This is a genomic window from Hyphomonas johnsonii MHS-2 (assembly GCF_000685275.1).
Lineage (GTDB): Bacteria > Pseudomonadota > Alphaproteobacteria > Caulobacterales > Hyphomonadaceae > Hyphomonas > Hyphomonas johnsonii.
The window spans coordinates 280,175-335,829 of sequence record NZ_ARYK01000003.1; the positions used below are offsets into that span (position 1 = coordinate 280,175).

The window sequence follows — 55,655 nt, forward strand, 5'->3', positions numbered from 1 at the left end:
AGTTCACGCGCCTCGTGGTCATCCAGCGCGGCTTCGTGTCCGACACCGATGTCGAACGGTTCATCCGGGCCGGCTGGGACCGGCCGGCCGTGCTCGGCGTCATCCTTGGCGTCTCGCTGAAAGTGATTTCGAACTACACCAACCACGTCGCCGAAACGCCCCTCAACAAGGCGTACAAGCCGTTCGCATGGACGCCGCGCGCCCGGCGGTCCGGCGATTGCCAGGCCTGAAGCCGTGATCCGTTCACGCCCTTCCTGCCACATGGTCACGAAATCGTGGGCCCCGATCACGGGCGTTTGCTTTGTCCGCGATGGCCGGTCCGTGGGACAAGGGGCGCATACCAGAAAGGGAAGCACGCATGTTTGACAAGGTTAAGGCCAACGGGCCGCACGGCTTCTCCCTGATCATGTCGGCCGTCCTTCCCGACACCACCCATTCCCCCCTTGTGGAACCTCAGCCCCACCCCGTCTGAGATTTCGCATTGCCGCCGGGGCTCAAGTCTGAGGTCTCCCCTTCCACCTCAGCCCCGTCCCAGCCCCGGCGGCCACTTCTCATCCCACATGAACGAGACCGATCATGAAACTCCGCCCACTTCTCCTTGCTGCCGCCCTGGCCACGGTTCCGGCCGTGGCCTATCCGCCGGCCGCCGCCGCCGAGCCGCCCATCTATACCGGCAGGTTCTCCAGCACGGCGCTCCAGGGCCATGACCCGGTCGCCTATTTCACTGACGGCGCCCCGCTCAAGGGCTCTGACGCGTTCACAACCGAGTACAAGGGCGCAACCTTCAGGTTTGCCAGCGCCGCAAACCGCGACGCCTTCATCGCCGACCCGGAAATGTACGCGCCGCAATATGGCGGCTACTGCGCCTGGGCCATGGCCGACGGCAAGTACGCCAAGGGTGATGCGCGCTACTGGAAGATCGTCGATGGCAAGCTTTACCTGAACTATAACCGGTCGATCCAGGACAAGTGGAATGCGGACATTCCCGGCTTTGTTGCCAGGGCGGATGCGGCCTGGTCCGCGCTGGCTGAATAAGGCAGTTCCGCCACACATCTGAACGATAAATGAACAAGACCCGCCGTTCGAACGAAAGGTGGTATTTGGAATAAATTTTGCAAAATCAAGCATCTAAAAGCATTGCGTTGCGCGCCGGCAACACATTTGCTCCGTCGACAAACATTACAACCAATTCACTCAACTTGGCCGAAATCGTCACTAGATTCCCGGTTCCCGGAGACGGGATAACAAAAGGACTTCCTCCCATGAAACTTGCACTCACCACGGCTATCAGCCTCGTTGCTTTCGCGGCTGCGCCTGCCTTCGCGCAGGACACCGGATTCTACGGCACGATCGGCTATGGCAACTATAGCGCGGACGACGCCGACCTCGGCGCTGTCCAATTGCGTGGAGGCTACAACTTCAACCAGTTCCTTGGTGCCGAACTCGAAGCGGCCATCGGCGTTGCCGATGAGTCCACCACGATTGCCGGTATCAACACGAAGGTTGAGCTGGACAGCTCCTACGGCGTGTACGCCGTCGGCCGGATCCCGTTTTCCGAAAAGGCTGACGTGTTCGGTCGCGTCGGCTATGTCAGCACCGAGATCTCGGCCAAGGCGGCTGGTGTCAACGTGTCGGCAGACGACGACGCAGCAGCCATCGGTATTGGCGGTGATTACTACTTCACCCCCAAACAGGGTATCCGCCTGGGCTACACCTATCTCGACTATGACGACTCGGTCGATGTGATCGACGTTGCCTACGTCCTGAAGTTCTAGGCCTGCCCGGTCAGCCCCGTCGGACGGCCAGTTCCTGATCTGATCCGTCCAGGGGACAGCCCCCGTGCCCAGCAGGGTGCGGGGGTTTGTGTTTTTGGGGTAATGTGTTGATTCAACATAAAAAAACGGGCGAGTCATGCTCGCCCGTTTCTCGAATTATCGTCCGCAGACTTACTTCTTTTTGGCGGCCGGCTTCTTTGCAGCTGGCTTCTTGGCGGCTGGTTTCGCAGCAGCTTTTTTCACGGCTGGCTTTGCAGCGGCTTTGGCAGCAGGTTTTTTGACAACCGGCTTCTTGGCAGCGGGCTTTTTCGCAGCGGTTTTCGTTGCAGTCTTGGTTGCCGGTTTGGCAGCTGGTTTCTTAGCTGCCGGTTTTGCGGCTGGTTTCTTAGCTGCCGGTTTTTTGGCAGCAGGTTTCTTCGCAATTGCCATTTCCGATCTCCTGTCAGTGGCGATTGAATAATATTGTGATTCGCGGGAAATCAACTCTTGATTTTCACCTGACAGGCGAGCGATGGCGGGTAGTCAGTATACGGTTAATCGTCCCGAAGAGCCCAAGTCTTCAATATATGATGGGCAATTGCGACCGGAGGCGGGCAAAAAATTTCCGGATGCGTGCCAGAAAGAATTTCGCGTGCTTCGGCGCGGGTGATCCATCTTGCTTCATCGAGCTCCTTGTCATCGAGCGAAATGTCCTCGTTTTGCGCTTCGAGAATCAGTCCCACCATGAGCGAGGAAGGGAACGGCCAGGGCTGGCAGGCGACATATTCGGCGCTCGCCGGATCGCATTTTATGCCTGCCTCCTCGAACAGTTCGCGCGCGGCGGCCTGCTCGATCGATTCACCCGGTTCGCAGAACCCCGCGAGGCACGACATGAAGCCGGCCGGCCACATCGCCTGGCGCCCGACCAGGCACTTGCCGTCCTTCACCGCCAGCATGATCGCCACCGGGTCCGTGCGGGGAAAGTGCTCGGCGCCGCATTGCGTGCACTGGCTCTTCCATCCGGCATCGACCACGCCCACCCTGCCGCCGCATTTGGCGCAGTAGCCGTGGCTGGCATGCCACAGGAACAGGCTGCGCGCGGTGGCGACCAGGTTGGCTTCCATCTCGCCGAGGGCGGCCACGCTCGACCGGAATTCGCCGAACTCGCCAACGCCCGCGATCAGCGACCCGTCGAGGTCGAACTTTTCCGGCAGGTTCAGCGCGAAGACCGGCGCGCCGGTCTTGTCCTCACCCAGGAAGATGCGCGGCGATCCGGGGGATACTTTCAAGGCTTCCGGGCCCATCCAGACCAGCCCGCGACCCTTCTCCACCAGCGGCTCGCCCGCACGCATGAAGAAGATCAGCACTGTGTCGTCCTGCACGGCCTGTTCCAGCCAGGCTTCGTCCGTGCGCCGGTGGGCGGCGCGGTCTAGGGGTTTGGCCGCAAGCGGCATGTCGTTCGAGTTGGTCATGAGCATCGTTACCTGGTTTCGCAGGGATCCTGCCTCGCATGGTGGGCGGGCGTTTGCAATTATCGCGGCGAGGGGGATGCGAGAAGTGCGGCGAGTTCACGCTGCGTCACTTCCAGGACGCTGCCGTGGCGCGTTCCGGCCGGGAACGAAACCAGGTCCGTGATGTCTTCCCATGTCTCCAGGTCGGCTGATCGCATCGCCCGCATCCGGTGCTCCATGTAGGCATCGAAATAGACATGGACCTGTCCGCCTATCTTCACCGCGGTCGGCCCCTCCACCCAGACCCCGTCCGGAGAAATCGGCGCCGAGGCCGGCCCGTATGGGCCCTGCGCGTGGGCGGCGAACGCCATGCGGATATTCTTCTCCGGCTCCGGCCGCTTGGTCTCGTCCTTGATGAACATCACATACCGGCCATCATCCTCCAGCAGGGAGGCGTCGATCGAGACAAAGCCGCCATCATAAAAGAGGGCGGTGTCGGAATAGGTCTGGAAGTCCTTCGTCGTCACCGCATAGATCCTGTGGTTGAGTGCCTTGCCGACCGTCGAGCGGATGTCGCCCCGGTCGGCGGTGTCCGGGAACGTGTCCGGAATGGCCGATGCCCAGAAGATCACGTACTCGCCCGCCGCATGATCGTAGAATATCTCCGGCGCCCAGCTGTTCATCACATCCGGTACGTGCGCCATGACCGGCAGCATGGCCTGGCCGGTCCACGTCACGAGGTCGGACGAATGCGCGATGCCGATATTGTTTTCCCACCAGCCGGTCGTCCACACCATGTGAAACAGCCCGTCCGGCCCCCTGATGATGCACGGGTCACGCATCAGCTTCCCGCCCAGTTCAGGCGCCATGAACGCGGCGTCATCGCGCAGTGCGGTCCAGGTCAGCCCGTCCCGGCTCCAGGCTAGGTGCAGGCCTGTTTCGCCGTCGCCGCGGAAGGATGAAAAGACATAGGCCGACTCGTCCGCGCCCGGTCGGCTGGCGCAGGCTGCAAGCAGGATCAGGGCGGTGAGTGCGGCGGTGATGCGGGAAACAGGCATGAAGTCTCCTTGCGAGGCGCCGATACAGGCGCAAATTGGCGGGTCCGGGTCCCCTGACAACTAGGCATAGCCAATCCACGCGCGCCCGTGTATGTGCGCCGCAACAAATCCAGCCTCCCGAAAGCCCGCTTTATGTCCCAATCCATCGAGAAAATGCGCAATATCGCGATCATCGCTCACGTCGACCACGGCAAGACAACGTTGGTCGACGAGCTACTGAAACAGTCTGGTACGTATCGCGAGAACGAGAAAACCGTCGAACGCGCGATGGATTCCAACGATATCGAACGCGAGCGCGGCATCACCATCCTCGCCAAGACGACGTCGGTCGAATGGAACGGCTACCGCATCAATATCGTCGACACGCCCGGCCACGCCGACTTCGGTGGCGAGGTCGAACGCATCCTGCAAATGGTTGATGGCGCCATCGTGCTCGTCGACGCCTCCGAAGGCCCGATGCCGCAGACCAAGTTCGTGGTCTCCAAGGCGCTCAAGGTCGGCCTGCGCCCGATCGTGGCCGTCAACAAGATCGACAAGCCCGAGCGTCGCCCCGACGAAGTCATCAATGAAGTCTTCGACCTCTTCGCCAATCTTGATGCCTCCGACGAGCAGCTCGACTTCCCGATCCTCTACGGCTCGGCCAAGCAGGGCTGGATGAACACCGAATACGAAAACCCGACCACCGACATGAACGCCCTGTTCCAGATGGTTGTCGACCATGTCCCGACCCCGAAGGTCGAAGAAGGCCCGTTCCGCCTCCTCGCCACCACGATCAGCGCAGACCCCTTCCTCGGGCGCATCCTGACCGGGCGCATCACGTCCGGCACGGTCAAGCCGAACCAGACGGTCAAGGTTCTCGCCCGCGACGGTTCGCTGGTCGAGCAGGGCCGCATCTCCAAGGTGCTCGCGTTTCGCGGCCTTGAGCGCGTGCCCGTCGACGAAGGCGTGGCAGGCGACATCGTCTCGCTCGCCGGCATGACCAAGGCGAACGTCGCCGACACGTTCTGCGACCCGTCCGTGACCACCCCGATCGAAGCCCAGGCGATTGACCCGCCAACCATCTCGATGACGTTCCGCGTCAACGACTCGCCGCTCGCCGGCACCGAGGGCACCAAGGTCACTTCACGCATCATCTGGGCCCGCCTGCTGAAGGAAGCCGAAGGCAACGTCGCCCTCAAGGTCGACCGCGCCACGGATGCCGAAGCCTTCACCGTGTCAGGCCGCGGCGAACTCCAGCTCGCCGTCCTCATCGAGACCATGCGCCGCGAAGGCTTCGAGCTCGGCGTCTCGCGTCCGCAGGTCGTCATGCAGGAAGGCCCCAACGGCGAAAAGCTCGAGCCGATCGAGGAAGTCACCATCGACGTCGACGACGAGCATTCCGGCATCGTCGTGCAGAAACTGTCCGAGCGCAAAGCCGACATGCTCGACATGCGTCCCTCGGGCGTCGGTCGCACGCGGATGGTGTTCCACGCGCCGACCCGTGGTCTCATCGGCTATCAGGGCGAGCTTCTCTCCGACACGCGCGGCACGGCCATCATGAACCGCGTGTTCCATGAATATGCGCCCCACAAGGGCCGCATCCAGGGCCGTCACACGGGCGTGCTGATCGCCATGGAGCAGGGCGAGGCTGTCGCCTTCGCGCTGTGGAACCTGGAAGACCGTGGCCCGATGGTCATCCATCCCGGCGACAAGGTCTATGCCGGCATGATCATCGGCGAGCACAATCGCGACAATGATCTCGAAGTGAACGTCCTCAAGGGCAAGAAGCTGACCAACATGCGCGCCTCGGGCACGGACGAGGCTGTCCGCCTCACGCCGCCGCTCCAGATGACGCTGGAAAAGTCGCTGGCCTATATCGCCGACGACGAACTGGTCGAGGTCACCCCGACCAATATCCGCATGCGCAAGATCTATCTCGACCCGCACGAGCGCAAGCGTCGCGCCAAGTCCAACGCAGACCACTAGGGCCGCGACGGCCCGTCCAGTCCTGCGAATGCCATCAAGGCCTCCCGGAATTCCGGGAGGCCTTTGCACATGGGGGCAGGGGCGCCGGGTGCCGTCGCCGGCGCTTCCTTGTGCCCGCGCATCCTGCCGGGAACCGCGCTGGCAAAGCGGCGTTGAGACACCAGTACAGACAATGACTGGAACCCCGACATGTCCTCTTTCGCGCTCTATCTCATCGGCTTCCTGGTCCTGATCGCAGGGCTCGCCTATGGCGCCTTCATGCTGGGCCTGTCGCTGGTCTGGATCGGCACCTGTGCCATCATTCTCATCGGCCTCGCCATCATCACCGGGGTCGGCAAGACGAGGCAAAAAGATGAAACCTCCCCCAGTGAATAAGCCGCGCACCGCCAAGCGCAGGCCTTTCGGTTTCGACATCCTGGCGCGCAAGGGCTCGCAGCGGCTCGCCGCCCGCCTTGACCAGCGGTTCGGCACGCTGGCCGACGAGGTCATGCGTGACGTCATGCTGGCTGTCGTCGCAACGCTGACGGATCGCCGGGCCCGGCGAAGCCTCGCCCCAGACCGCCGCCGACCCCGCTGAGGGGAACGCCCTTTATGGGCGTGCCGGTGTCGGGTAGGCTTTTGTCCTGCCCGAGGAGCACGGCCATGTCAGCGACATCCATCACCGAACATCCCATCCATCTTGGTCTCGGCGCGACAGCCGAAACCGAACCTGCGTTCACGGGAATGGAATGGTACGCCGCCTACAGTGCCCGCCATGCAGGCGATGGCGCCGAGGGGCGCCTCGTCACCATGTACACGTTCACTGAAGACTGGACCGTCTGGGAGATGCATCCGTCCGGCGCCGAAGTGGTGCTGTGCACGGCTGGCGAGATCACCCTGCTGCAGGAACACCCTGATGGCAGCGAGGCCGAGGTCACGCTCCGCAGCGGGGAGTATGCCATCAACGCGCCCGGCGTCTGGCACACCGCAAATGTGCCCGGTGAAGCAACAGCCGTCTTCATCACGGCCGGTCTCGGCACCGAGCACCGCCCGCGCTAGCTGTCAGTCGGTGGGCTCAGGCCGCCGCCAGCGTCGTTGTGCGGGCCAGCAGGCGCGTCCAGGCCGCGTCGGCCTCCGACGACCAGTCTGCGCCCATCGCGGCCTGTACGGTGTCCCTGATCGCCACGAAGAAGGCATCGAACAGGTTTTCCGGAACGCCGTAGCTTTCATGGTTCACCCGTTCAGCACTCAGCAGCACGGCGGCCATGTTGCCGCCCTCGGCGGCATCGATCAGGCATTCGAATCCCTGTTGCAGCATTGAGCCGCGCACGCCGCCATCCGTGTCCATCAGGAAGAGCTGTTCAAACTCGGGATGGGCCTTGAATAGCCGGGCATAGACCGCCGCCGCCGGATCACCCTCGCGCGTGGCGAGGGCGTCCAGGCTGTTCAGGATGATCTCGGCGTCAGTCATGATCCCTACTCCTCGCTGTCGCCGTCAGCCTCGTCCTGCTTGGCCGGGTCATATTTGGCGAACCAGCCCATGATGTTGTCCGTCTTGGCAATCAGGCGGCTCGGGCGCGAGGCGATATCGTGGGGCGAACCCGGCACGCGGACATACACCGTGTCGACACCACGCATCTTCAGCGCCGTGTAGAACTGCTCGGCCTCCCAGGCCGGTGTGCGCCAGTCTTCCTCGCCCACCATGATCATCGTCGGCGTCACCACCTTGTCGACATAGCGGATCGGCGAGAACTTCAGGAAGGCTTCCGGGTCCGACCAGGGCTCGGCGCGTATCCAGTGGCGCCGCACCACCTGCGCGATGTCGCCCGCCAGCGCCATCGTCATCCAGTTGATCACAGGCTTCACCGAGGCGGCTGCCACGAATCGGTCCGTCTTGGTCACGATCCAGGCCGTCAGGATTCCGCCGCCCGACCCGCCGGTCACGAACAGGCGCTCCGGATCGACATATTTGCGCGCCACCATCTCGTCGACGACGCTCATCAGGTCGTCATAGTCATTGCCCGGATAGGCCTTGTCGATCAGCAGAGCGAAGTCCTCGCCATAGCCGGTCGAGCCACGCGGGTTGGCCCAGACCGTGACATAGCCTTCCGCGGCATAGCGCTGGATCTCGCTGCCCCAGAACGGGCCGTACATGGCGTAGGGGCCGCCATGGATTTCCAGGATCAGCGGGAAGCTGCCATCCGGCTTGAAGTCTGGCGGGAAGGCGACCCAGGCCTCGATCTCGCGGCCATCGGCGCTGGACGCCACCTTGACCTCCTCGACCTTCGCAATGTCGAGATAGGGCAGGACGTCCGCATTGAGTGCGGTCAGCACTTTCGCATTCTTACCGTCCAGGCCGACCACGCCGACTTCCGACGGGCGGTCGCTGAAACCGGCCGTGTAGGAGACGACGGGCTTGCGGCCGCCGCTGACCGAGAAGCTGCCACTGGCATACGGCCGGCCGATCGAGCTGCCGCCAATGCCGGTCACCACTTCGGACACCTTGCCCTTGAGGTCCACGTTGAACAGCGTCAGCACGCCGTGGTCTTCCGACAGGACCAGCAGGCTCTTGCCGTCCGGGGCCCACACGGTTTCGCCCACGTCACCCGGGAAGTCCGCCGCCAGCGGGCGCTGGTTCCCGCCATCTGCGTCCATCAGGTAGAGGTCTGCCTGCTGGTAGGACAATGTCTTGTCGTCAAACCCGCGATAGGCAATCGTCTTGCCGTCCGGCGACACAACCGGCGACGTGTCAGGCCCGTCCCGCGTCGTCAGCGGCGTCACTGACAGGTCGGACAGGTCAATCGCATAGATTTCGCTCTCGATCGGGTCCAGGTCGCGGTCTTCCGCAGTGTTCCCGGTCACCAGCAGTGTGTCATTGTCCAGCCATTCAGGGCCCGACATCCCGGCGTCGCCGAATGTCACCTGGCGCGGCGTGCCGCCATCCACCGGCAGCACGAACACCTGGTCGGCCCCGTCCTTGAGATAGCCGGCGCCATCGAATCGGAAAGTCAGGTCGTCGATCACCTTGACGCCATCGTTCCACTTGGCGCCTTCCGGCGGCGTGGGCGCCTTGGCAAAGCTTGGCGTCTCGCCCTTCACGAACATGCTGAACGCAATCTGCTTGCCGTCCGGCGACCAGACCGTTTCGGACGGGCCTTCCAGGAACTGGGCGAGCGGGAAGCTGCGGCCCGAATCGAGATAGAGCAGGCGCACTTCAGGTTTGCCGTCGGTCGCAGTCGAATAGACGAGGCGCGTGCCGTCGGGCGACCAGCGCGGCGAGGATCCTTCGGCGAGCGGCCGGTTGGACCCGTCCGCCAGCCCGAGGATCCAGATTTCGCCCTTGTCCTTGTCGGTCATGCGATCCATCGCGTGGCGCACATAGGCGACGGACTTGCCATCGGGCGCGACCTGCGGGTCGCTCGCATACTCGATGTCGAACACGCGGTCTGCGGTGAATCGCGTCGAGGGGGCTTCGTCCTCTTTTGCCGAGGCCGCGCCCGCCGCCAGCATGACAGTGACGCCTGCCAGTAGAATGTGCCGGAATTTCATCGCTTTCCCCTTGTGATCGGTTGCATGGGCAAGGCGTAACAGCGCCAAACGGACCCGACAATAGGGCGGTTGGCCCCACAGCGACTCACTCCCCCACTTGCGATTCGCGCCGGTCCCACGCATATAGCCCGGAGGAGGCAGGTGGCGGACGGGCCATTCGCCAATCGGGTCAGGTCGGGAACGAAGCAGCCCCAACGATTTCAGCCCGGGTCGTTCGCCTGTCTCCGCCTTTTCAGTGCATTTCCGGTTTCGAATTTTATTGCGCACCGTTCGTGCGTCATTCGGTCTTTGTCCGTGCATTACGAACCTGTCATATCCCCCATCTGGACAGGCGATCCGGTGCGGCGTTAACCTCCCGGTAACCGGAATTCCACGCCCTTTTTGACAGTTTTAAGTAATGCCCCGTTGACCGCCCGTTAACCTTCCGACACTATATGTAGTGTCAGGAAAGAAGTTGGGGGCCATATCTGGCTACCGGGGGCTTCACTTCCTATATTTATCAATGAATCTGGAGGGCTGCACATGTCTGCATCCGAGGCCAAGTCTGTGACCAAATCTACACCGCGCAAAGGCAAACCCAAGGCCGGAGCGGAGGCGCAGCTGCGCGTGGTCGAGGGCGCCCTGGTGAAGACTGATCCTTCCCGCGACGCGCTGCTGACAGAGTTCGGCAAGACGACCCTGCGCGACCGCTACCTGCTGCCCGGCGAATCCTACCAGGACATGTTCGCCCGCGTCTCGCTGGCCTTCGCTGACGACGCCGAACACGCCCAGCGCCTTTACGACTACATGTCCAAACTCTGGTTCATGCCGTCGACACCGGTCCTCTCGAATGGCGGCGCCTCGCGCGGCCTGCCGATTTCCTGCTTCCTCAACCAGGTCGGCGACTCGCTTGACGATATTGTCGAGACCTGGACCGAGAATGTCTGGCTCGCCTCGAATGGCGGCGGCATCGGCACCTATTGGGGCAATGTCCGCTCGATCGGCGAGAAGGTCGGCCAGAACGGGCAGACCTCCGGCATCATCCCGTTCATCCGCGTCATGGATTCGCTCACCCTCGCGATCAGCCAGGGCTCGCTGCGCCGCGGTTCGGCTGCCTGCTATCTCGACTGCCACCACCCGGAAATCGAGGAATTCCTCGAAATCCGCAAGGCGTCCGGCGACTTCAACCGCAAGAGCCTCAACCTGCACCACGGCATCAACATCACGGACGCCTTCATGGAAGCCGTTCGCGCCGACGAGGATTTCGGCCTGATCAGCCCGAAATCCGGCGAAGTCGTCCGCACCATCAATGCCCGCAAGCTGTGGCAGAAGATTCTCGAACTGCGCATGCAGACCGGCGAGCCCTATCTCCTGTTCACCGATACCGTGAACAACGCCATGCCGGCCCACCAGCGCAAGCTCGGCCTCAAGGTCACCCAGTCGAACCTCTGCTCGGAAATCACCCTGCCGACCGGTATCGACCATCGCGGCGAAGACCGGACCGCCGTCTGCTGCCTCTCCTCGGTCAATGCCGAGAAGTTCATGGAATGGTCGAAGGACGAACACTTCCTGGAAGACATCTTCCGCTTCCTCGACAATGTCCTCGAAGACTTCATCGAACGCGCACCGCCTGAAATGGCCCGCGCCGTCTATTCCGCCAAGCGTGAGCGCTCGGTCGGCCTCGGCCTGATGGGGTTCCACTCCTTCCTCCAGTCGATGAACGTGTCGATGGAAGGCGCCATGGCCAAGGTCTGGAACGAGAAGATGTTCAAGCACATCCGCCAGGGCGCCGATGCGGCCTCGGTCAAGCTCGCCAAGGAGCGTGGCCCCTGCGAGGATGCCCGCGATGTCGGCATGATGGCCCGCTTCAGCCACAAGATGGCCGTTGCACCGACCGCCTCGATCTCGATCATCTGCGGCGGCACGTCGGCCGGCATCGAGCCGATCCCGGCCAACGTCTACACGCACAAGACCCTGTCCGGTTCGTTCACGGTGAAGAACCAGCAGCTTGAAGCCCTGCTCGAGCAGAAGGGCCTCAACAGCGACGACATCTGGACCTCGATCCTCGAGCATGAAGGCTCGGTCCAGCATCTCGAGTGCCTCGACGAGCACGAGAAGGACGTCTTCAAGACGGCGTTCGAGCTCGACCAGCGCTGGATCATCGAGCTTGCCGCCGACCGCACGCCCTATATCTGCCAGTCGCAGTCGCTGAACCTGTTCCTCAAGGGCGATGTCTCGAAATGGGACCTGCACATGCTGCACTGGACGGCCTGGGAACGTGGCCTGAAGTCGCTCTACTACTGCCGCTCCAAGTCGGTGCAGCGGGCCGCCTTTGCCGGATCCGAGCGGGTCGACGGGCCACAGATGGATACGCCCAACACCGATTATGACGAGTGTCTTGCCTGCCAGTAGGCTGGCCTGCGGCACCTGCAATCTCCAAGGCGGCCGGACCCACAAGGGGCCGGCCGTTTCTCGTTTAGGTGGAATGCGGCCGGTGCCTGAATGGGTGGCAACCTGCGCCCTGATTGCCACATTCCTAACAATTTTCTGAACCGATTAACGGCGAATTTGCGTGTATTTGCACGGTTCTTGCGAGGAAATTCCCAAATGACGAAAGGGATTGGAACTGAATCCGCACCTAAACCGTTGATCAACCAGAATTAATCTTTTTCGGATGAAAGGCATTTGGGGAGTTCAGGTCCTTTATGCTACATTAATAGCCATAAGGTGTAATCTATAGCACACGAGATACGTGCGAGGATGAGCCATGAAGGGTGTTCGGCAAATGGTTTTCGCAATAGCCTCTACTGTACTGACACTGGCCTGCCAGGGCTGCGTTTCGACGTCGCCCCACGAATATGTCCGCTCCGAACCTGCCGTCCCGCCGACTCTCGGCATGACGATGGCACTTACCGGCTTTGCCACGACCGGCCCGCGCCAGGCAGACCCCGCTGCCGCCTCGGTGCATGTCGTCGACGGCGCTCCGGCCCGCTTCAGCGGCACCGTGGTGGCGCCATTGCCCGTCACCGCCATCGATTTCGCCAGTTCCACGCTGCCTGATTACGGCATCACCCCGCGCTTCGTCCCGACCGACCTTCCGGAACTCAGCTGGTCGGGAAGTGGCCCGCTGGTCGCCGTCGTGGCGGAACGCAGCAAGGCACGCCTTTCCGGGCCGAGCCAGATTGAAAAGAACATTGCTGCCGAGATCGCATTCTCGGCCCCGAAAGAACTGACCGGCCTCAGCTTTGATGTCGGCGTGGCCCCGCGCATTGTCGTGCGCGAAGAGGGCGAACTGAAATCCAAGCGCGTCGGTGGTGAAGTCCGGATCGGTCAGGACTTCAACCTCATCGGCCGGGACGGCCAGCCGCAGGGCTGGTACATCTTTGCCGGCGCGGATGGCGAAGCGCTGATCTGGGATGCCGGCAACACCAGTTTCGCGCCCAATCTCAACGACATGGCCCTGACCGACCAGATCACGGTCGGCGACATGCAGGCCGGCATTTCCGTCCAGCGGGGAGGGGGCGAACTGTCGCTCAGCTACATCCGCCGGGAAGTGAAATACGAGGATCGCAACGGCAGTCTCAGCGACACTGAAGATTTCGCAGGTGTAAGTTTCACCATGCGCCGATAGGTGCTACGCGTCCGGCCATGAAGATGGCTAACACTCGTATCGGGGCTGCGCTGGTTGCAGCCCTTTTTCTTGCGCCCCTTGCCCATGGCCAGGTCAAGAAACCCGCCGTGGTGTCGCTCACTGTCGAAAACGACAAGTTCGGCGGCGGCACCGATCGCAACTATTCCAACGGATTGCGCATCGAGCGCGTGTCCGGCGCCGACGAGGTCTTCCCGGCGCTCGAATGGGTGGCAAACCGCATTCCCTTCCTCGACCTGAAGCGCCAGGAGCTGCGCCAGGGCTTTGCCCTGTCGCACGTCATCTTCACGCCCGAGGACAAGACCCTCCTGGTGCCCGATCCTACCGATCGCCCTTATGCCGGCTGGCTGTTTGCCTCCGGCACGATTGTCGGTGCCAGCGCCAACACGCAGGACACGCTGCAGGTCAATCTCGGCATTGTCGGCCCCTCTGCGGGCGGTGAGTTTGTCCAGAACAATTTCCACCGCACCATCGGCGTTGCCGAGGCGCAGGGCTGGCCCAACCAGCTGCGCGACGAGGCCGGCATCGAAATCGTCGCACAGCGCCTGTACCGGTTCCCGGGGCCGGACCTGCCGCTCGGCGTGGAAACCGATCTCGGCTTCGATGTCGGCGGTGCACTCGGCAATGTGCGAACCTATGCGGCGTCCGGCCTGACGGCCCGCATCGGCTGGGACCTCGATTCCAGTTTCGGCCCGCCGCGCATCCGTCCGGCACTCTCCGGGGCAGGCGAGTTCATCCCCGGCACCGACGAAAACCCGTTGGGGGGCTATTTCTTCGTCGGGGCCAGCGGCCGGGCAATCGCCCGGGACATGTTCCTCGATGGCAACCTGTTTCGGGATGGTCCGCGCGTCGAAGACCGCAAGACCTATGTCGGCGACCTGCAGGCCGGCCTCGCGATCCATTACCGCACCGTCCAACTCGCCTTCACCTATGTGAACCGCACCGAGGAATTCGACGCCCAGGTCACGCCCCAGCGCTTCGGCGCCTTCTCGATCTCCGTCGCCCGCTAGAGCGTCGCCATATCGATCACGAACCGGTATTTCACGTCGCCTTTGACCACGCGGTCATAGGCGGCGTTGATGTCTTTCATGGCGATCACTTCGACGTCCGACGTCACGCCATGTTCGGCGCAAAAATCCAGCATTTCCTGGGTCTCCTCGATGCCGCCAATGCCTGACCCCGCCAGGCGTCGTCGTCCTGCCAGCAACAGGCCGCCATGCATCGGCTCCAGCGGCTCGATGGCGCCGACCAGAACCATCGTGGCATTGCGGGCCATCAGCATCAGGTAGGGGTTCAGGTCGTGCTTGACCGGCACGGTGTTCAGCAGGAAATCAAAGCTGCCCCGGTGGGCCTTCATCGCGTCGCGGTCGCTCGAGATCAGCACGTCATGCGCGCCGAGCCGCTTGGCGTCTGCGCCCTTTTCCGGCGAGGTCGTGATCATCACCACGTCACAGCCCAGCGCCACAGCGAACTTCACGCCCATATGGCCAAGGCCGCCCAGCCCGATCACGCCGACCTTGTCGCCCTTCTTCACGTTCCAGTGCTTCAGCGGCGACCAGCTGGTGATCCCCGCGCACAGCAGCGGTGCCACCTCGGCCGGGTTCAGCTTGTCTGACACTTTCAGCACGAATTCGTCGCGCACCACGATCTGCTTGGAATAGCCGCCAAAGGTCGGCCCGCCGATCACCGGCTCGGTCCCGCCATAGGTGCCGACCGATCCCTTTTCGCAATATTGCTCGTCGCCATCCGCGCAGGCCGGGCAGGCAAGGCAGGCATCCACCAGGCAGCCCACGCCCACCGTGTCACCCACCTTGTGCCTGGTCACGTCCGCGCCGACCGCACTGACGCGCCCGACAATTTCATGCCCCGGCACGATCGGATACTTCGTCCGCCCCCACTCGTTGCGCGCCGTATGGATGTCGCTGTGGCAAACCCCGCACCAGGTAATGTCGATCAGCACGTCATTGGGCTGGATGTCGCGCCGCGTAATCTCGAACGGCTCGACCGGTGATTCAGGGCTCTGCGCAGCATAGGCGGCAACTTGCATCGTCTTCTCCCTTTCACGATTTCATCCATCGTGGCAGCCGGGCACGCGTAAGTCGAGACAGCTACCCTGCCTTCCGGAAGGTCAGGCTGATCCGGCGCGCGCCGATCATTCCATGCGTGCCCGTCTTCACCGGCAGCACGCCGTGATAGGCCAGCCGGGCGCTGCGCCCGAACACCAGCGCGTCGCCATGCTCCAGCAGGATCGCCTGCTTCGGCCCGGCCCGGGTCGTGTCACCGATGACAAACCGGCCGGGCAGGCCAAGCGACACTGACACCACCGGCTGGCCCAGGTCCTGTTCGTCCCGGTCCTGGTGCGGCGTCAGCCGTGCGCCCACGTCATAGCAATTGATCAGGCAGGCATCCGGATCGAAATCCGCCGCGCCGAAGGCTGCTGCCGCCCGCTGTGCCACGGCGCGCAACAGGTCCGGCATGTCCGGCCAGGCTTGCCCGCTCAGCGGGTCGACCGGGTCGTAGCGATAGCCGGACCGGTCCGACACCCAGCCGACCCGCCCGCAATTGGTCATCGCCACGGACATGGCCTTGCCGCCGGGCGTCACCAGGTGGCGGAACGGCGCCGCCTCCAGAACGGGCTGCACCGCGTCCCATATCGCTGCCGCATCGGCAAAGCCGGGCAGGTGCAGCACGCCCTCGCCATGCCAGGCCTCGGCGGGCCGCAGGTCGCTCAACAGGTCAGCCATCACAGTGCATCATGGAAGATGATCCCCGTCGCGAACCGTGTGCCCCGTCGCAGCGTGCTGACGCCGTGGCGCATCTTCACGCGGTAATCCCCGCGCGTGCCCTTCACGGGCCGCTCATTGACCGCGAACACGACCGCCTCGCCCGCGCGCATCGGCACGACATGCGCGCGCGACTGCATTCTCGGTCTCTGCTCTGTCAGCACGAATTCGCCTCCGTCAAAAGCCTCAGGCTCGCTCAACAGGATAACCACCTGCAGCGGAAATACGATGCCGCCATACAGGTCCTGGTGCAGGCAGTTATAATCGCCCTCGGTATAGGACAGGATCAGCGGCGTCGGCCGTTGCTGGCCTGCCGCATGGCACGTCTCCAGGAAGTCCGCATGGCTGGCAGGAAAGCGCACGGCCTGCTTCATGCGTTCCGCCCAGCGATTGGCCACGCCCGCGCAGCCTGGATACAGCGCGTCCCGCAAGGCCGCGATCGGCGCGGGCAGGGGATAGCGGAAATACTTGTATTCCCCGCGTCCGAACCCGTGCCGCGCCATGTGCACGTGGCTGCGATAGGGTGCGCTCTCGCCGAACGCGCCCGTCAGCGTCGCTCGCGCCTCCGCGTCCAGCAACAGGCCAAGCGAGGCAAAGCCTGCCGCATCCAGCCCCGCCTCGACCCGCGTCCAGTCAATCGCCGGCAGGCTCATGCTGCGGTCTCCCGCGCCAGCAGCGCCCGCTTGCGGTTGACGCCCCAGTGATACCCGCCCAGCGCCCCGTTGCTGCGCACGACGCGGTGGCAGGGCACCAGCACCGCGACCGGGTTGGCGGCACAGGCCGCTGCCACGGCGCGCATCGCGCCCGGCTTGCCGATCGCCTCGGCCACTTCCGAATAGGACGCCGTGTCGCCCGCCGGAATAGCCTGCAGCGCGGTCCAGACAGCCATCTGGAAGGGGCTGCCCCGAAGGTCCAGCACCAGCGCCCCGGCGGCTGCCTCGCCCCGCACCACGCTCACCACGTCCGCGATCATCCGGGTCATCCCAATGCCCGCAGGCACCAGGTCGGTGCCTGCGAACCGCGCCTTCAGCTCTGCCACCAGCGCGGCATCGGTCTCGCCGAACAGCACCGCGCGAATGCCGCGCGCGCTCTTGGCCACCACGATCCGGCCGTACGGCGTGTCGCCAAATCCATAAGTCAGTGTTTCCGGGCTTTGCATGTCGGTCTCCCTGTTCATCATGCCGCCAAATTACCGGCCCCGGAATCGCTCCGCATTCCGATACATGCTGTGTGTGCAAAAATATCCGCCCGGCCCGGCTTCCGTCATTGCCCCGCAGGGCACACCCCCCCATATTCGCAGCGAAACAGAACTCCGGCCCCTGCGCTGGAGACAAGGGTTCCCTCCATGCCATCGGATTTCCTGACGCCTGAGCTCATTCAGGCGTTCTTCGCCGTTATCGCGATCGACCTCGTCCTCGCGGGCGACAATGCTGTCGTGATCGGCATGGCGGCGGCCGGCCTGCCGAAACACCAGCGCGGCAAGGCCATCCTGATCGGCATCATCGCCGCCACCGTGCTGCGCATTGCCTTCGCGCTTGTCGCCGCCCAGCTGCTGCTGATTGTCGGGCTGCTGTTTGCCGGCGGCGTCCTGTTGCTGTGGGTGTCATGGAAGATGTGGCGCGAACTGCAGGAACATGCCGCCCTGACGGCCCAGGAAGCGCTCGCGTCGGCAGACCTTGACGGCGACGGCACCATTGCCGGCCAGAAACCGGTCAAATCCCTGCGCGCCGCTGTCGTCCAGATCATCCTGGCTGATGTGTCCATGTCGCTCGACAACGTCCTCGGCGTGGCTGGCGCTGCGCGCGAGCATCCGTGGGTCCTGGTGTTCGGCCTCACCCTGTCGATCCTGCTGATGGGGCTGGCGTCCTCGCTGATCGCGCGCGTGCTCAACCGTCACCGCTGGATCGCCTTCATCGGGCTTGCCGTCATTCTCTACGTTGCGCTGCACATGATGTGGCAGGGCGGCCTGGAATTGTGCAGCGAGGGCCTTCCCATGTTCGACATGGACGTGCCGGCGGCCTGCCGCACAGGCCACTGAAATAGACCTGGGCGCCCATCTTGCGGACGCGCAGGCGCATGATGATATCTTCCCTGTGCCGGCGCCTGCCGGTGTTCGCATGGAAGTTACACGTCACATGGGCCGCTTCTTGAAAGCCTTGGTCATGACATTGCTCATCATGGAGATCACGACCATTGTCGCACTGACTGCCGTCTGGACCGCCCTGTCCGAACTGCACGCCAGCCAGACTGTCATCCTCACCGGGCAGGGCCTCACGGCAATCGTTCTGGTGATCCTCACAGCCATCGTCTACCGCCGCGCCCTCAGCGCGGAGAACCGGCTGGTCAGCACGCAGGACCAGGTCGTGGAGGCCGATGATCCGGTCCCTGATGCACATTATGGTCTGGCGGGTGCCAATGCCATCGGGCCCGGAACCGAGAAGGTGGGCCTAGGCGGCCCGAATCTCGTTGGCGGTCAGCCACTTGCTCAGAGAATCAAATGATTGCGGCCGGCTGAACAGGTAACCCTGCATCAGGTGGCAGCCGACGGATGTCACGAACGCGGCCTGCAACTTGGTCTCGATACCCTCGGCCACGACATTCACCTGCAATGTATCGGCAAGCTGCATGATCGACGTCATCAGGTCGGCGATCTTGTTGTTGGACCCGATGGACTGGATCAGCGACTGGTCGATCTTCAGCTTGTCCAGCGGCAGGTCGAGCAGGGCGCGCAGGTTCGAGAAACCGGTGCCGTAATCGTCGAGGGCGATCATCACGCCCGCCTGGCTCAGGTGTTCGAGGTTGCGATAGGCGGCTTCCAGGTTGCCGACGATGGCGGATTCGACGATCTCGAGACAGATATGCTCCGGGTTCGTGCCTGTCGCTTCCAGGCTGGCAAGGAAGCGTTCGGCAAAATCGACACCCACGATGTCCATCGGCGAGGCGTTGACGGACAGGTACGTGATGCTCCGGTCTTTCAGCCAAGGGCCGACTTCGCGGCAGGCCGTGTCCAGGATCACCGTGTCGAGATCGCTCAGCAGGCCTGACTCCTGGGCGATCGCAATGAATTCCTCCGGGCTGACCGGGCCAAGCTCCGGATGATCCCAGCGTGCCAACGCCTCGACGGCCTGGATCTTCCGGTCCGTCGTGCCCATGATCGGTTGGTAGAACGGCCTGATCCGGCGGCCGGTAATCGCGTCCGGAAGGTCGCGGGCCAGTTTCAGCCGCCGCGCCAGCGTATCGCGGATTTCCTGGTTGAATGTCTGCACCATGCCGCGCCCCCGCCGCTTGGCGGTCATCAGCGCCATGTCGGCATATCGCATCAGGTCGCCGGTATCGTGGGCATCTTCAGTGTAGACCGCAAAGCCCACCGATCCGGAAATCTCGATCAGCCGGTCAGGTGTGCGGATCGGCCTGAAGACGTATTCGAGGGCCTGGTTGAAGCTGGCCCTCATCAGGTCCCGGTCCTGCATCGGCAGTTCGGTCAGCAACGCAAATTCGTCGCCGCCCCAGCGCGCAACCGCATAGACATCGGGCAACTCGGTCAGCCGCTGGGCAACCGTCACCAGCACGTGGTCGCCAACGGCATGGCCGAACCGGTCATTGATCTGCTTGAAGTGGTCGACGTCGACAATCGCCAGGCCGAAACGCTGGGCGGTATTCGTCGAAAGCCGGACCGAGGCCTCAAGTGCGTTCTCGAAGCCCAGCCGGTTCTTCAGGCCGGTGGTCGAATCCGTCTGGGCAATTTCCATCGCGGTGTGCTGCTTCTTTTCAGCGACGGACAGGCGATTTTGAAGGTCCAGCGCCTGCTGCGACGAACTTTCGTGCAACAGCGCCAGGCGCTTGCGCGCCGCCTCGATCTCGGCCTCGTAATTGACTTTCGCGTTGCTGAAATTTTCGGTCGATGTCACCGACGCGATAATGATGCCGACAAGGCCCGTAGTCCCGTCGGCCAGCTGGTAGGGAACCTTGCGGGTCAGCGCATAGACATCTGGCCCGATTTCTTCTTCGTTGATGCTTTCCTCGCCGCCGAAAACCCGCCGGTCTTCAGTCCAGAACACCTTGACCTGGTCGGCAGGAAAGAGATCCCGGTCAGACTTGCCGATATAATCCGGCACGGCGATCAGCGCATCAAAGGCCTTGTTGCCATAGATCCACTGGTGCTTCGAATTCTTGGCGAAGACGGGATAGGGCAGCGCGTCGAAGATATTCTGCAGGTCTTCCGGAGGGGTCATGCGCTGCGCTCCCGTGGGGTGACGAGACCGGCAATTGGGCGCCGTACGCTGGACAGACCGCAATCTGTCTGGATCCAGACCTGATAATTCATCCCCTTCTATATACTGGACAGTATAACCAATTCGCTAATTCAAAGCGCGAATTCCTTGCACCCTTAAGGCGTTACGGGAAGGTGGCCGTTCGGGGAACTGCCGGCAGGCGCGGTTCAGGGAGCTTTTGCTTCCTTGGGCGCCCGGCCCGTCAGTCCGGCGCGTCATTCATGCGTGCATCCCGGGTCAGCCGTTTCAGTTCGGCCACCGCGTCGAGATCCTCCTGGCTGAGCGCCTGGTCGGCCGCCCGCTGCCGGATCCATTCCAGGTCGTCCTGGACGCCTGCGAACAGGGCACGATAGCGTTTGCGCTCGGCGGCGAGTTCGGCCTCCGACTCGGCCGATGCCAGCACGATCGTTGCCAGCCCGTCAGACCCGTCAGGCAATTCGACGCACACGCGGCGCGTCAGGCCGAACGTGTCGGGCCCGATTTTTTGCACCTTCAGCGAGGGGGTTTCTTCAGGGCAGGACGTCTCGGTGCGCCCGGCATCGGGCAACACGGGAAATATTTCCTGCAATCTGGCGAGTCTGATCATTCCCCACACACCTCGATCTTTCGAATCACTGGCTGGACGTATTTTGTTGTGTATAGATCAATTTATACGCAACAACCGCTGGTCAGCAGTCAAGGCTGTAATGCCCAGTATATATTGATGAATTCAGCTGCTTTTCGCGCGGCGACGACAGCCTGCGCACCAAGAGGGCGGTACATTGGCCAATCTGACCTGTCTGCCACCGGGCCTGTCGCCGCCATCTGGTCGCCCCGGTATCGGGCTGGCGCCGGGGTGAGTCAAAATGTCCCGGTCACGGCCAGCGCCTGCCGCATGCGCAGGGGGACTCAGCCTGCCGTTTCGCGTAGGATGTGCTCAACGCGCACTGCCCGCAATGCCGTCGCCAGCGCATTTTCCTGTGGGCAGCCTGTGGACAAGTGCCGCATTTCCTACTCGTACATCTTGCGGCATTAACCTGATTGAAGCACTATATGTGGTGTATAATGCTCCAGACATCGACATGAACTTCAAGGAGGCCCCCATGGCTGACGGCAATTCCAATCTACCCGGCCTGCTCACACCGAGCTTTGCATACAAGCCGTTCCGATACCCGTGGGCCTATGATTTCTGGAAAAAGCAGCAGCAGGTCCACTGGATGCCTGAAGAGGTGCCTCTGGGCGAGGACTGCAAGGACTGGGCGGTCAAGCTGACCGACGGCGAACGCAACCTGCTGACCCAGATCTTCCGCTTCTTCACGCAGTCCGACATCGAGGTCGGCGCGAATTACATGACCAATTACATGCCCCTGTTCAAGCCGACAGAGGTGTCCATGATGCTGGCCAGTTTCTCCAACATGGAGACGATCCACATCGCGGCCTACGCCCTGCTGCTCGAGACGATCGGCATGCCTGACTCGGAATTCTCGGCCTTCATGGAATACCAGGAGATGGCCGCCAAGCACGACTATCTCGGCCAGTTCGGCTGCGAGACCAATGAAGACATCGCCGTCTCGATGGCTGTCTTCGGCGCGTTCACCGAGGGCCTGCAACTGTTCGCCAGCTTCGCCATGCTGATGAACTTCCCGCGCCTGAACAAGATGAAGGGCATGGGCCAGATCATCACCTGGTCGATCCGCGACGAGTCGCTCCACTGCGAAGGCATGATCAAGCTGTTCCACAATTTCTGCGCCGAGACCGGCGTGATGACCGACGAACTGCGCGAGAAGATCCGTGAATGCTGCCGCACGGTGGTCGCGCTTGAGGACAAGTTCATCGACCTCGCCTTCGAGGCGGGTGATATCGAGGGCATGACGCCTGACGACATCAAGAACTATATCCGCTACATCGCCGACTGGCGCCTTGGCCAGCTCAAGCTCGAGCCGATCTACGGCATCGAAAAGCACCCGCTGCCCTGGCTGTCGGAAATCCTCAACGGGGTCGAGCACGCCAACTTCTTCGAACAGCGGGCCACGGAATATTCCAAGGGTGCCACCCGCGGTGACTGGCACGGCGACGACGGCGTCTGGACGATGTTCGACAAGCGCAAACCGGCCCCGGTTGCGGCTGAGTAGGCCGTACGCCCCAGGCACGATTCAGAAAGGCCCGGCCGAAAGGTGCGGGCCTTTTTGCTGTTTGCCTGTCCCCTTCACCATCGCGCAGATGCCAACCCGTTTCGGCGAGCGCAGCCTGACCGGCGCGACCTGCGCCTTATTTCGGGATCGTGAATTCCAGCGGGAAGACCAGGCCCTTGACCGTCACGAACTGGCCATCGACCAGCTGTGGCACGAATTCGGCCTTCGAGACGGACCGCTCGGCCTCTCCCTTGAACACGGGGTCAGAACAGCGTGCCGAGACATTGTAGGGCTTGCCGCGCGGGTCGATCGCAAAGTCCACGTCGCAATGGCCCGTCAGGCCTCGCGCGGCGGCCTTTGACGGATAGGTCGGAACCGGCGGACGCGCCACCTGGAAGCCGCGGGAGGAAACGACAACCGGAACGATGTTCGGCAGTTTCAGGTGGGACGGCACCAGCGAGGCCGGTGCCGCGCCGGCGATGACCGGCGTCGGCAGCTTGATCGTCGATTTCGTCGCCGAAATTTGCGGCGGTGGCGGCGGTTTCGGCGCCGTATCCGCAATCGTCGGTTTGACGCGCCTGGTGGTCGGCTTGTCCGGGTCCGGCCGCTGCGGCGTGATCGTGTCCAGGATGCGTGACGGCTGCTTCACCACCGTGATCTCTTTCACGTCGATCAGCGAATTCATGATCAGGAACAGGCCGTAGGCCACTGGCAGGGCCAGAAGGGCGGCGGTCGGGGCGCGCGTGGCAGGGGTATTCAGCATCGGTGTTTCCTCCGTTTCCTGGCAGGTCGGTTTTCCGACTCTGTGATGTAATAATATATCAAAACGGGATTTTGTAAATGCCATGCCTTTCAAGCGTCGGGATTGGGGAAGAGGGCGGTCCGCCCCGCGCCTTGCTCAGGCGCCGCGCCGGAACGCCACGGCGCTGACCGGGTCCAGCAGCGCTGCAGCCGGGCGGCCGAGGAAGAAGCCCTGGCCCTTGCGCACGCCGAGCAGTTTCAGCGTATCCAGTTCGTTCTGCGTCTCGATGCCCTCGGCAATCACCTGCGCACTCGTCTCGCGGGCATAGAACATCAGGGCACCAACCAGCGCGCGGCGGGCCGCATCGCTGTCGACATCATGCGTCAGGCTCATGTCCAGCTTCACCACGTCGGGGCTCAGCTGCACGATATGGCGCAACGAGGAATAGCCCGCACCGGCATCGTCAATCGCCAGTTTCAGGCCGCGCCGGCGCAGCGGCTCCAGCGCCTGCAGCAGGGTGGCATAGTCATTCACCTGGGCATGCTCGGTGATTTCGAGCAGGATACGGTACAGCGGCAGGTCATCCATCAGGGCGGCAAACGCGGCGCTGACAATCGTGTCAGGTGATGCGTTCACGGACAGGTACTGGTCGTTCGGCAGGTCTGCCAGCCTGGCCAGCGCCCGCTCCAGTGCAGCAATTTCCAGCGCTTCTGCCAGGCCCACTTCGGCTGCCTCGTTGAACCAGACATCGGGTGTGCGGATCGGCTCGTCAGTGAAGCGGGTGAGCGCCTCATAGCCGGCCGGTGTCATCTTCCCGAGATCGAAAATCGGCTGGTAGACCGGTGAGAAGGCCCCCCGCGCCAGGACGCTTTCAATCCGGTGGCGCTGTTCGGCCCGCTGTTCGTTCTCGGCCAGCTCTCTGTTGATATGGCGGGTTGCCAGGTCGGCAAACACGCGCATCGTTTCCAGGTCGCGGTCATTGAGCGTCGGGTTCGGGTCGCGGCTCAGGCAGCAGATCATGCCATAGGCGCTGCCATCGCTCCGCAGGATCGGAATGCTCATGTGCGCGCCGATCGGAATCTGGTGCGTGATCGGCATCGACCTGGCCAGCGCATTGTCGGCCGTGTCGGCGATCAGTTCCGGCAGCCGGCCTTCCAGGACATGCCCGCAATAGACATCTGCCAGATTGTGACTGTCGCCCACCTTGGCCAATTCTTCCAGGCCCGGCGCATCGACGCGGCGGAACACTGCCCGTCCATCGATGAATTCCGACAGGTACGCGACATCCATGCCCAGGTGCTTGCGGACGATTTCAAGTGTGGATTGAAGCAGGTCGTCGGAATCCCCGATCCGGTTCGGGATCGCGGACGTGAGAAGATCGAGGTGGGGCATGAGCGCTTTCAACTGATGATAGGGACGGGGATAACGGTCTTCGCAGGCTTTGCTTTCGGGCGCATGAACCAGAAAGCGCAAATTTGCGTGATCTGTTCCGGCGCGGTCCGGCCTCGAAACGGCCTTGACGAAATCCCCGGCGCGTTCCTAGGTCGGTGCCATGACGCCAGACCTTGCCGCCTATCTTGACCGCATCGGTTTTGCCGGCCCCCTGCAGGTGGACCTGGCCACGCTGACAGGCCTTAGCCGCGCCCATGTCAACGCCATCCCGTTCGAGAATCTCGATGTCCAGCTTGGCCGCCAGACAGCGCGCGGTGCAGCCGCCGTGCACGCCAAGCTGGTCGCCGGCGGTCGCGGCGGCTGGTGCTACGAGCAGAACACGCTGATGGGCTGGGCGCTCGGCGAGATCGGGTTTGACGTCACCCGCCTGTGCGCCGGCGTCATGCGCGAACAGGCCGGTGACGGCCAGATCGGCAATCACCTCTGCCTGCGGATCGACCTGGACGGTCCGTGGCTGGTCGATGTCGGCTTCGGGTCCAGCCTTGCCGGGCCCATCCCGTTGGCGGCCGGCACGCGCCATGATGCGCCCTTCCATGTCACCCTGTCACAGACCGATGACGGCTATTGGCGCTTTGTCGAAACCCTGCACGGCGCGCCGTTCAGCTTCGACTTCATCTCTGCGCCGGCCGACGAATCCCTGCTCGATGCCACGCGCATTCGCCTCGAGACGCATGCCGCCTCGCCCTTTGTCGAGAACCTCGTCGTCCGCCGCCGCGATGGCGAACGCCACCACACCCTGCGTGGCAAGGTCCTCACCACGGCCAGCGCCGCGGGGCTGGACAAGCGCGTGCTCGCCACGGCGGATGAACTCGTCGACACGCTGGACGATGTGTTCGGTATAGAGATGGATGAAGCCGCCACGCTCTGGCCCGCCATTTCTGCGCGCCATGACGCCCTGTTCCCGGCGGCCTGAGAGAGAATGTGAAGTGAGGGGCCGCCCTTGGCCGGGACGGCCCCTCCAACGCACAAGACCGGGAGGAAATGGCCTAGCGTTGTCCCGAGTCGGCGAGGATCATCACCGCCTTGCTCGCGAAGACATCAGCCGTCGCCAGCCCTTCACGAACCTGCCGGTCGTGGATCTTGGCGATGGCAGCGGTTTGGATATCGGCGACGCATTTGTCATCGGTGTGATTGCCACCGAGAACCGGGACATAGGATGTGCACGCCTGGGTTGCCTTGGCCTTGATCAAGGCGAGCACCTGACGGGCGCCCGAGTCGGTCTCCAGCAGCGCCTTGTCATAGGCAATGCTGACGGTTACCGGCTTGGAGCGTTGGTCAGCGATCGCGACCGGGCAGAGGGCAATGGCAACTGCCAGGATCGTTGCAGTAGGTTTCAACATGGGTTCAGTCCTTAAGAGTTGGCGCCGGACAAGGCCGGCAGGAAACTCCTCCCGCAGATGACCCGTTTTCTCACAGCTCCCGGAAATACGCCCCCTCACGCATTGACCATCCGGAAGCAGCCAAGTTCATGCTGCACCGCAACAATGTCCTCGCACACGCAGCATGGCAATCGGGGGGATTGTGAAATTTGGATCAAACCGCCGGACGGGCCTGCAATCGCCTGACATGCGGGCGCGTATGCCCAATCCTTCACCAGAAACCGGTCGCCAAAAGCCGGATTTCCGGAACATTCAGCCGCAACACCCGCGCAGCATCGCTGGCGGCCAGGGCAGGGGGCGGCGATTCGAATTTCCGGCTCCTGCCGTCTTTGTTGCAGATCGCGGGCGTCTCGCGGCGTCAGCCGGCGCCGCGTGCCGCACGCATCTGCGCCGGGTCGTAGAAGAATGTCTCTTCCGCGATCTTGTTGCCTCTCCAGGTCTGCCAGGCGACCTCCTCGAAGCTCGGGCCGGGGCCGTCCTTGGTCACGATGGTGAACCGCCAGCGTATGGCCACCGTATCGCCAGCCACGGCCGGGCTGGCCAGCAGTTCCGTGTCGACCCGTTCCACCCGCGCCAGCGCCGCCGCCTCATGCGCCATCAGGGCCTCGCGCCCCACGCGCGGCGGGCCCATGTTCTCCCGCATCCAGGCATCCTCGGCATACCAGTCGCGGATCGCCCCGACATGGTCCCCGCTCAGCACATGCGCCGTGAAGGCGTCCACGCTTGCTCGGTCCGGCATAATGTCTTCTCCTTGATGTGAATGCGCGGGGGCCGCGCGGGTCCGTCACGATGATGCAGGCGTCCTGTGCTTTTCGCGATAGGCCTCGGCCGGCAGGCCCGCAATGCCCCAGTTCTCCATCTCCACCTCGTCGATCACCACTACGGTCGTCGCGGGTGACTTGTTCAGGACACGAACCAAAAGGTCCGTGGCGCCCCGGATCAATTCGGCTTTCTGCTCGGGTGTCACGCCTTCGCGCGTCACCCTGATGTTCACATAGGGCATGTCGGTCTGCTCCGTTCAGGCTGGCCTCTTCGGGCCGGGGATGACCGCGACGCTATCCATTGACAACCAGGTATCCAATGGCCACTTCGAAAAACAGGTAACCCCCCGGTAACTTGGTCACCCGTCATGTCCATCAAGGTCCGCAAGAACAAGGCCCCGCCGCCGCCAGACCCCTGCATGCTCACCGAATGCATGAAGGTCATTTCCGGCGCCTGGGCCCCGAACATCATCTGGTGGCTGCGGGCAGGGCCCCGGCGTTTCAATGAATTGCGCGTCGATATCCCGCCCATCTCGGCCAAGGTCCTGTCGGCGCGCCTCACCGAACTGGAACAGCGCGGCGTGCTGACGCGAACCGTGCGGCCAACCTCGCCGCCCTCCGTCGAATACGCGCTGACGGAGCTGGGCGCCGAACTGGTGCCGGCGCTTGAATCCCTGATCCAGGTCGGCCACCGCCTGAAGGCGCGCCGCGAGGCTGTCTGACGGCGTGCCTGTCCACGCTCTGGCCGGGCGTTCTGCCCCGTCGCCACGGGGAACCGGGCTGATCTTGTCCACCCCTTTCCCGACTGTGGCAGGATCAGGGCCATGACATTTCATCCCACCACCGCCCTGCGCAGCCTGGTCGCCATTTCATGGCTACGCGCCGATTGCGCGGCCTTTGAACTGAAACGCTGGCTGGGCCTCGGCCTGACAGGCTGCAAGCCCTTCCTGCCGCGTGGCGATGCGGTTCGCCTGCGCACCGAACTGGTCCGGCTCGAGGCCCTGGTCAGGCGCCTCCTCGTGCTGATGGTGCTGGAATTGCCGCTGCCTGTGCTGCGCCCGCACGCACCGGCCACCGCCGCCGCTTCACCGCCCACAGGCCCCGGCCCGCGCAACCCGCTTGCCGCGCCTGCCTTCCGCCTGTCAGAGCCACCTGCGCGGGCCGCCGCCACGTTGCCGCCTGCAGCACCCCGGCGCATGATGACGCGCCCGCGTCTGCGCTATCTCGACCAGCCCCTGCCACCGCCGGAACCCGGCGAATGCCCGCCACGCCCGGCAGACCTTGTGCCCGTCAGGCCCCTCGTCCAGCGCCTGCGCGCCCTGTGCGCCGCCTTCCAGGATCCGGCCCCGCTGATTGCCCGCATGGCCCGGCGGCTCGCGCGCACCGGCGCCAGCACACCCGTGCTGCGAACCCGGCTCGCCCCGGTCGTCACCTCCCGCCGCCAGCCGGCCAGCCACCGCGACGCGATCCGCGAAATCCACCACACCACGCTTGCCGAACTCTCCCGCATCGACACATCCTGACCGGCCAGCCGCAGGGCAGGGCCTTTTGTCACTGCAACGCATGCGCATGATGGTGGCCCGCCCAGGGCCCGCGATTTCCCTTTGGGACTCGGCTGTTCCGGCACGCGGGTGCCCGAACGGACGCGTCCCCGCACCTGCTGGTACAGCTGCGCGCCAATTGACGAGACGGCCCTTTTCCGCCATCTGGGTGCATGACGAAACTCACCACACCCGACGCCGTTGTTGACGCGCTTGAAAAGCTCTACAACGAAGCCGTCGAGGCTCTGTCCGGAGCGCTCGACCTCTACCTCCACACAGGCACACCGCCCGACGAGAATCTCCGTGCCAGCGGTGCGTTCTGCTATCCGCAGATCCGCCTCATCTATGATCCGGACGGCCCGCCGCCGCCGATCTCCCGCGCCTTCGGCAAGATGTCCGAAGCCGGCACCTATATCTCCAGCTTCACACGGCCGGACTTTTTCCGCGCCTACCTGATCGAACAGCTGACGCCCCTGATGCGCGACTATCACATCACGGTCACGGTCGAGCGTTCCAGCCAGGAAATTCCTTACGCCTATGTCTGGGAACAGGGCCAGGCCGAGGGCCTCGAAGAGATTTCACCTGCCGAACTGGCCCGCTGGTTCCCCAGCCCCCAGCTCGCCGACATTGGCGACGAAGTGGCTGACGGCGAACTCTACGAGCCTTATGCGACGCATCCCCTCTGCCTGTTCGACGCGCCGCGCGTCGACCTCTCGCTGAAGCGGTTGCAGCACTATACCGGCACGCCGGTGGAGCACTTCCAGCACTATGTCCTGTTCACCAATTACCACCGCTATGTCGATGCCTTCTGCGACTGGGCGCTGACCCAGCTCGACAATGACAGCCACTATACGTCGCTGTCCGTTCCCGGTGGCCTGGAAGTGACCTCCGTCACGGGCGCGTCGCCCACCGACATAGACGCCGCGCCCTGGCGCCGGTTCCAGATGCCGTCCTACCACCTGCGCGCCCCGAACGGCGCCGGCATCACTCTGGTCAATATCGGCGTCGGCCCGTCCAACGCCAAGACGATCACGGATCATCTCGCGGTCCTGCGCCCGCAGGTCTGGCTGATGGTTGGCCATTGCGGCGGCCTGCGCCACAGCCAGTCGATCGGCGACTATGTGCTCGCCCATGCCTACCTGCGCGAAGACCATGTCCTCGACGCCGTGCTGCCGCCGGAAATCCCGGTCCCGGCTCTCGCCGAAGTCCAGGTCGCCCTGCAGGAAGCGGCCGCCCGCGTCACCGGCGAAAGCGGCGAATCCCTCAAGCGCCGCCTGCGCACCGGCACGGTCGTCACCACCGACGATCGCAACTGGGAACTGCGCTTCACCGCCACGGCGCGCCGTTTCAACAAGTCGCGCGCCATCGCCATCGACATGGAAAGCGCGACGATCGCCGCCAACGGCTATCGCCTGCGCGTGCCCTATGGCGTGCTGCTCTGCGTCTCGGACAAGCCGCTGCATGGCGAGGTCAAGCTGCCCGGCGCGGCCAATCGCTTCTACGAGCGCGCCATCGGGGAACATATCCGCATCGGCATCGAAACCCTGGAAATGCTCGCTGCCGACAAGGGCGCCAAGCTGCACAGCCGCAAGCTGCGCGCCTTCGACGAACCGCCGTTTAGGTAGGCCCTGATCCCCCGCCTCTCATCGCGCAGCGATGGAAGGTGGGGGCTCAAGCTGCCGCCTCGCTCGTGGCCCCCACAATCTCTTTCGCCGCGTCCGACAGAAGTGCGACCAGCTCCGGCTCGCCCACGGCTTGCAGGTACTTCACGAAGTCCCGCCCGCTGCCTTCCTTCGCGCCGGTCACGACGATCCGGTCGACCAGTCCGACAAAGTCATCGAGGTCGTCCTTGAAGAAGATATCGCGCATGAACGTGTACCTGCCACTGTAGCAACCGACGACGACAGAGCGCCAGAACAGCAGCACGTCCTTGTCCTGCAGGACGCCTGTTTCGATCGCCCGCACGATCCGCCTGATCCATGCGAGATAGCGATGCAGGGCCGAGACGCTGATTTCCGCTGCCGGGCTGACCACGGATGACGTTTTCACAAACGGTACGGTGCGCTCGCCGTCGCGGTACTTCCAGTTTCGGTCGGTGCCCGCCTGCCACTGTGTGTTGCGGTCCAGGATGGTGACCAGCCTGACGCGCACGGCCGTGCCGTCCGGCCCGAAATCGACGACGCTTTCCGATTCGAACACGTCCAGAATCTGCTCGTCGAGGTCCGTGGTCAGTTTCAACCGTTCCATGCTGAGCTGCTGTTCGGTCTGCTTCTGCTGGTTTCGCATCACGACGAGATAGGCGAACGACGCCACCCAGGCCGTGCCCATCGCGGTGATGCCGTAATTGAGAATGGAGAAGGCAATCTGTTCGCGCGAGTCCGGCTCGAAAGACGCAAAGGCAGTGACGCGCCGGTCCGGCCAGGTCAGCTGGATGAAGCCGTGGAAAAGGTCATTTGTCAGGCCGCTGAGAACGGCGGCCGCCAGGACAATGAAGATGAATGTTATGACTGCCAGCAGCCCCACGGCCATCCAGCGAAGAATCCAGTCCGGCATAACGGTCCCCGTCCAATTGCGCACCAGGTTTCAAATCGAAACATTGTGCGAAATCGGGACGGATACAACCGGAAAATAGACGGGCGCCCCCTCGGAGGCGCCCGTCATTCAGTCCGGAAACGCAAAGCCTATTTCGCGTCGAGCTTGGTGATCTTCGTGCCTTCGATGCTGACACCGGCCATCAGGCCCTTCTGGTCGAAGATGAACGCATAGGCGTCTTCCTTCAGGGTCGAGGTCGAGAGGTTCTCGGCGACACCGGCATTGACCAGCACCACCGTCGGGCCGACGCCGATTTCCCAGCCGTCGGAATCCTCGACATATTTCACGGCGGCGTCATTCATCAGGAACACGGCATAGCCGTATTGCTGGGCGCCGGCCTGCAGGCCCCACGAGCCGGTGAACGTGCTGTAATAGTCACGCACAGCGCCGTTGTGGCGCATCTGGCCCTCGCCATACGCACCTCCGACACCGAGACCGGCCTTGACGATCGACGGGAAGATCAGGACGGCGCTGGACTTCGCCGCAATGGCGCGCGCAGCGGAATTTTCAGACGTCAGCTTGTTGAGCGCCTGGCGGCTCTGCGCATCGATGTCCTGGCGGCTGACTTCGTCCGGCATGCTCGTGCAGGCCGTGGTGACAAGCGGCGTGCCGACGACGAGGCAGGCGGCGAGGAGGGCGGATCGGAATTTGGCCATGAGTGGCTCCTGTGATGGCGTATAAACTTGGTACTCCCGTACGCGTGAGCGTACAACAAAGTTCCGTACCGATGCAAAATTCAGTAGAGCGCCATCAATACCGAGAGCGCGCCGTCGCTGATGGGCGCAACGCCCGGCGCGTCGCTGAGACTGGCGCGGATATAGGCTGCTTCCGCAAAGGCGCGCAGATTGTGCACCCGGGCCAGCGTCACTTCGGATCCATAGGCCTCCCCCCAGGTGGCGAGCGGTGCAGGGTCCGCGAGGCCGGCAAACCAGCCAGCCCAGTCGTCTGCGCTGAAAACATTCCGCTGCCCAATGGCCAGGATCACCCGTGCCAGCCGTCCCGGCTCGCCAAACACATAGGCATGGCCGCCCGCCGGCACGATCTGGGCCCCGACTGCGGCGCGCAGGCGCCGAAGGCCGGCTGCGTCCACGGCCGGGTTCAGTGCCAGCTGCATGGCAAGGTCGGCGCCGTGTGCCACGCCGTGCCGCCAGCCCTCTGAATCGTCAAACCCGCGATAGTCGCTGACCGATTCCAGGTACGCCGCAGCCGCCTCGACCAGGTCCGCCCGTGCGGCGTCTGTCAGGAAAGGGTCAACCCTGTCCGTCCGGGCGACCTCTGACAGGGCAAGCGCCGAGAAGGGCGCCGTGACACCCGCAGCATCGGCCACACTGAGCTGGCTGCCCAGCCGCGCCGACAGCCGCAGGCGAACGGCGTCAGACACGTCGCCCCGCCGCAGCAGCGCGGTCAGGCCCTCATACCCGATCCCGTCCCGCAGGCCCGGATCAGGCGAGGCCAGGCAGGCGGCAAGGTCCCACGCGGCTGTGTCGGCATCGTCCGTGACGAAGCCCGCTGCTCGCCAGTCGGTCAGCGCTGTGCCTGTCCGGCCTTCCGGCGCACAGGCCGTGTTGCCAAGGGGGGCGGCACTGGCGCAACCCGCCAGCAGGGCCAGGGCGAGCCCCGCTCCGATCAGCTTGTCCATGGGCAGGTTTCCTCCGGGGCATCCGGCCCCAATCTAGCCATGCCGCCATGCGCTTGTCACCCAAGGCGGGTAGACGCGGGCACGCCTCCGCGCTAGCTCCCTTGCCATGATGACACGTATCCTGCCGCTTGAGGGCGTTCGCAATTTCCGGGACTTCGGCGGCTATGCCTCGCGCCATGGCGGCACGGTCCGGCGCGGCCACCTCTATCGCTCGGGCCATTATGCCGAAGCGTCCGATTCTGATCTCGAGCGGATCGCCGAACTCGGCATTGCCCTGCAAGCCGATCTGCGCCGCCCCGACGAGCGTGATCGCCAGCCCGGAAAATGGTCGGCCCCGAACACCATCATCCATGATGGCGGGCGCGAGATGGAGGCGCCCCACACCCGCTTCCTGCAACAGGTCGAGGTCAATCCGGAAACTGCCGAGGACTGGATGGACGACTATTACAAGGTCGCGCCCTACAAGGCCCACCATGTTGAACTCTTCGCCAGCTGGTTCCGTGAACTGGCAGGTCTTGACGGCAACGCCGCAGGCGTCGTCAACTGCGCCGCCGGCAAGGACCGGACGGGCATCCTCTGCGCGCTGACCCATCATGTGCTCGGCGTCGGCGAGGACGACATCCGGGCTGATTACGACCTCACCAACCAGGCCGTGAATGTCGACGAGTTCCTTCCCGCTGCCGCGAAACACTTCAACGAGATGCTCGGCAAGAACCATGACGTGGAAGTCTTCCGGCCCTTCATGGGTGTGCGCCTGCGCTATCTCGAAACCGCTTTCTCCGCGATGGCGGCCGAGTCCGGCTCGATCGACACCTATCTCGTCACGACGCTCGGCGTGGACGATGCGATGCAGAAAGCGATTCGCGACCGCCTGATCGAGACCTAGGGGAAGGAACCCGGCTCCAGAGTCGCCCTTGCAGGGGGCGGCGTTTCAGGTGTGGGCACGGGACTTTCCCGCCAATACGGGCCTGTTCCCGCCCCTGCGAGACGGAGGGCGGGGTGGAGCCAGACGGGTTCAGCCGCATGAGTCCATTGCCCCCATCCGCCCGAAGCCGCTAAACTCCCCCGACATGACCGAATCCGATACTCCCGAGCGCGACGACCAGACCTTCTCCATGTTCGGGGACGATGACCCGTCGGCGAAACCGGCGGCCTACCAGGTTCTCGCCCGCAAATACCGGCCGCGCCTGTTCACCGACCTGATCGGCCAGGAGGCCATGGTTCGCACGCTTTCCAACGCGTTCGAGACCGGCCGTATCGCCCATGCCTTCATGCTGACCGGCGTGCGCGGCGTCGGCAAGACGACCACGGCGCGCCTGCTCGCCCGCGGGCTCAACTATTCACGTGACGGGGCCGACGCGCCCTCGATCCACCTCGACCCGCCAGGCGTCCATTGCGAAGCCATCATGGCGTCGCGCCACCCGGATGTGCTGGAACTCGACGCGGCCTCCCGTACCGGCGTTGCCGACATGCGCGACCTGCTGGACGGATCGCGCTATGCGCCCGTCTCGGCGCGCTACAAGGTCTACATCATCGACGAAGTGCACATGCTGTCCACGGCGGCGTTCAACGCCCTGCTGAAGACACTGGAAGAGCCGCCGCCGCATGTGAAATTCATCTTCGCCACAACCGAGATTCGCAAGGTGCCCGTCACCGTCCTGTCGCGCTGCCAGCGGTTTGACCTGAAGCGGCTCGATACCGGGGCGCTCGCCGTGCACCTCAAGCGTGTTGCCGATCGCGAAGGCGCGAAAGTCTCCGAGGAGGGCCTCGCCCTCATCGCCCGCGCGGCCGAAGGCTCGGTGCGCGATGCGCTCTCGATCCTCGACCAGGCCATCGTCCAGAGCATGGATGGCGGCGAGGTTGGTGGCCCCGCCGTGCGCGACATGCTCGGCCTTGGCGACCGCGGCCGCCTGCTCGATGCGTTCAGTCTCGCCGTGAATGGCGATGCCAGGGGCGCGCTGGCCGAAATCCGTGACCAGGTCCATGCCGGCGCAGATCCGACGGTCATCCTGAAAGACCTGATGGACATTGCCGCAGATGTCTCCGTCGCGCAGGCCACCGGCGGTGATTATGACCCCGGCGGACCGGCCGACTGGATTGCCCGCACGCAGGCGCTCGCCCAGAAGCTGACCCCGGCACAGGCGTCCCGCTGCTGGCAGATCCTGCTTTCCGGCTTCAACGACCTGCAGACCGCGCCGGATACCGCCACAGCACTCAACATGGTTGTCCTGCGCCTTGCGGCGGCCTGCGCCCTGCCATCGCCGGAAGAGGCCGCCCGCCTGATTGCTGCCGGAGGCAGCACGCCGCCGGGAAAGCCTGATGCCACAGGCGAGGCGGCGCACGCATCCGGCGACCTTGAAAGCTTTGCCGGCATCGTCGCCCGGCTCGATGAACTGCGTGAAGTGAACCTGCAGGTCGAACTCGAAAAATTCGTCCGCCCCGGCCATGTCGAGGCGGGCCGGCTGGATTGCGAACTGGAGCCCGGCGCGCCGGCCGACCTGCTCGCACGGCTGCGCAAGTTCCTCGAATACGAGACCGGCATCGACTGGGCCGTGTCGCAGGTCTCCGGCGGCGGAGAGACTGTCCGTCAGGCCGAGATCCGCAGCCGCGAGGAGCGCCACGCGTCCGCCGCAGCGCACCCGGCTGTCGCCGCCGCGCTGAAAAGCCTGCCCGGCGCTGTCATTGTCGACGTCATCGAGCCGGCGCCGCTTGAATCCGATGCCGGCGGTGACAATGTGATCCGCTTGAACGCCCGTCGCTAGAAACAGGAAAGCCCCGATGAAAGACCTCGCCAAGATCATGCAGCAGGCCCAGGAAATGCAGGCCAAGATGCAGGAAGCCCAGACCAAGATCGAGGCCACCGAGGCCGATGGTGTGGCCGGCGCGGGCCTCGTCCGCATCCGCCTGAAGGGCAAGGGAGACCTTGTTGCGGTCCATATCGATCCGTCCCTGCTGTCCGACGATGCCGAGATCATCGAAGACCTGCTCAAGGCCGCCCATGCCGACGCCCGCACGCGCCTCGACCAGGCGATGGACGAGGCGATGAAGGAAGCGACCAAGGGCCTCGGCGGCGGCATGCTGCCCGGCTTCAAGATGCCGTTCTGACCCGCGCATGACACAACGCTCTGCCGGCCCCGAAATCCTCCGCCTGATCGAACTGATGGCGCGCCTGCCGGGCCTTGGCCCGCGCTCAGCCCGCCGTGCGGCGCTGTTCCTGCTGAAGCGCAAGGACCAGGTCCTGCTGCCGCTGGCTGACGCCCTGCGCGAAGCCGGCGAGAAGATCGAACGCTGCCAGACCTGCGGGAATTTTGACACCGTCCAGCCCTGCGCCGTTTGTCAGGCTGCGGGCCGCGACGACACGATCCTCTGCGTCGTGGAAGACGTGCCGGACCTCTGGGCGCTGGAGCGCGGCGGCGCCTTCCGCGGCCGCTATCACGTGCTCGGCGGCGTCCTCTCGGCGATTGACGGCATCGGCCCGGACGACCTCAATATCGCGCCTCTCCTGTCACGCGTCGCAGCGGGCGGCATCCGCGAAGTGATCCTTGCCCTCAATGCCACGGTCGACGGGCAGACCACGGCGCACTATGTCGCCGACCTGCTGGACAGTGCCGGGGTCGAGGTGACGCGCCTGGCCCATGGCGTGCCGGTTGGCGGCGAACTCGACCATCTCGACGACGGCACCCTGGCCGCCGCCCTGCGCTCGCGCCGCGACGTGAAGCGCTAGTTCCCGTCTGCCAGGTCGACCCGGAAGATACCGTCGAAATTCTTCGTTGCGATGTAGAGGTGGCCGTCCGGCCCCTGGACGACATCGCGGATCGGGTATTCGCCCTGGAACAGGTTTTCGCGGCCGACAACCTTGCCGTTCTCCATGTCGATGCGCACCAGGTTCAGGCCCGCCGGGCCGTTCATGCCGCCCGCAAACAGGTCGCCCTTCCAGCCGGGATAGACGTCGCTTGTCAGCTTGGTCAGGCCGGCCGGCGCGATTGACGGCACCCAATAGGTCTCCGGCTGCTCCATGCCCTCGGCCTCGGTCTTGTCGGTGATGATCGTGCCGTCATAGTCGACGCCATAGGTGATTTCCGGCCAGCCGTAATTGGCGCCCTTCCTGATGATGTTCAGTTCGTCGCCGCCCTTGGGGCCATGCTCGGTTTCGTACAGCGTGTCCGTCTCGGCATCATAATACAGGCCCTGTTCGTTGCGGTGGCCGTAAGACCACACGGCCGGGTTGCCAACCGCGCCATCCGCAAAGGGATTGTCCGCCGGGATCGAGCCATCCTTGTTGATGCGGATCACCGAGCCGTGCGTCTTCTTCGGGTCCTGCGCGAGGTCCATGTAGACAAAGCCGTCGCCGATCGTGGCGTACAGCGTACCGTCGCCGCCGAATTGCAGGCGCGAGCCGAAGTGCAGCGCCGTGTCGCGCGGGTCTGCCACGAAGATTTCGGTGACGTCCTCAAGCGCATTGCCGTCATCGCTGAGGCGGCCATGCACGATGGCCGTGCCGTTGGCATCGGGCGTGCCCTTGGAATAGGCCACATAGACCAGCCGGCTGGTTGCGAAATCCGGGTCGAGCGTCAGGCCGAGATAGCCGGCCTGGCGTTCGGTATAGGCGGGTGGCAGGCCGGGAACGGCGACCGGCGTGGTTTCGCCGGCGGGCAGGCGTTTCAGGCCGTTCTCCTTCTCCGTGAACAGGAGGTCACCGTTCGGCATGAAGGCCATGCCCCATGGAAATTCGGTTTCTGTGACAACCGGGGTCAGTTTGACCTTGGTGTCGCTGGTCACGGCCTGTGTCTGATCGGCGGCGCTGCCACAGGCGGCGAGCACGAGGCTGGCCAGGAGGCTGGTTGCGAGAAGGCGCATGAGTCGGTTTCCCTGTTCGATCGGTGTCTGGAAAGAGGATAGGCCGGTGCCCGGCCGGAACCAAACAAAAAAGGGGCAGCCCTCAAGCTGCCCCTTCCGAGTTTCACCTGGCGCGGGTTGGCGCGCCAGGTAATGGCGTTCCTGTAACTACCAGGATTTCTTGACCGTGATGCCGTACAGGGCCGGCTCCGTCGTGAAGACGTTGGTGAACAGGCCCGAGCTGTCATCGGTCAGGTAGGCACCTGTGATGACTTCCTCGTCGGTCAGGTTCTTGGCGAAGGCTTCGACGCCCCAGCCGCTTTCGTCATTGTGCAGCAGGACTGACAGGTTGACGTTCGACCAGCTGTCGAGTTCGTCGCGACCGGTGTTCCAGACGCGGCTGTAGCTGTCAGCCTGATAGTAGTAGTCGCCGCGAACCGTCAGGTCCCAGTTGGAGTTTCCGACACCGGCGAATGTGTATTCCGCCGCCAGGTTCAGGGTCATTTCAGGTGCCAGCGGCAGCTTGTTGCCGTCGAGGTCCTTCGAAATGCCTTCGAACGGTGTCAGGGCACCGATCGTCTGGGTGTCGCCGTTGCCGTCGACATAGCTCACGTCGCCGAGACCGAACGAGCCTTCGGCGCCGGCAAATGCCCCGGCACACAGGCCCCGCGTGCTGCCATTGGCAAGCAGGCCGCCCTGGATGGCGCCGAGCACAGTGGCGTAACCCTGGGCAGACACCACGCAGTTGGAATAGGTCGAGGCGTTTTTCAGCACGACAAAGTTCGGATCGCCGGCTGTGCGGTCAAGCACATCAATACCCGTCGTATCCTTCAGTTCGGCGTTCAGAAGGCCGAGATTGGCCGTCAGCAGCCAGTTGTCGGCCGGGGTCCAGAGGTATTCCAGTTCGAGGCCGGTCAGTTCGGCATCGACGTTGAAGTTCACCGAAGACCGGTTCACGATCTGCGTGATCTGATAGCCTTCATAGTCATAGTAGAACCCGGTCAGGTTGAGCGACTGGGTGTTGTTGGCGAACGTGTTCTTCGTCCCGACTTCGAAGGAGTTGACGAACTCAGGCTCGAAGGTTTGCGGGAACAGGTTGGAACCAGCAGGCTGCGGCGGGTTGATACCACCCCCCTTGTAGCCCTTCGAGTAGAACCCGTAGATCAGCGTGTCGTTGGTGAAGTCGAGGGATGGCGACCAGTCAAGACCGATACGGCCTGTCGTTTCCTGGAAGTCCGCCGTCAGCTTGCCTGTCGGCACGCCGGCTTCCGGCAGGGCCGAGACCGGCGTGAACAGGGCCGATGGCACAACGTCCTGCTCTTTTTGGTCATCCGTGTAGCGCACGCCAAGGGTAAACTTCAGGTCATCGGAGATGTCGTAGTAGAGTTCGCCGAACAGGGCCGTCGATTCCAGCTTGTAGGGTGACAGCGAGCGGAAATAGTTCCGTCCGAAGCCTTCCAGCGAATTCAGCACGTTGCCGTCATCATCCGGATTGAGTGTGTCGAGGGGTGTAAGGCCGCCGAAGATGGCCCCGCCCAGCGCATTGTTCAGCTGCGTAAGCGCTGACAGCGAGTTCGACAGCACGTAATAGCCAGCCTGGTTATCCTGCGGATCGATCGCTTCGCCGTCGACATAGATGACGCCGAGGTTGAAGTTCATCGGGCCGTCCAGGTCCGACTGCAGGCGGAATTCCTGGGTAAGCGCCTTGGTGGCACCGCCCGACACGTCAAACGTGCGGAACAGGTTCGATACGCCGAGTTGCGGATCGGACACGACGCCGCCCGGGAAGAGCAGGTCGTAGACCGCCTCGGCACCCGGTGCGACGAAGAAGGGTCCAGCCGTCGTGTTGAAGGCGACTGTCGGCGCAATCTTGTTATAGTCATCAACCGAAACCTGGCTGGTTTCGTTGTGGCTGGTCAGCGAGGTCAGCTTCATGTTCTCGCCGAGGTCGAATTCCAGCTTCAGGGTGAAGAGGTCCTGCTCAGCCTTGTAGACCGGCTCGAGCGCTGATTCGATGTGACGCAGGTTCGGGTCCATCGGTGTGGTGAAGGCATCGCCATTCAGCAGGCCGGCGATGATCCCCAGGCCGCCGCCGAGCGTACCGGCCGAGTTCACCCGGTCATAGCTGTCACTGAGCGGAGCTTCCTGACACCCGAGCGAGGTGACGAGCGTGTCGAGACCGGTGATCGGAATACCGGCATAGCTGGTCTTCGTCGGGTCTTTCTTACACAGCTGCTTGCCGGCGCGGATGCGGTTGTCATCCTCGTCGAAGTGCTCGTACGACAGCCAGCCGCGGAAGTTCTCGGCAGGCTCGAAGCCGAGCGTGGCGCGCACTGACCAGAGGTCGCGGCCGTTGACGTCATTTCCGGTGACCGTGTTGTCGGTATACCCGTCGCGCTGGGTAATGGCGCCCGCGATGCGCAGCGCAGCCGCTTCACCGAGCGGCACGTTGACCATCCCGCGGCCCTTGAAGGTGTTGTAGTTGCCGTATGTCAGTTCGGCATTGGCCTGGAATTCCTCGAATACCGGCTTGCGTGTGATGATGTTGACCACGCCGCCCGTCGAGTTACGGCCGTAGAGCGTACCTTGCGGCCCGCGCAGGACTTCCACCCGCTGGATATCGAAATATTCCTGCTCGTAGAGGAAGCTCGCAAACAGGGGCACGTCATTCTGGTGAATACCCACCCCGGCATCCGATGACTGTGCAACGGCGTCGTTACCGATACCGCGAATCTTGAAATTGGCGCCCGTGAAGTTGCCCTTGGTGAAGGACACGTTCGGCACGGCTTTCACCAGGTCGGCACCGCCGGTCAGTTGCAGGCGGTTGATGGCGTCTTCGTCAAATGCCGAAACAGCGATCGGAACATCCTGGATGGACTGCTCGGTCTTCTGGGTCGTCACCGTGACGGTGGCGAGAGTCCGCGTCGAGTCCGGCGCATCACTGTCCTGTGCCATGGCAGCAGGTGCCATCAGGCCGAGCGCAATCGCGGACGCGCCTGCAAACAGAACAAATTTCGAGTCTGGTTTCCGAGTCATTCGTAATTTTCCTCCCCTCGGGCCTGACTGGATGCAAGCCGCGATTTTGGTTTGATTATTCCGAGCGTCCTCTTTTGTGGGAGCGCTTCACCGGTCATCAGAAATTGAGTGACGGGGTGTTGTCAACAGATTTGGTTACAGTTCGTTCATTTGGTGCACTCTGGGTGTCAAAAATGTTACGCTGTTGCTTGGCTGGTCCGGAGCGGGCTGATACAGCGGCGGCCATGATCGAAAATCGTACATCGGCACTGGTGCTGTTCTCGGGTGGCCAGGACTCTGCAACGTGCCTTGCCGGCGCGCTGGCCCGCTTTCGGCGGGTCGAAACCGTGGGGTTCGACTATGGCCAACGCCACCGGGTGGAGCTGGACTGCCGGACGCGTTTCCTGCAGGCGATTCGCGATGATTTTCCCAGATGGGGCGAACACCTCGGTGCCGACCACATGCTGGACGCGAGTGTCCTGAAGGGGCTTGGCCAGAGCGCCATGACGGATGACGTCGCGATCGAAATGACCAAGGCCGGCCTGCCATCGACCTTCGTGCCGGGGCGAAACCTGCTTTTCTTCACCCTTGCCGGCGCGCTCGCCTATCGGCGTGGCATCGACGTCCTGGTCGGCGGCATGTGCGAAACCGACTATTCCGGCTATCCCGACTGCCGCGCCGCCACGCTGGCCGCGCAGGAGCAGACCCTGCGGCTCGGGCTCGACATGGATATCCGCATCGACGCGCCGCTGATGAACATCGACAAGGCGGAAACCTGGGCGATGGCCAACCGGCTGGGCGGCGCCCGGCTGGTCGACCTGATCGTCGAGGAGACCCACACCTGCTATCTCGGCGACCGCACGCAGCGCCACGCCTGGGGCTATGGCTGCGGCACGTGCCCGGCCTGCGAACTCAGGGCCAATGGCTGGGCGCGCTGGAAGGCGACCGCATGACCTGGGCGGTCAAGGAGGCCTATTACACATTGCAGGGTGAAGGTGCGCAGACCGGCCGCGCCGCCGTGTTCCTGCGCTTTGCCGGCTGCAACCTGTGGAGCGGCCTCGAACGCGACCGGCTGACCGCCGTCTGCCGGTTCTGCGACACCGATTTCGTCGGCACCGACGGCGTCAATGGCGGCAAGTTCCGCGCGGCGGCAGACCTTGCCGCCCACGTCGCCGGCATCTGGAAAGCCGAGGCCGGTGACGCCGGGCCGCGCTACGTTGTCTGCACTGGCGGCGAGCCGTTGCTCCAGCTCGATCCGCCACTGATTGCCGCGCTCAAGGCCGAAGGGTTCGAGATTGGCGTCGAGACCAATGGCACGCTCGCCGCGCCCGAAGGCCTCGACTGGATCTGCGTCAGTCCGAAGGCCAATGCGCCGCTCGTCCAGACTCGGGGCAACGAACTCAAACTGGTCTACCCGCAGGACGAACCCGAAGCGCAGCCGGAACGGTTCTCGCAACTGGACTTTGTGCACTTTTTCCTGCAACCGAAGGACGACCCCGATGCGGCCCGGAACGTGCAGGCCGCCACCAATTACTGTATGAAGAACCCCCAATGGCGACTGAGCTTGCAAACCCACAAACTGATCGGGCTTCCCTGAGCGTGGAAGGCCGCGTGTTCGAGATCACCAAATCGGTGAATTTCGAGGCGGCGCATTACATGGGCGGCAAGCCCGAAGGCCATCCCTACCGCAATGTCCACGGCCATTCCTTCCGCCTGGAAGCGACGGTGGCCGGCACGGTCAAGCCGGGCGAACAATGGGTCGAGGATTTCTCGCACCTGACGGCCGCGCTCGATGCCACGGCGGCCAAGCTGGATCACAAGCTGCTCAACGACATCGAGGGCCTTGACGTGCCGACGCTGGAACGCATCTGCCTGTGGGCCGCAGCCGACCTGGCGCCGGCCCTGCCGGGGCTGACCCGCGTCGCGGTGGCCCGGCCCAGCCTCAACGAGCGCTGTGAACTGGTCCTGTAGCCGCCGTCACGCGACCAGTTTCAGGCCCACTATTCCGGAAATGATCAACGCGATGCTGCCCAGGCGCATCGCCGAGGCCTGGTCTCCGAACAGCCAGATCCCGACCAGTGTCGTGCCGACGATTCCGATCCCGGTCCACACGGCATAGGCCGTCCCCATCGGCAGGTGGCGCAAGGCCAGGCTGAGGAAGCCGAAGGAGGCGATCATGCAGGCAACTGTCAGCACGCTGGCCAGCGGCCGCGTGAAGCCGTCGGTCATTTTCAGGCCAACGGCCCATCCAATTTCGAGAAATCCTGCAGCAAGCAGATAGACCCAGGCCATTGATGCGCCCTCCGGCGGTTGGCGGGTCGTCCCGGCAGGTTGGAAAAAGGGCATGAGGGTCGTCCCTCATGCCCTGAATATAGGCGAACCGCAGCTCCGCTTAAAGGTTCAGACGCCTGGTTTTTGCAAGGTCAGACCTCGGCCTGCAGCTTCTTGGCGAACTTGCGGGCAAACCGGTCCGAGGCCCGATTGGCATCGTACCAGGTTGTTATGCCGGTCCGCCTGATGTCGGTTTCAAACCAGTCATAGCTCAGGCTGCCCATTTCGGCGCCATCGGCATCGAATGCGGTAGCCGTCAGCTTCATGCCGCCAATGCTGACCGAATCTCCATAGTCGAGGCCCGGCCTGTCGCCGAGTTGCTTGAACGTCGGCTTGCTGGGCACGGCGCGTTCGATCATCACCACAACACGCTCGACGTCGAGACCGGCGGATGCGAACTCGCGCATCAGGTCGTTCTCGATCTGCTTGGCAAGGTAAGTGCCTTCCCGCGTGCCGTAATCGTCCTCGAGCGTCTGCGCGAAGTCCGGCGAGTAGCCCACGGATATCTCGGTCGCCAGTGCGGCTGGGGCGAACAGCAAGGCGGTTGCGGCGGCGGCGAGTACGTATTTCATGCGTCATCCTCCAGAATGTTCGGATAACCTATCATACTACACCGCCGCCGGGGGCTGAAGTCACAGCGCTGTGAGCGGCCAGGGTCAGACCGTGTCGACAAACACGATCTCGGCGTCCTCGATGCCTTCCAGCACGAGGCTTTCGGCACCTTGCACGGCCGCACCATCGCGGGCGTTGAGCACCTCGCCATTGATCCGGACCGATCCGGCCGCCAGCACAAGATAGCCATGTCGTCCGGCCGTCACGTCATAGGTCAGTTTCTCGCCTGCCTTCAGTGTGGCACCCAAAACCTTGGCGTCCTGGTTGATGACCAGGCTGTCCTTGTCGCCGTCGCTGGAGGCCAGCACGGCCCAGTTGCCGGAGCGTTCGCCCTTCGGAAACTTGCGGGCGCCCCAGCTCGGCGTGCCGCCGGCCGAGCGTGGCTGGATCCAGATCTGGAACAGCGTCGTGGCTTCGTCTTCCTCGTTCCACTCGGCGTGCTGGATGCCGCTGCCGGCACTCATCACCTGGACGTCGCCAGCTTCGGTGCGGCCATGATTGCCCATCGAGTCCTTGTGGGTGATCGCCCCTGTGCGGACATAGGTGATGATCTCCATCGACTGGTGGCCATGCGGCGGGAAGCCGGTATGCGGCTCGATCGTGTCATCGTTCCAGACGCGCAGGGCGCCTTCGCCCATGCGGCGCGGTTCGTGGTATCCGGAAAAGGAAAAATGGTAGTTGGCATTGAGCCACTCATTCTTGAAGCGGCCCAGGTCGTCAAAGCGTCGAATGTCAATCATCGGTATGCTCCGTGGGGTAAGTGTTCGTGTTGAGAGACATATGGCATCGCCGCAAATCCGGTGAAGAGGGGCGGCTGGATCACATTTATGCACTTTGCGCATGGCTGGACGGCGCGCCAGAAACCACTCACTGAGAGAGGCATGGTCCCCCTTGTCCACCATCCCGATTATGACGCCAGTTCGGTGGCCGACGACCATCGCTTCCCGATGCGCAAATATGCCCTCGTCGCGGCCATGCTGCGGGCAGAGGGCCATGCCTTCGTCGAACCCGTCCATGCGCCGGAAGCCTGGCTGCACCTGGCCCATGCGCCGGCCTATGTCAGCGCCATCCTGACCCAGACCCTGGACGCGAAGGCCGCCCGCCGCATCGGCTTCGAGATCACGCCTGCCATTTCCCGCCGCTCCCGTGCTGCCGTCGCCGGCACCTGCCTTGCCGCACGGCTTGCGCTGGACGAAGGCGCGGCTATCAACCTTGCCGGTGGCAGCCACCATGCCGGGCCGGACGGCGGCGCCGGCTTCTGCGTCTTCAACGACGTCGCCGTTGCCGCCCGGCTGATGCTGGAAGAGGGCGCCGTGCGCCGCGTCGCCGTGATCGACTGCGACGTGCATCATGGCGACGGTACGGCGCTGGTCTTTGCAGGCGAGCCGCGCGTGTTCACCGCCTCGCTGCATTGCGCGGACAACTGGCCGCGCCAGAAGCCGCCTTCCGATCTCGATATCGGCCTGCCCAGGGGCACCGGCGACGCGGCCTATCTCGATGCGCTGGAAACCCTTGTCGACCAGGCGCTCGCCACGGGCCCGGACCTTGTCTTCTATAATGCAGGTGTCGACCCGCACGCTGACGATCGTCTCGGCCTGCTCAGTGTCACCGATGAAGGCCTCGCCACCCGCGACCGTTTCGTCGCGGCGGCCTGTGCCTCACGCGCGGTGCCCCTCTGCGCCGTCCTCGGCGGCGGCTACAGCACCGACGCCCGCGCCGTTGCGCAGCGGCATTGCGGACTGGTTGCGGCGCTCGCGCCAGCTTTCCCACGCACCGCCTAAAGCAACGGCGATCAGGACAAGGGGCGCAATGAGGATCGTTGCGATGATCAGGATCATGCAACCGACCACGATTGCCCGGAGCAACATGGCGGCCGTTGAATTTGCGTATTCGTAGGTCTCAACTGACATCCAGAGGAAGGCGATCCAGAAAGGCGCCGACAGGGCGGCCAGTATGGTGATTATGGTCCACAGGATTCCTCGCCCGGAATGGCTGCTTCCGGGCCTGAACGAATAGTTCGAGTGCCAAGCGTGAAGTCTCGTATCTGTCTCCGGGTTCGCCCCGGCTTTCCCGCGCCGTCCACGCCGCCGCAAAAGCCGCTGGAGTGCGGCGCGGTCCCGGGCCGGCTTGTCTGGGTCGGGCATTTCAAAAACCCCCTTCCTGTTTGACATGGGGGTGTTCAACCTGACGTTCAATCCAAAATCGAACGCGCGTTTGACCCCCACCCAGCCTCCCCATTGCAGGGGGAGGGGTTCCTTTCATGTGCGCCGATCTTGCCCCCGGTGCAGGCTGTTCCTCCCCCGGCAAGGGGGAGGTTAGGTGGGGGTCCACTGTCTCTCGGATCAAAACAGGCTTGCCCCGACTCACCCGCAGCCCCACAACACAATCCATGCCTCCCAGCCCCCAGATCAAGGATGCCCGTGCAATCCTGAAGCGCGTTTATGGCTTCAAGGCCTTCCGCGGCCTGCAGGAAGACGTAATCAGCGATGTGCTCGAGGGCCGCGACGCCCTCGCCGTGCTGCCGACCGGCGGCGGCAAGTCGCTCTGCTACCAGATCCCGGCGCTGATCCGGCCCGGCTGTGCCATCGTCGTCTCGCCCCTGATCGCGCTGATGTCGGACCAGGTCGATGCCCTGAAACAGGTCGGCGTGCGGGCCGAGCGGCTCGACAGCTCGATGGACTTCACCGCTCGCGCCGAGGCGCTCGAGGCGGCCGAGCGCGGCGAGATGGACCTGCTCTACGTCTCGCCCGAAGGCCTCGGCACCAATCTCGCCCAGCGCCTTGCCGGCATGGACGTCTCCCTCATCGCCGTCGACGAGGCCCACTGCGTCAGCCAGTGGGGGCATGACTTCCGGCCCGACTATCGCGCCCTCGGCCGCCTGCGCGAACTGTTTCCCGGCGTGCCGCGCCTGGCCGTCACCGCCACCGCCGACGCGCGCACCCGCGACGACATCCTCGCCCAGTTGCAGCTTACCGATCCTGCCCTGCACGTCGCCAGCTTCGACCGCCCCAATCTCACCCTCTCCGCCGAGCCCAAGGGCGGTGGCCGCACGGCCCGCGTTGTCCAGCTGGTCAAGGCGCGCGGCGGTGCCTCCGGCATCGTCTACGCCGCCACCCGCAAGGGCACCGAAGACGTCGCCGAAGCCCTCGTCCGCGCTGGCGTGCCCGCGCTCGCCTATCATGCCGGCCTCGACGCGAACGTGCGCCAGGAACGCCAGCGCCGCTTCCTGCTGGAGGACGGCCTCGTCATGTGCGCCACGGTCGCCTTCGGCATGGGCGTCGACAAGCCGGATGTGCGCTTCGTCATCCACGCCGATCCGCCGAAGACGCTGGAGGCCTACTGGCAGGAAGTCGGCCGGGCAGGGCGCGATGGCGAACCTGCAGAGGGCATTGCGCTTTACGGGCCGTCTGACATGGCCCGCTCGCTGTCATGGACGCACCAGGGCGATGCACCCGAAGAGGTCAAGCGCGTCCAGCTGACCAAGACGCGCCAGCTGTTCGCCTTCTTCAATGGCGACGAGTGCCGGCGCGGCGCGGTGCGGCGCTATTTCGGTGAGGAGAAGGTCGAGCCATGCGGTGTCTGCGATGTCTGCACAGCCGAGCCGGGGCAGGCGCATGACGCCACCCGCTGGGCCCAGATGGCGGTTTCCGCCGTGATCCGCTGCGGCCAGAAGGTCGGGCGCGGGCGCCTGATCCTGCACCTGATGGGCACCACGAAAGACGGCTTCGACGAAACCCTCTCCACCCAATCCACGTTCGGCGTCGGGAAAGACCTCGCCAAGGCGGGCTGGGACCGGGTGTTCGATGCGCTCCTGTTCGACGGCCTGCTGGCCGAAGGCGGCGACACGATGCGCCCCTGCATCATCGTGCCGGATGGTGAGGCCGCCCGCGCCCTGTTCAAGGGCGACCGTACCCTGATGCTGCGCGAAGACGTCACCGCCACCCGCAAGAAGCCGTCCAAATCGCGCAGCGTGGCCTCCGCCGCCGCGCTGGCAGACCTGTCAGGCCGCGACCAGGACCTGTTCGATGCCCTGCGCCTCTGGCGCACGGAAACCGCCAAGACGCGGGGTGTGCCGCCTTATGTCATCTTCCACGACCGCACGCTCGCCGAGATCGCCCGCGAACGCCCCGCCTCGCCCGACGCCCTGCGCCAGATCAGCGGCGTCGGCGAGAAAAAGGCCCAGCGCTACGCTGAAGACGTGGCCCGGATTATCGCCGAGGCGGCGTGAGGGCCTGAATCACAGAAACCAGCAAATACAGCGTTTTCCACGGGTTTAACCTCTCCAGCCTTGACCCGGGCGTCAGCGCGCCTCACCTATGGTGCCAATCAAATATCCTTCTCCCGGAGATGACATGTCACCTTATTCACGCCTCGACGACGAAGAAGCCGAAAGCCCGCCAATGGGCGAGCCGAATGCGTTCCTTGAAGAAGCCCTCTTCAAGGCCCGCACCATCCTGCTGACCGGCGGGATCGACTTCAAGCAGGCCAAGCGCGTCTGCGAACGCCTGCTCGCCCTGTCGTCGGCGAACCCGAAGGAACCGATCCTGCTGGTGATTTCCTCGCCCGGCGGCCACGTCGAAAGCGGCGACATGATCCACGACATGATCAGGTTTGTCGCCGCGCCGGTCAAAGTGCTCGGTACAGGCTGGGTCGCCTCGGCTGGCGCCCTGATCTATTCGGCTGCGAAGAAGGAAAACCGCTTCGCCCTGAAGAATACCCGCTTCCTGCTTCATGAACCGCGTGGCGGCGTTGGCGGCCAGGCCACGGATGTCGAAATCCAGGCCCGCGAGATCATCAAGATGCGCGAACGCCTGAACCAGATCTTCGCTGATGCGACCGGCAAGTCACTTGAGCAGATCAAGAAGGACACCGATCGTGACTTCTGGATGAGTGCAGAGGAAGCCGTCGCATATGGCTTGGTCAGCAAGATCGTCACCAACCAGGGCGAAATCAAATAGGGCAAGGCCAGCGGCGCCGAGCCGCACGGCATCCTGAAAGGGCGTCCGCTGGTGGCGCTCGGCGTCTGGTGGGTATTGCATCCAGCCTGCATTGCGTGCCGGGCGTCTGCGCCCTGACCCGGCCGGCATGGTTTACAATCCGTTAGGAAAGCGTTTGCAGGACGTAAACCAATTTCTTGGACAGTCATTCCTTAACGGGTGAGGGACGCGTCTCAAGACATGCCGGTCAGAGTAGAAGACATTGCAAATGGAATTCAGCCTGTCGGGCAGGAAACGTCCGCGGCGGCGGCCTACAGCCTGTTCCTGTCTGACCCGGCTTTGTTCGCCATTCCCATTGTCACCAATGGCGCGCCCCTGGGGCAGGTGACCCGTGCGCGCCTGTCGGAAGTGCTGGCCGGGCCGAACGGCCGCGACATCCATGCCAGCCGCCCGGTCGCCCATTTCATCACGCCCGAGCCCGTCATGGCCGAAGTCGGCACGCCGGTTGCGCTGATCGCCAAGCTCGCTGCCGACGGCAACACATCCGCGCTGACCGATGGCGTCATCGTCATCCGCGATGGCCGATACAGTGGACTCGTCAGTCCCGGCGCGATCCTCACCGCTGTCGCGCAGGAAAATGCCGCCCGCGCCCGGGCGATGCAGGCCTCCGCCAAGCGCCTGGAGCAGGCCCGCACCAGCGCCCAGCGCCAGGCCAGGGACAAGTCCCAGTTCCTGGCCTTTCTCAGCCACGAAATCCGTACGCCGCTGACCGGCATTCTCGGCGTCGCCGACATCTTGCAGGACTCCGTCAGTGGCTCCGAACCACGCCGTCTGGCCCGCACGATCAGCGAGAGCGGCAACCATCTCGACCGCCTGCTGGGTGACCTGCTGGACCTTTCACGGCTGGAGGCAGGCAAGCTGCCGGTCAGTCCGTTCGCCTTCGACCTGCGCGAATTTGCCGGTGAGGCCCGCGATCTCTGGCAGTCGCGCATCGCCGGCAAGCGCCTCGACCTGCGCATCAGTGTCGATTCCGGCTCGGTGCCCCGCATCGAGGCCGACGGCATGCGCATCCGCCAGATCCTGTTCAACCTGATGAGCAATGCGCTGAAATTCACCGAGAACGGCCAGGTTACGGTGACCATAGGTACGCTGGAAGCAGCCGGCCACCTGAAGCTGCGCATGAAAGTGTCCGATACCGGCTGCGGCATTTCCGATGCCGACAAGGCCCGCATGTTCCAGGCCTTCGAACAGGCCCGCGCGACCACTGCACAGACTCATGGCGGCTCCGGCCTCGGCCTGTCCATCGCCAAGGGCCTGACCGCCCTGATGGGGGGAGAGATCACGCTGGCCGACAATCCGGGGGGCGGGACGGTGTTCATGGTGACACTGCCGGTGCTGCGCGCAGGGCCGCGCCTTGCCGTCGACACACCGGCCAAGCCGCGCCTGCGCAGCTTGACCCTTGGGCGCATCCTTGTTGTCGAGGACCATGCAGTCAGCGCCCTCGTCATCTCCCGTGCCCTCACTGCCGCGGGGTGGCAGGTGGATGTCTGTCAGTCCGCAGACGAAGGCATCACGCGTGCAAGGGAAGAACTCTACCAGGCCGTCCTGTGCGACATTCACATGCCCGGTGGTAACGGCGAGACCGTTGTGCGCACCCTGCGCGGATCGAGCGGGCCGAACCAGCTGGCGCCGATCATCGCCGTGACAGCGGATATCGGCCCGGACCGCAAGGCGGCGTGTGATGCTGCCGGGTTTACCAGCATGATCGAGAAACCGATCCGGCCGCGTGCGCTGGTCGCGACACTGGCCGACGTGCTGATGGCTGATGCCGACTCCGGCTGGGAACTCAGCGCCAAGCGCGCCTGACCCACGCTTCAGGCCGAAGGGCGGGGGGGCTCAGGTCGGCTTTTCGTCCAGTTCACCGACATCCAGGAACGGCGCGGCGTCCAGCTTCTCGGCGTCGAGAAGCAGCACCGCGCGCTCCAGCGCCGACACCAGCATGGCTTGATGCCAGTCGGGCAGGGCGTCGAACCCGGTCCTGAACGTCTCGTGCAGGGGATTGGGCGCCTTTGACAGGGCGACCTTGCCGGCCGGCAGCAAATGCAGCCAGACGCGCCGCCGGTCGGTTTCCCACTTCTGCCGGGCAACGAAGCCGCGCGCTTCAAGCTTGTCGATCAGGCTGGTGATCGTGGCGTGCTTCAGCTGGGTCGCCTTGGCGATCTGGCCGGCGGAGATTTCTCCCCCTTCGTCCAGAATGCGCAGGACACTCAGTTGCGACGGGGTCAGCCCCGCCGTCTGGGCCAGGCGTCTGGATGCCAGTTCCGTCATGCGCTGGATGCGGCGCAGCGCCTTGAGGGCGTCATCGGATCGTGTGCTCACGTGTCAGCACCCTGCTGGGGCGCGAGGTTTCGTCCCAGCGCGGTTTTCAGAGGCCCCAGATGTGCCTCATAAGGGCGCCATTGTTCAAGCCCGCTCTTGTTGATCGGGCGGCGCACCTGTTCGGAACTGGCGGTCCGGACAGCCCTTTCCGTCTTGTGAAAGTCCAGGCAGCGCTGGTCGAACGGCAAGTCGCAATAATCCAGGATGCGCCGAACCTGGCCCTCGAGATCGTCCAGGACGTCCTCGTGCTGGACCCGCAGGATGCGTCCCTCCGGCAGGACGGCGTCCCAGTGATCCATCAGGTCGACATAGCCGCGATAGTAGTTGCCGATATCGTCGAGGCTGTAGGTGAATTCCTGGCCCTCGGCGAAGAGCTGCTTGAAGCCGGACCAGCAACAATCCATCGGATTGCGGCGGGCATCGATGATCTTCGCGTTGGGCAGGATCAGGTGGATCAGGCCGATATGCCTGAAATTGTTCGGCATCTTGTCGGTAAAGAAGGGCGCGCCTTGCCGGTGGGTGCGTGTGTTCTCGATATAGTCTTCACCGAGCGCCTTGAGGTCGTCGCCGGACATGTCGTGCAGGATGCGCGGATAGCGTTCGCGGTCGGTCAGCTGCTTGCGGCCGCGCAGGCGGTGGGCGAGCGACAGGATGTTGGGCAGTTCCAGCGTGCCGTCGACCTGGGGATGCGAGGCAAGGATCTGCTCGATGAGGGTCGACCCGGCACGGGGCAGGCCGAGGATGAAGATCGGGTCGGGCGCGGGGCAGCCCTTGCCGCCCTGTGTCGCAAACAGGTCTGGCGTGCAGACAGCCTTCTGGGCGTCGAACTCGGCATGCATCTGCGCCGTCGTATAGCGCACGGTCTGGTGCTTCAGGTCGTTGCCCAGGGCGAAGGCGCGAAAGGCGCTGTCGTGGTCGCCGCGATCCTCGTAGGCCTTGCCCAGCGCGAACGCGATGTGAATGCGGGATATGTGGTCGAGGTCGGGCGCCGCTGCCTGCGCTGCCATGCGGGCGAGTTCGTCGTCGCTGAAACGATACGTCTTGAGATTGGCCAGCCCGTACCAGGCGTCGCCCTGTCCCGGCGCGACCCGTGTTGCGGCCTGGTAGGAGGCCACGGCGTCATCGCTGCGGCCATAGGTTTTCAGGGCATGGCCACGCGATACCAGCGTTGCCGGATCGTCCGGCAGTTTCGTGAGGATGTCATCGAAATGCGCGAGCGCGGTGTCAAAGTCGCCCGCCTGCATGCTCTCGATGGCGAAATAGGACTGGAAGAGGGGATTCCCGGGATCGCGGGCCAGCAGCGCGCGCGCCTGCTCAAGAGCATCGGTGAATTTTTGCCGTTTACGGAGCACCTGGATATAGTCGAGGCGCAACTGGATATTGTCGGGTTCGAGTTCGATGGCGCTTTCCAGCAGGAAATCGGCATCCTCGTGCACGCCGAGCCGGGTGCCGATATCGGCGAGCAGCCGCATCGCCTCGACATGAGTCGGGTTGCGCCGGAGAAAGGCCCGCGCAATTTCCTCGGCACGAAAGATGCGGCCTTCGTGGACGTGGTTCATCACGGCAAGCAATTCACGCGGCAGGGCGCGAAGGCGCTCGGCTTGCGCACGGGCATTTGCGGCGGCGTCTGGATGGCCCAATTGTGTGTGCAGGTCGGCCTGCAGGGTCCAGCTGGCGACCAGGGCAGGATTGCAGCGTGTGGCGCGTTCGAAGGCTCCGAGTGCCCCGGCAGTGTCGCCGAGCTTGCGCTTCAGGTGGCCTTCTTCCTGATGGGCCCGGCCGAAGTCAGGCACGACTGTCTTCAGGTCGGCCAGGTGCTTTGCCGCATCCGCGTGGCGCCCTTCATAGCGGGCGCAGACCGCCGCGACATAGAGGGCGTCCTGGTGGGCGGGCTGGTCTGACAGGATATCCCGGGCCATGGCGGCGGCAGCGGCAAAATCTCCGGCCTGCATGGCCTTGCGGGCGTCTTTCAGCGCCGCATCGGGATCGCTCACACGTGTCATCTGGTCGATATTTTCCCTGTCTGAACGAAATGCAGCGCCCTGATCCTGTCAGGGCGCTGCAGTCTCAGCAAGTGGCTGTCTGTCTTAGTACGAGAATGAAACCCGCACGCCGACTGTGCGCGGCCGCACGGGCGTAACCCGCTCACGGTCGAAGACGAAGTTGTTCGCCAGTTCGGCGTACTCGTTCGTCAGGTTGCTGCCGAACAGTTCAGCGGTCCATTTGTCAGCCGTGACACCGACCGTCGCGCCGAGCGTGATCCAGCTGTCGATCTCTGCCTTGTTGATCTCGATGATGTCGCTCACCGAGCTGTCAGAGAAGACGATCTGCGGCATCACGTGCGCGGTAAGCGACGAGCCGGCGATACGCCGTTCGAGGTTCCACTCATAGCGAGCCCGCAGGTTGCCCTGATAGGCCGGTGCAAAGGCCAGTTCCGAACCGAGCACGACATCATTGGTCGGGGTCAGAACTTCGGTCACTTCCGTATCAAGCAGGGAGAAGGCACCAGCCACTGTCAGGCCTTCGACCGACGCCGGGGCCCAGGTGAATTCACCTTCCACGCCCTTGATTTCCGCATTGGCGGCATTGTCGGAGAAGAACAGGTTCGTGATGGACGGATCGAAGATCGTGGTCTGAAGGTTGTCGATCTCCACGAAGAAGGCCGAACCGTTCAGGCGCAGGGAGTTGTTGAAGATCTCCGTTTTCCAACCGATCTCGTAGTTCTTCACATCATCCGTATCGAGCGCATAAGGCACCGTGAAGCCGTTCGGGCCAGCTGCGCCGCCCGGACGGTTCAGGAGGCCGGGCCGGAAGCCTTCCGAATAGGTTGCGAAGAACAGGAGGTCATCCGTTGGTGTCCAGTTACCGGTGACCTTGTAGATGAAGCCATCGGTTGCGGCCTTGTCGGGCGCGCCAAACGGATTGTTCGGTGCGAACTGGGCCGAGATATTGGTACCGGCCAGCTGAAGGTCGGTGTCCTGGTAGAGGTTGAAGAAGGACGAGTTGGCACTGCCTTCGAGGTCAACTTCGATATCGTACCAGCGGGCGCCGACCGTCACGGCGAACTGGTCGCTGAGATCGAACGTGGCTTCGCCAAACAGGCCAAGCTGCTTGTCGGTACGCTTGACGTCATTGCGGAAGATCAGGCCGGCCGGGAACGGTCCGGGTTGGCTGAAATACCCTGGCGATGCGTTGCCGATCTCGCCGGTGACAGCGGTATTCGTCAGCGGATAGTTGGGGGCAAACCCGATCGATCCGTCCGAATAGGCGACCTGCGTGGAGCCCGGATAGTTGAAGTCGTTCAGCTCGCGCAGTTCCAGATCGCTGAAGAAGCCGCCGAAGGTGGCGCGGATGCGATACTCTTCCGGGGTGTTGAAGCGGAGCTCGTGAGTCTGGATTTCGGTTTCCGTGCTCGATTTCACATTGAGGTCAGGAGCGTAGCAGGTGCCGGATGGCGCGGCGCCACCGGACGGATAGCTGACATTATAGTCGCAGATATAATAAGGCAGGTACTGAGCGACGAAGAGATAGTCGGAATAGTCGACCGTCTGGTCCGTCGTGCGCTCTGTGAAGGCGCCGGTATAGACGGCTTCGAGCGCGCCGATGCGGCCTTCCAGCGTCCAGGCCGTGTTGTGATAGCTGTCTTCGAGTTCGTCGTCGGTGAACCGGACGATGTCATAGTCAGCAAGATCGGGATCGGCAAAGAAGACGCCTTCGGAATCCAGGTTCTGCTGGGAGTGGGATGCCGTGAGGCGCCAGTCATGGTTGAACTCGTAGAGGCCGGTCAGGCGGAAGCCCTGATAGCTCGTGTCGTTGATATCGTTCTGGGCGATCGAGGCATTATTGGCCGCGATGATGTTGACGCCCGACAGGTCGGCGCCTGCCTGGAAGCCGGCGCGGTTGGCCTGAACCACCGTGCCATTGTCGCGTACGGTGCCTGCGGGGCGGAAGCGGCCCGACTCCGTGATGTCGAGCGTGCCGCCGACATTGTCGATATAGCCGCCCTGGTTGTCGGTATAGACAACGCCGCGTAGCGCAAAGTTGTCGGTGACTGGCAGGTTGAGAACGGCTTCAACGCTGTTGCTCATCTCGCCGCCCTGGGTGAACGAGGTCGCGGCCTTCACCTTGGCATCGAACTGGCCGAGAACAGGCTTGTTGGTGATCAGGCGGACCGTGCCGGCCTGTGAGCTCGCACCGAACAGTGTTCCCTGAGGACCGGACAGGACCTCGACGCGCTCAAGGTCAGCTGCATAGACATCAAGGTTGCGGCCAGGTTGCGAGACCGGCTGCTCGTCGAGGTAAAGGGCGACGTTGGGTGCCAGTCCGGCGACGCCGGCCGTGGTGAGGTTCGGCGTGGTCGAGGCGAGGCCGCGAATGTAGATCGTGCTCTGGCCGGGGCCCGAGCCACCGGCAGTCACACCGGGGAGTTGAACGAGATAGTCTGTGAAATTCTTGACGCCAAGCTCTTCCAGTTCGGTTTCACCGAGCGCCGTGACGGCAACGGGAATGCTCTGGGCGGTTTCGGTGCGCTTGGTGGCGGTAACGGTGACGGCCTTCAGGCGACGGGTCTTGGCTTCCGGCGCAGCTGTGCCGTCCGGGGCCGGGGTCTGTGCCTGAGCCATCGGGGCAACAAGGCTCGCGATCGCAACAAGCGAAGCACCATACATCAAATTCTTCATAGAAATTCCCTTTTGGGTCGCGTTCCAACCGAATCAACGCACGCACGCATGGCGCGACGTTCCAAGTTACGGTTGCTGGTTAGAGGCCGGGCTAGCGAGTTATTTCGATGATAGAAAGGTTTTTGCTGATAATTGTTACGGAGATTGTCGGAAGTGTTGCAGAGAGTCCTCAGTAATTGGAATTTTCTGCATATTTCTGTGGGATCGATCG

The 55,655-nt window shown here is 63.7% G+C and carries 55 protein-coding genes and 1 other RNA gene (1 of these 56 cut by a window edge); 30 read left to right on the forward strand and 26 right to left on the reverse strand.

The window, feature by feature from the left end; genetic code table 11:
- The 4 genes from HJO_RS08135 to HJO_RS18610 form a co-directional block, all read left to right on the forward strand.
- Positions 1-230, forward strand: the 3' portion of a protein-coding gene (locus tag HJO_RS08135; RefSeq protein ID WP_035615875.1) for a carboxymuconolactone decarboxylase family protein. It extends 349 nt beyond the left edge of the window; the window shows 230 of its 579 coding nt (coding positions 350-579); its start codon lies off the left edge, out of view; it ends in the stop codon at positions 228-230.
- A gap of 346 nt (positions 231-576) precedes the next feature.
- Entirely contained in the window at positions 577-1,035 is a 459-nt protein-coding gene (locus HJO_RS08140; RefSeq protein WP_035615877.1) for a YHS domain-containing (seleno)protein, read from the forward strand.
- Between the two features lie 227 nt (positions 1,036-1,262).
- On the forward strand, positions 1,263-1,775 hold the full coding sequence (locus HJO_RS08145) for a porin family protein (RefSeq protein WP_051618408.1): 513 nt from the start codon (positions 1,263-1,265) through the stop codon (positions 1,773-1,775).
- Between the two features lie 136 nt (positions 1,776-1,911).
- Entirely contained in the window at positions 1,912-2,235 is a 324-nt protein-coding gene (locus tag HJO_RS18610; protein ID WP_051618409.1) for a hypothetical protein, read from the forward strand.
- A gap of 73 nt (positions 2,236-2,308) precedes the next feature.
- Here HJO_RS18610 and nudC read toward each other — a convergent pair whose 3' ends face one another.
- Entirely contained in the window at positions 2,309-3,226 is a 918-nt protein-coding gene (nudC, locus tag HJO_RS08155) for an NAD(+) diphosphatase (RefSeq protein WP_051618429.1), read from the reverse strand.
- Positions 3,227-3,285: 59 nt separating this feature from the next.
- Positions 3,286-4,263, reverse strand: coding sequence for a glycoside hydrolase family 43 protein (locus HJO_RS08160; RefSeq protein ID WP_035615879.1), 978 nt, complete (start codon positions 4,261-4,263; stop codon positions 3,286-3,288).
- A gap of 132 nt (positions 4,264-4,395) precedes the next feature.
- On the opposite strand from HJO_RS08160, the gene typA reads away from it, so the two are divergent.
- The 4 genes from typA (at position 4,396) to HJO_RS08180 (ending at position 7,266) form a co-directional block, all read left to right on the forward strand.
- Positions 4,396-6,228: a translational GTPase TypA gene (gene typA / locus HJO_RS08165; RefSeq protein WP_035616157.1), complete on the forward strand. Its 1,833-nt coding sequence runs from the start codon at positions 4,396-4,398 to the stop codon at positions 6,226-6,228.
- 189 nt (positions 6,229-6,417) lie between these two features.
- Positions 6,418-6,603, forward strand: coding sequence for a hypothetical protein (locus HJO_RS08170; protein ID WP_035615881.1), 186 nt, complete (start codon positions 6,418-6,420; stop codon positions 6,601-6,603).
- Complete coding sequence (locus HJO_RS08175; RefSeq protein ID WP_035615883.1) at positions 6,596-6,805, forward strand: hypothetical protein; 210 nt, start codon at positions 6,596-6,598, stop codon at positions 6,803-6,805. The genes HJO_RS08170 and HJO_RS08175 overlap by 8 nt, the downstream gene beginning before the upstream one ends.
- 65 nt (positions 6,806-6,870) lie before the next feature.
- Entirely contained in the window at positions 6,871-7,266 is a 396-nt protein-coding gene (locus HJO_RS08180) for a cupin (protein ID WP_035615886.1), read from the forward strand.
- 16 nt (positions 7,267-7,282) lie between these two features.
- Here the strand turns inward: HJO_RS08180 and HJO_RS08185 are convergent, their stop codons facing one another.
- Together HJO_RS08185 and HJO_RS08190 are read right to left on the reverse strand one after the other, a co-directional pair.
- Complete coding sequence (locus HJO_RS08185; protein WP_035615888.1) at positions 7,283-7,678, reverse strand: globin; 396 nt, start codon at positions 7,676-7,678, stop codon at positions 7,283-7,285.
- Positions 7,679-7,683: 5 nt separating this feature from the next.
- A complete protein-coding gene (locus HJO_RS08190) occupies positions 7,684-9,756 on the reverse strand; it encodes an alpha/beta hydrolase family protein (RefSeq protein ID WP_035615890.1) in 2,073 nt (690 codons plus the stop codon).
- A 136-nt stretch (positions 9,757-9,892) separates the two neighbouring features.
- On the opposite strand from HJO_RS08190, the gene ffs reads away from it, so the two are divergent.
- The 4 genes from ffs (at position 9,893) to HJO_RS08205 (ending at position 14,394) form a co-directional block, all read left to right on the forward strand.
- Positions 9,893-9,982: signal recognition particle sRNA small type (gene ffs / locus HJO_RS18175), an RNA gene on the forward strand.
- Positions 9,983-10,278: 296 nt separating this feature from the next.
- Positions 10,279-12,147: a ribonucleoside-diphosphate reductase subunit alpha gene (locus tag HJO_RS08195; protein WP_035615892.1), complete on the forward strand. Its 1,869-nt coding sequence runs from the start codon at positions 10,279-10,281 to the stop codon at positions 12,145-12,147.
- Positions 12,148-12,520: 373 nt separating this feature from the next.
- Complete coding sequence (locus HJO_RS08200; protein ID WP_162173800.1) at positions 12,521-13,366, forward strand: DUF2219 family protein; 846 nt, start codon at positions 12,521-12,523, stop codon at positions 13,364-13,366.
- Positions 13,367-13,389: 23 nt separating this feature from the next.
- The gene (locus tag HJO_RS08205) at positions 13,390-14,394 is read left to right on the forward strand and encodes a lipid A deacylase LpxR family protein (protein ID WP_241764700.1); all 1,005 of its coding nucleotides are present in this window, start codon (positions 13,390-13,392) and stop codon (positions 14,392-14,394) included.
- On the opposite strand, the gene HJO_RS08210 is transcribed toward HJO_RS08205, so the two are convergent.
- The 4 genes from HJO_RS08210 to HJO_RS08225 all read right to left on the reverse strand — a co-directional run bounded on the left by HJO_RS08210 (position 14,391) and on the right by HJO_RS08225 (position 17,326).
- Positions 14,391-15,431, reverse strand: coding sequence for an NAD(P)-dependent alcohol dehydrogenase (locus HJO_RS08210; protein WP_035615900.1), 1,041 nt, complete (start codon positions 15,429-15,431; stop codon positions 14,391-14,393). The two genes, HJO_RS08205 and HJO_RS08210, sit on opposite strands and share 4 nt — an antisense overlap.
- Positions 15,432-15,492: 61 nt before the next feature.
- Positions 15,493-16,128 (reverse strand): DNA oxidative demethylase AlkB, encoded by a 636-nt coding sequence (gene alkB, locus HJO_RS08215; protein WP_035615904.1) that lies wholly within the window; start codon positions 16,126-16,128, stop codon positions 15,493-15,495.
- Positions 16,128-16,820: a 2OG-Fe(II) oxygenase gene (locus HJO_RS08220; RefSeq protein WP_035615907.1), complete on the reverse strand. Its 693-nt coding sequence runs from the start codon at positions 16,818-16,820 to the stop codon at positions 16,128-16,130. Before HJO_RS08220 ends, alkB begins: the two co-directional genes overlap by 1 nt.
- On the reverse strand, positions 16,817-17,326 hold the full coding sequence (locus tag HJO_RS08225; protein WP_162173801.1) for a methylated-DNA--[protein]-cysteine S-methyltransferase: 510 nt from the start codon (positions 17,324-17,326) through the stop codon (positions 16,817-16,819). Before HJO_RS08225 ends, HJO_RS08220 begins: the two co-directional genes overlap by 4 nt.
- Before the next feature lie 186 nt (positions 17,327-17,512).
- Between HJO_RS08225 and HJO_RS08230 the strand changes: the two genes are divergently transcribed.
- Positions 17,513-18,205, forward strand: a complete 693-nt coding sequence (locus tag HJO_RS08230; RefSeq protein WP_051618411.1) for a TerC family protein — start codon at positions 17,513-17,515, stop codon at positions 18,203-18,205.
- Between the two features lie 124 nt (positions 18,206-18,329).
- Positions 18,330-18,668: a hypothetical protein gene (locus HJO_RS08235; RefSeq protein ID WP_156945503.1), complete on the forward strand. Its 339-nt coding sequence runs from the start codon at positions 18,330-18,332 to the stop codon at positions 18,666-18,668.
- Here HJO_RS08235 and HJO_RS08240 read toward each other — a convergent pair.
- On the reverse strand, positions 18,615-20,399 hold the full coding sequence (locus tag HJO_RS08240; RefSeq protein ID WP_035615912.1) for a sensor domain-containing protein: 1,785 nt from the start codon (positions 20,397-20,399) through the stop codon (positions 18,615-18,617). The genes HJO_RS08235 and HJO_RS08240 overlap by 54 nt on opposite strands.
- A gap of 241 nt (positions 20,400-20,640) precedes the next feature.
- Complete coding sequence (locus tag HJO_RS08245) at positions 20,641-21,024, reverse strand: hypothetical protein (RefSeq protein WP_035615914.1); 384 nt, start codon at positions 21,022-21,024, stop codon at positions 20,641-20,643.
- Between the two features lie 496 nt (positions 21,025-21,520).
- Between HJO_RS08245 and HJO_RS08250 the strand changes: the two genes are divergently transcribed.
- Positions 21,521-22,549 (forward strand): ribonucleotide-diphosphate reductase subunit beta, encoded by a 1,029-nt coding sequence (locus tag HJO_RS08250; RefSeq protein WP_035616161.1) that lies wholly within the window; start codon positions 21,521-21,523, stop codon positions 22,547-22,549.
- Between the two features lie 136 nt (positions 22,550-22,685).
- Here the strand turns inward: HJO_RS08250 and HJO_RS08255 are convergent, their stop codons facing one another.
- On the reverse strand, positions 22,686-23,312 hold the full coding sequence (locus HJO_RS08255) for an energy transducer TonB (protein WP_051618412.1): 627 nt from the start codon (positions 23,310-23,312) through the stop codon (positions 22,686-22,688).
- Positions 23,313-23,447: 135 nt separating this feature from the next.
- Positions 23,448-24,683: a sensor domain-containing phosphodiesterase gene (locus HJO_RS08260; RefSeq protein WP_035616166.1), complete on the reverse strand. Its 1,236-nt coding sequence runs from the start codon at positions 24,681-24,683 to the stop codon at positions 23,448-23,450.
- A 160-nt stretch (positions 24,684-24,843) separates the two neighbouring features.
- Between HJO_RS08260 and HJO_RS08265 the strand changes: the two genes are divergently transcribed.
- Entirely contained in the window at positions 24,844-25,656 is an 813-nt protein-coding gene (locus HJO_RS08265; protein ID WP_035615916.1) for an arylamine N-acetyltransferase family protein, read from the forward strand.
- Between the two features lie 73 nt (positions 25,657-25,729).
- On the opposite strand, the gene HJO_RS08270 is transcribed toward HJO_RS08265, so the two are convergent.
- From HJO_RS08270 to HJO_RS08280, 3 genes are all read right to left on the reverse strand, one after another.
- On the reverse strand, positions 25,730-26,083 hold the full coding sequence (locus HJO_RS08270; protein ID WP_035615918.1) for a UrcA family protein: 354 nt from the start codon (positions 26,081-26,083) through the stop codon (positions 25,730-25,732).
- A 397-nt stretch (positions 26,084-26,480) separates the two neighbouring features.
- Positions 26,481-26,861, reverse strand: a complete 381-nt coding sequence (locus HJO_RS08275) for a nuclear transport factor 2 family protein (protein ID WP_035615919.1) — start codon at positions 26,859-26,861, stop codon at positions 26,481-26,483.
- Positions 26,862-26,906: 45 nt separating this feature from the next.
- Positions 26,907-27,125, reverse strand: coding sequence for a tautomerase family protein (locus HJO_RS08280; RefSeq protein ID WP_035615921.1), 219 nt, complete (start codon positions 27,123-27,125; stop codon positions 26,907-26,909).
- A 126-nt stretch (positions 27,126-27,251) separates the two neighbouring features.
- Here HJO_RS08280 and HJO_RS08285 point away from each other — a divergent pair, with 126 nt between their 5' ends.
- From HJO_RS08285 to HJO_RS08295, 3 genes are all read left to right on the forward strand, one after another.
- The gene (locus tag HJO_RS08285; RefSeq protein ID WP_035615923.1) at positions 27,252-27,605 is read left to right on the forward strand and encodes a winged helix-turn-helix transcriptional regulator; all 354 of its coding nucleotides are present in this window, start codon (positions 27,252-27,254) and stop codon (positions 27,603-27,605) included.
- Positions 27,606-27,707: 102 nt separating this feature from the next.
- Complete coding sequence (locus HJO_RS08290) at positions 27,708-28,406, forward strand: hypothetical protein (RefSeq protein WP_035615925.1); 699 nt, start codon at positions 27,708-27,710, stop codon at positions 28,404-28,406.
- Positions 28,407-28,597: 191 nt separating this feature from the next.
- Positions 28,598-30,049 carry an AMP nucleosidase gene (locus HJO_RS08295; protein WP_035615927.1) on the forward strand — a complete coding sequence of 484 codons (1,452 nt, stop codon included), beginning with the start codon at positions 28,598-28,600 and terminating at the stop codon, positions 30,047-30,049.
- 46 nt (positions 30,050-30,095) lie between these two features.
- Here HJO_RS08295 and HJO_RS08300 read toward each other — a convergent pair whose 3' ends face one another.
- The 3 genes from HJO_RS08300 to HJO_RS08310 form a co-directional block, all read right to left on the reverse strand.
- The gene (locus tag HJO_RS08300; protein ID WP_035615929.1) at positions 30,096-30,977 is read right to left on the reverse strand and encodes a hypothetical protein; all 882 of its coding nucleotides are present in this window, start codon (positions 30,975-30,977) and stop codon (positions 30,096-30,098) included.
- A gap of 128 nt (positions 30,978-31,105) precedes the next feature.
- Positions 31,106-31,672: a lipid-binding SYLF domain-containing protein gene (locus HJO_RS08305; RefSeq protein ID WP_035615931.1), complete on the reverse strand. Its 567-nt coding sequence runs from the start codon at positions 31,670-31,672 to the stop codon at positions 31,106-31,108.
- Positions 31,673-31,752: 80 nt separating this feature from the next.
- Positions 31,753-32,655, reverse strand: coding sequence for a DUF2785 domain-containing protein (locus HJO_RS08310; RefSeq protein ID WP_051618413.1), 903 nt, complete (start codon positions 32,653-32,655; stop codon positions 31,753-31,755).
- A gap of 106 nt (positions 32,656-32,761) precedes the next feature.
- Between HJO_RS08310 and HJO_RS08315 the strand changes: the two genes are divergently transcribed.
- From HJO_RS08315 to recR, 4 genes are all read left to right on the forward strand, one after another.
- Positions 32,762-33,541, forward strand: coding sequence for a tyrosine-protein phosphatase (locus HJO_RS08315; protein WP_241764701.1), 780 nt, complete (start codon positions 32,762-32,764; stop codon positions 33,539-33,541).
- Between the two features lie 184 nt (positions 33,542-33,725).
- Positions 33,726-35,417, forward strand: coding sequence for a DNA polymerase III subunit gamma/tau (locus HJO_RS08320; RefSeq protein WP_035615932.1), 1,692 nt, complete (start codon positions 33,726-33,728; stop codon positions 35,415-35,417).
- Positions 35,418-35,433: 16 nt separating this feature from the next.
- Positions 35,434-35,760: a YbaB/EbfC family nucleoid-associated protein gene (locus HJO_RS08325; protein WP_035615935.1), complete on the forward strand. Its 327-nt coding sequence runs from the start codon at positions 35,434-35,436 to the stop codon at positions 35,758-35,760.
- Positions 35,761-35,767: 7 nt separating this feature from the next.
- A complete protein-coding gene (gene recR, locus HJO_RS08330) occupies positions 35,768-36,379 on the forward strand; it encodes a recombination mediator RecR (protein WP_035615937.1) in 612 nt (203 codons plus the stop codon).
- On the opposite strand, the gene HJO_RS08335 is transcribed toward recR, so the two are convergent.
- Both HJO_RS08335 and HJO_RS08340 read right to left on the reverse strand, forming a co-directional pair.
- Positions 36,376-37,512, reverse strand: a complete 1,137-nt coding sequence (locus HJO_RS08335) for a PQQ-dependent sugar dehydrogenase (RefSeq protein ID WP_035615939.1) — start codon at positions 37,510-37,512, stop codon at positions 36,376-36,378. The two genes, recR and HJO_RS08335, sit on opposite strands and share 4 nt — an antisense overlap.
- Positions 37,513-37,659: 147 nt before the next feature.
- Positions 37,660-40,527: a TonB-dependent receptor gene (locus HJO_RS08340; RefSeq protein WP_035615941.1), complete on the reverse strand. Its 2,868-nt coding sequence runs from the start codon at positions 40,525-40,527 to the stop codon at positions 37,660-37,662.
- A gap of 224 nt (positions 40,528-40,751) precedes the next feature.
- Between HJO_RS08340 and queC the strand changes: the two genes are divergently transcribed.
- Genes queC through HJO_RS08355 form a run of 3 tightly spaced genes read left to right on the forward strand, consistent with a single transcriptional unit; the run spans position 40,752 to position 42,477 of the window.
- Positions 40,752-41,459 carry a 7-cyano-7-deazaguanine synthase QueC gene (queC, locus tag HJO_RS08345; protein WP_035615943.1) on the forward strand — a complete coding sequence of 236 codons (708 nt, stop codon included), beginning with the start codon at positions 40,752-40,754 and terminating at the stop codon, positions 41,457-41,459.
- Positions 41,456-42,103: a 7-carboxy-7-deazaguanine synthase gene (queE, locus tag HJO_RS08350; protein ID WP_035615945.1), complete on the forward strand. Its 648-nt coding sequence runs from the start codon at positions 41,456-41,458 to the stop codon at positions 42,101-42,103. Before queC ends, queE begins: the two co-directional genes overlap by 4 nt.
- Positions 42,104-42,117: 14 nt before the next feature.
- Complete coding sequence (locus HJO_RS08355) at positions 42,118-42,477, forward strand: 6-carboxytetrahydropterin synthase (protein WP_035616174.1); 360 nt, start codon at positions 42,118-42,120, stop codon at positions 42,475-42,477.
- Positions 42,478-42,483: 6 nt separating this feature from the next.
- On the opposite strand, the gene HJO_RS08360 is transcribed toward HJO_RS08355, so the two are convergent.
- The 3 genes from HJO_RS08360 to HJO_RS08370 all read right to left on the reverse strand — a co-directional run bounded on the left by HJO_RS08360 (position 42,484) and on the right by HJO_RS08370 (position 44,189).
- Positions 42,484-42,798 carry a DMT family transporter gene (locus tag HJO_RS08360; RefSeq protein ID WP_035616176.1) on the reverse strand — a complete coding sequence of 105 codons (315 nt, stop codon included), beginning with the start codon at positions 42,796-42,798 and terminating at the stop codon, positions 42,484-42,486.
- 131 nt (positions 42,799-42,929) lie between these two features.
- Entirely contained in the window at positions 42,930-43,409 is a 480-nt protein-coding gene (locus HJO_RS08365; protein ID WP_035615947.1) for a hypothetical protein, read from the reverse strand.
- A gap of 84 nt (positions 43,410-43,493) precedes the next feature.
- The gene (locus tag HJO_RS08370) at positions 43,494-44,189 is read right to left on the reverse strand and encodes a pirin family protein (RefSeq protein ID WP_035615949.1); all 696 of its coding nucleotides are present in this window, start codon (positions 44,187-44,189) and stop codon (positions 43,494-43,496) included.
- Between the two features lie 141 nt (positions 44,190-44,330).
- On the opposite strand from HJO_RS08370, the gene HJO_RS08375 reads away from it, so the two are divergent.
- The 4 genes from HJO_RS08375 (at position 44,331) to HJO_RS08390 (ending at position 50,252) form a co-directional block, all read left to right on the forward strand.
- Entirely contained in the window at positions 44,331-45,230 is a 900-nt protein-coding gene (locus tag HJO_RS08375) for a histone deacetylase family protein (protein ID WP_035616178.1), read from the forward strand.
- 608 nt (positions 45,231-45,838) lie between these two features.
- A complete protein-coding gene (gene recQ, locus HJO_RS08380; protein WP_035615951.1) occupies positions 45,839-47,677 on the forward strand; it encodes a DNA helicase RecQ in 1,839 nt (612 codons plus the stop codon).
- A 124-nt stretch (positions 47,678-47,801) separates the two neighbouring features.
- Complete coding sequence (locus HJO_RS08385; RefSeq protein WP_035615953.1) at positions 47,802-48,407, forward strand: ATP-dependent Clp protease proteolytic subunit; 606 nt, start codon at positions 47,802-47,804, stop codon at positions 48,405-48,407.
- Positions 48,408-48,626: 219 nt separating this feature from the next.
- Positions 48,627-50,252 carry an ATP-binding protein gene (locus tag HJO_RS08390; protein WP_051618415.1) on the forward strand — a complete coding sequence of 542 codons (1,626 nt, stop codon included), beginning with the start codon at positions 48,627-48,629 and terminating at the stop codon, positions 50,250-50,252.
- Between the two features lie 30 nt (positions 50,253-50,282).
- Here the strand turns inward: HJO_RS08390 and HJO_RS08395 are convergent, their stop codons facing one another.
- The 3 genes from HJO_RS08395 to HJO_RS08405 all read right to left on the reverse strand — a co-directional run bounded on the left by HJO_RS08395 (position 50,283) and on the right by HJO_RS08405 (position 55,444).
- Positions 50,283-50,765, reverse strand: coding sequence for a MarR family winged helix-turn-helix transcriptional regulator (locus HJO_RS08395; protein ID WP_035615955.1), 483 nt, complete (start codon positions 50,763-50,765; stop codon positions 50,283-50,285).
- On the reverse strand, positions 50,762-52,768 hold the full coding sequence (locus HJO_RS08400; RefSeq protein WP_051618416.1) for a tetratricopeptide repeat-containing sulfotransferase family protein: 2,007 nt from the start codon (positions 52,766-52,768) through the stop codon (positions 50,762-50,764). The genes HJO_RS08395 and HJO_RS08400 overlap by 4 nt, the downstream gene beginning before the upstream one ends.
- Before the next feature lie 84 nt (positions 52,769-52,852).
- Positions 52,853-55,444 (reverse strand): TonB-dependent receptor, encoded by a 2,592-nt coding sequence (locus HJO_RS08405; protein ID WP_035615958.1) that lies wholly within the window; start codon positions 55,442-55,444, stop codon positions 52,853-52,855.
- Positions 55,445-55,655: the final 211 nt, after the last annotated feature.

Bases quoted from the DNA above. Each gene is read 5' to 3' on its own strand.
- HJO_RS08140 (WP_035615877.1), top strand. From the start codon at position 577: ATGAAACTCCGCCCACTTCTCCTTGCTGCCGCCCTGGCCACGGTTCCG.
- HJO_RS08145 (WP_051618408.1), top strand. From the start codon at position 1,263: ATGAAACTTGCACTCACCACGGCTATCAGCCTCGTTGCTTTCGCGGCT.
- HJO_RS18610 (WP_051618409.1), top strand. From the start codon at position 1,912: ATGCTCGCCCGTTTCTCGAATTATCGTCCGCAGACTTACTTCTTTTTG.
- nudC (WP_051618429.1), bottom strand. From the start codon at position 3,226: ATGACCAACTCGAACGACATGCCGCTTGCGGCCAAACCCCTAGACCGC.
- HJO_RS08160 (WP_035615879.1), bottom strand. From the start codon at position 4,263: ATGCCTGTTTCCCGCATCACCGCCGCACTCACCGCCCTGATCCTGCTT.
- typA (WP_035616157.1), top strand. From the start codon at position 4,396: ATGTCCCAATCCATCGAGAAAATGCGCAATATCGCGATCATCGCTCAC.
- HJO_RS08170 (WP_035615881.1), top strand. From the start codon at position 6,418: ATGTCCTCTTTCGCGCTCTATCTCATCGGCTTCCTGGTCCTGATCGCA.
- HJO_RS08180 (WP_035615886.1), top strand. From the start codon at position 6,871: ATGTCAGCGACATCCATCACCGAACATCCCATCCATCTTGGTCTCGGC.
- HJO_RS08185 (WP_035615888.1), bottom strand. From the start codon at position 7,678: ATGACTGACGCCGAGATCATCCTGAACAGCCTGGACGCCCTCGCCACG.
- HJO_RS08190 (WP_035615890.1), bottom strand. From the start codon at position 9,756: ATGAAATTCCGGCACATTCTACTGGCAGGCGTCACTGTCATGCTGGCG.
- HJO_RS08195 (WP_035615892.1), top strand. From the start codon at position 10,279: ATGTCTGCATCCGAGGCCAAGTCTGTGACCAAATCTACACCGCGCAAA.
- HJO_RS08200 (WP_162173800.1), top strand. From the start codon at position 12,521: ATGGTTTTCGCAATAGCCTCTACTGTACTGACACTGGCCTGCCAGGGC.
- HJO_RS08205 (WP_241764700.1), top strand. From the start codon at position 13,390: ATGGCTAACACTCGTATCGGGGCTGCGCTGGTTGCAGCCCTTTTTCTT.
- HJO_RS08210 (WP_035615900.1), bottom strand. From the start codon at position 15,431: ATGCAAGTTGCCGCCTATGCTGCGCAGAGCCCTGAATCACCGGTCGAG.
- alkB (WP_035615904.1), bottom strand. From the start codon at position 16,128: ATGGCTGACCTGTTGAGCGACCTGCGGCCCGCCGAGGCCTGGCATGGC.
- HJO_RS08220 (WP_035615907.1), bottom strand. From the start codon at position 16,820: ATGAGCCTGCCGGCGATTGACTGGACGCGGGTCGAGGCGGGGCTGGAT.
- HJO_RS08225 (WP_162173801.1), bottom strand. From the start codon at position 17,326: ATGCAAAGCCCGGAAACACTGACTTATGGATTTGGCGACACGCCGTAC.
- HJO_RS08230 (WP_051618411.1), top strand. From the start codon at position 17,513: ATGCCATCGGATTTCCTGACGCCTGAGCTCATTCAGGCGTTCTTCGCC.
- HJO_RS08235 (WP_156945503.1), top strand. From the start codon at position 18,330: ATGACATTGCTCATCATGGAGATCACGACCATTGTCGCACTGACTGCC.
- HJO_RS08240 (WP_035615912.1), bottom strand. From the start codon at position 20,399: ATGACCCCTCCGGAAGACCTGCAGAATATCTTCGACGCGCTGCCCTAT.
- HJO_RS08245 (WP_035615914.1), bottom strand. From the start codon at position 21,024: ATGATCAGACTCGCCAGATTGCAGGAAATATTTCCCGTGTTGCCCGAT.
- HJO_RS08250 (WP_035616161.1), top strand. From the start codon at position 21,521: ATGGCTGACGGCAATTCCAATCTACCCGGCCTGCTCACACCGAGCTTT.
- HJO_RS08255 (WP_051618412.1), bottom strand. From the start codon at position 23,312: ATGCTGAATACCCCTGCCACGCGCGCCCCGACCGCCGCCCTTCTGGCC.
- HJO_RS08260 (WP_035616166.1), bottom strand. From the start codon at position 24,683: ATGCCCCACCTCGATCTTCTCACGTCCGCGATCCCGAACCGGATCGGG.
- HJO_RS08265 (WP_035615916.1), top strand. From the start codon at position 24,844: ATGACGCCAGACCTTGCCGCCTATCTTGACCGCATCGGTTTTGCCGGC.
- HJO_RS08270 (WP_035615918.1), bottom strand. From the start codon at position 26,083: ATGTTGAAACCTACTGCAACGATCCTGGCAGTTGCCATTGCCCTCTGC.
- HJO_RS08275 (WP_035615919.1), bottom strand. From the start codon at position 26,861: ATGCCGGACCGAGCAAGCGTGGACGCCTTCACGGCGCATGTGCTGAGC.
- HJO_RS08280 (WP_035615921.1), bottom strand. From the start codon at position 27,125: ATGCCCTATGTGAACATCAGGGTGACGCGCGAAGGCGTGACACCCGAG.
- HJO_RS08285 (WP_035615923.1), top strand. From the start codon at position 27,252: ATGTCCATCAAGGTCCGCAAGAACAAGGCCCCGCCGCCGCCAGACCCC.
- HJO_RS08290 (WP_035615925.1), top strand. From the start codon at position 27,708: ATGACATTTCATCCCACCACCGCCCTGCGCAGCCTGGTCGCCATTTCA.
- HJO_RS08295 (WP_035615927.1), top strand. From the start codon at position 28,598: ATGACGAAACTCACCACACCCGACGCCGTTGTTGACGCGCTTGAAAAG.
- HJO_RS08300 (WP_035615929.1), bottom strand. From the start codon at position 30,977: ATGCCGGACTGGATTCTTCGCTGGATGGCCGTGGGGCTGCTGGCAGTC.
- HJO_RS08305 (WP_035615931.1), bottom strand. From the start codon at position 31,672: ATGGCCAAATTCCGATCCGCCCTCCTCGCCGCCTGCCTCGTCGTCGGC.
- HJO_RS08310 (WP_051618413.1), bottom strand. From the start codon at position 32,655: ATGGACAAGCTGATCGGAGCGGGGCTCGCCCTGGCCCTGCTGGCGGGT.
- HJO_RS08315 (WP_241764701.1), top strand. From the start codon at position 32,762: ATGATGACACGTATCCTGCCGCTTGAGGGCGTTCGCAATTTCCGGGAC.
- HJO_RS08320 (WP_035615932.1), top strand. From the start codon at position 33,726: ATGACCGAATCCGATACTCCCGAGCGCGACGACCAGACCTTCTCCATG.
- HJO_RS08325 (WP_035615935.1), top strand. From the start codon at position 35,434: ATGAAAGACCTCGCCAAGATCATGCAGCAGGCCCAGGAAATGCAGGCC.
- recR (WP_035615937.1), top strand. From the start codon at position 35,768: ATGACACAACGCTCTGCCGGCCCCGAAATCCTCCGCCTGATCGAACTG.
- HJO_RS08335 (WP_035615939.1), bottom strand. From the start codon at position 37,512: ATGCGCCTTCTCGCAACCAGCCTCCTGGCCAGCCTCGTGCTCGCCGCC.
- HJO_RS08340 (WP_035615941.1), bottom strand. From the start codon at position 40,527: ATGACTCGGAAACCAGACTCGAAATTTGTTCTGTTTGCAGGCGCGTCC.
- queC (WP_035615943.1), top strand. From the start codon at position 40,752: ATGATCGAAAATCGTACATCGGCACTGGTGCTGTTCTCGGGTGGCCAG.
- queE (WP_035615945.1), top strand. From the start codon at position 41,456: ATGACCTGGGCGGTCAAGGAGGCCTATTACACATTGCAGGGTGAAGGT.
- HJO_RS08360 (WP_035616176.1), bottom strand. From the start codon at position 42,798: ATGGCCTGGGTCTATCTGCTTGCTGCAGGATTTCTCGAAATTGGATGG.
- HJO_RS08365 (WP_035615947.1), bottom strand. From the start codon at position 43,409: ATGAAATACGTACTCGCCGCCGCCGCAACCGCCTTGCTGTTCGCCCCA.
- HJO_RS08370 (WP_035615949.1), bottom strand. From the start codon at position 44,189: ATGATTGACATTCGACGCTTTGACGACCTGGGCCGCTTCAAGAATGAG.
- HJO_RS08375 (WP_035616178.1), top strand. From the start codon at position 44,331: ATGGTCCCCCTTGTCCACCATCCCGATTATGACGCCAGTTCGGTGGCC.
- recQ (WP_035615951.1), top strand. From the start codon at position 45,839: ATGCCTCCCAGCCCCCAGATCAAGGATGCCCGTGCAATCCTGAAGCGC.
- HJO_RS08385 (WP_035615953.1), top strand. From the start codon at position 47,802: ATGTCACCTTATTCACGCCTCGACGACGAAGAAGCCGAAAGCCCGCCA.
- HJO_RS08390 (WP_051618415.1), top strand. From the start codon at position 48,627: ATGCCGGTCAGAGTAGAAGACATTGCAAATGGAATTCAGCCTGTCGGG.
- HJO_RS08400 (WP_051618416.1), bottom strand. From the start codon at position 52,768: ATGACACGTGTGAGCGATCCCGATGCGGCGCTGAAAGACGCCCGCAAG.
- HJO_RS08405 (WP_035615958.1), bottom strand. From the start codon at position 55,444: ATGAAGAATTTGATGTATGGTGCTTCGCTTGTTGCGATCGCGAGCCTT.